The 52,430-nt window shown below is 65.7% G+C and carries 40 protein-coding genes, 1 tRNA gene and 2 pseudogenes; 20 read left to right on the top strand and 23 right to left on the bottom strand.

The features are described from left to right. Positions 1-493: 493 nt before the first annotated feature. Positions 494-1,915: an IS4 family transposase gene (locus ACSVDD_RS28560; RefSeq protein ID WP_448192817.1), complete on the bottom strand. Its 1,422-nt coding sequence runs from the start codon at positions 1,913-1,915 to the stop codon at positions 494-496. A gap of 120 nt (positions 1,916-2,035) precedes the next feature. Between ACSVDD_RS28560 and ACSVDD_RS28555 the strand changes: the two are divergent. Next, a pseudogene (locus tag ACSVDD_RS28555) lies at positions 2,036-2,615 on the top strand (transposase); the annotation flags it as partial. Positions 2,616-2,727: 112 nt separating this feature from the next. Next, positions 2,728-3,210 (top strand): very short patch repair endonuclease, encoded by a 483-nt coding sequence (locus ACSVDD_RS28550; protein WP_448192816.1) that lies wholly within the window; start codon positions 2,728-2,730, stop codon positions 3,208-3,210. Between the two features lie 104 nt (positions 3,211-3,314). On the opposite strand, the gene ACSVDD_RS28545 is transcribed toward ACSVDD_RS28550, so the two are convergent. The 6 genes and pseudogenes from ACSVDD_RS28545 to ACSVDD_RS28520 all read right to left on the bottom strand — a co-directional run bounded on the left by ACSVDD_RS28545 (position 3,315) and on the right by ACSVDD_RS28520 (position 11,195). Continuing rightward, complete coding sequence (locus ACSVDD_RS28545; RefSeq protein WP_448192815.1) at positions 3,315-4,265, bottom strand: HNH endonuclease; 951 nt, start codon at positions 4,263-4,265, stop codon at positions 3,315-3,317. 67 nt (positions 4,266-4,332) lie between these two features. After that, a complete protein-coding gene (locus tag ACSVDD_RS28540) occupies positions 4,333-6,138 on the bottom strand; it encodes a response regulator receiver domain (RefSeq protein WP_448192814.1) in 1,806 nt (601 codons plus the stop codon). Continuing rightward, positions 6,125-9,037, bottom strand: coding sequence for an ATP-binding protein (locus ACSVDD_RS28535; protein WP_448192813.1), 2,913 nt, complete (start codon positions 9,035-9,037; stop codon positions 6,125-6,127). Before ACSVDD_RS28535 ends, ACSVDD_RS28540 begins: the two co-directional genes overlap by 14 nt. Beyond that, positions 9,037-10,197: a DNA cytosine methyltransferase gene (locus ACSVDD_RS28530; RefSeq protein WP_448192812.1), complete on the bottom strand. Its 1,161-nt coding sequence runs from the start codon at positions 10,195-10,197 to the stop codon at positions 9,037-9,039. Before ACSVDD_RS28530 ends, ACSVDD_RS28535 begins: the two co-directional genes overlap by 1 nt. Positions 10,198-10,680: 483 nt before the next feature. Continuing rightward, a pseudogene (locus tag ACSVDD_RS28525) lies at positions 10,681-10,944 on the bottom strand (ISL3 family transposase); the annotation flags it as partial. Between the two features lie 152 nt (positions 10,945-11,096). Continuing rightward, positions 11,097-11,195, bottom strand: a complete 99-nt coding sequence (locus ACSVDD_RS28520) for a transposase family protein (protein WP_448192811.1) — start codon at positions 11,193-11,195, stop codon at positions 11,097-11,099. Between the two features lie 372 nt (positions 11,196-11,567). On the opposite strand from ACSVDD_RS28520, the gene ACSVDD_RS28515 reads away from it, so the two are divergent. After that, positions 11,568-13,700 carry a helix-turn-helix domain-containing protein gene (locus tag ACSVDD_RS28515; RefSeq protein WP_448192810.1) on the top strand — a complete coding sequence of 711 codons (2,133 nt, stop codon included), beginning with the start codon at positions 11,568-11,570 and terminating at the stop codon, positions 13,698-13,700. A 228-nt stretch (positions 13,701-13,928) separates the two neighbouring features. Here the strand turns inward: ACSVDD_RS28515 and ACSVDD_RS28510 are convergent, their stop codons facing one another. Beyond that, entirely contained in the window at positions 13,929-14,246 is a 318-nt protein-coding gene (locus ACSVDD_RS28510; RefSeq protein WP_448192809.1) for a hypothetical protein, read from the bottom strand. Positions 14,247-14,351: 105 nt separating this feature from the next. On the opposite strand from ACSVDD_RS28510, the gene ACSVDD_RS28505 reads away from it, so the two are divergent. After that, positions 14,352-14,660, top strand: coding sequence for a hypothetical protein (locus ACSVDD_RS28505; protein ID WP_448192808.1), 309 nt, complete (start codon positions 14,352-14,354; stop codon positions 14,658-14,660). Positions 14,661-14,746: 86 nt separating this feature from the next. Beyond that, entirely contained in the window at positions 14,747-14,878 is a 132-nt protein-coding gene (locus ACSVDD_RS28500; RefSeq protein ID WP_448192807.1) for a hypothetical protein, read from the top strand. Here ACSVDD_RS28500 and nfi read toward each other — a convergent pair. Next, positions 14,875-15,558 carry a deoxyribonuclease V gene (gene nfi / locus ACSVDD_RS28495; protein ID WP_448192806.1) on the bottom strand — a complete coding sequence of 228 codons (684 nt, stop codon included), beginning with the start codon at positions 15,556-15,558 and terminating at the stop codon, positions 14,875-14,877. The two genes, ACSVDD_RS28500 and nfi, sit on opposite strands and share 4 nt — an antisense overlap. A gap of 174 nt (positions 15,559-15,732) precedes the next feature. Between nfi and ACSVDD_RS28490 the strand changes: the two genes are divergently transcribed. From ACSVDD_RS28490 to ACSVDD_RS28475, 4 genes are all read left to right on the top strand, one after another. Next, on the top strand, positions 15,733-17,154 hold the full coding sequence (locus tag ACSVDD_RS28490) for a hypothetical protein (RefSeq protein ID WP_448192805.1): 1,422 nt from the start codon (positions 15,733-15,735) through the stop codon (positions 17,152-17,154). Further along, positions 17,151-20,522, top strand: a complete 3,372-nt coding sequence (locus ACSVDD_RS28485; RefSeq protein WP_448192804.1) for a VPA1269 family protein — start codon at positions 17,151-17,153, stop codon at positions 20,520-20,522. The genes ACSVDD_RS28490 and ACSVDD_RS28485 overlap by 4 nt, the downstream gene beginning before the upstream one ends. A gap of 74 nt (positions 20,523-20,596) precedes the next feature. After that, complete coding sequence (locus ACSVDD_RS28480) at positions 20,597-21,145, top strand: hypothetical protein (protein WP_448192803.1); 549 nt, start codon at positions 20,597-20,599, stop codon at positions 21,143-21,145. Positions 21,146-21,301: 156 nt separating this feature from the next. Next, on the top strand, positions 21,302-21,730 hold the full coding sequence (locus ACSVDD_RS28475) for a uracil-DNA glycosylase family protein (protein ID WP_448192818.1): 429 nt from the start codon (positions 21,302-21,304) through the stop codon (positions 21,728-21,730). Between the two features lie 4 nt (positions 21,731-21,734). Here ACSVDD_RS28475 and ACSVDD_RS28470 read toward each other — a convergent pair whose 3' ends face one another. Then, entirely contained in the window at positions 21,735-22,493 is a 759-nt protein-coding gene (locus ACSVDD_RS28470) for an SAM-dependent methyltransferase (protein WP_448192802.1), read from the bottom strand. Between the two features lie 15 nt (positions 22,494-22,508). Beyond that, on the bottom strand, positions 22,509-22,925 hold the full coding sequence (locus ACSVDD_RS28465) for a metallopeptidase family protein (RefSeq protein ID WP_448192801.1): 417 nt from the start codon (positions 22,923-22,925) through the stop codon (positions 22,509-22,511). Between the two features lie 81 nt (positions 22,926-23,006). Here ACSVDD_RS28465 and ACSVDD_RS28460 point away from each other — a divergent pair, with 81 nt between their 5' ends. Then, the gene (locus ACSVDD_RS28460; protein ID WP_448192800.1) at positions 23,007-23,309 is read left to right on the top strand and encodes a 4a-hydroxytetrahydrobiopterin dehydratase; all 303 of its coding nucleotides are present in this window, start codon (positions 23,007-23,009) and stop codon (positions 23,307-23,309) included. 9 nt (positions 23,310-23,318) lie between these two features. Here ACSVDD_RS28460 and ACSVDD_RS28455 read toward each other — a convergent pair whose 3' ends face one another. From ACSVDD_RS28455 to trpB, 4 genes are read right to left on the bottom strand one after another with little or no spacing between them, the layout of a single operon-like run. Continuing rightward, complete coding sequence (locus ACSVDD_RS28455) at positions 23,319-24,596, bottom strand: bifunctional folylpolyglutamate synthase/dihydrofolate synthase (RefSeq protein ID WP_448192799.1); 1,278 nt, start codon at positions 24,594-24,596, stop codon at positions 23,319-23,321. Between the two features lie 59 nt (positions 24,597-24,655). Then, complete coding sequence (accD, locus tag ACSVDD_RS28450) at positions 24,656-25,630, bottom strand: acetyl-CoA carboxylase, carboxyltransferase subunit beta (RefSeq protein ID WP_448192798.1); 975 nt, start codon at positions 25,628-25,630, stop codon at positions 24,656-24,658. A gap of 21 nt (positions 25,631-25,651) precedes the next feature. Further along, positions 25,652-26,488 (bottom strand): tryptophan synthase subunit alpha, encoded by an 837-nt coding sequence (trpA, locus tag ACSVDD_RS28445; RefSeq protein ID WP_448192797.1) that lies wholly within the window; start codon positions 26,486-26,488, stop codon positions 25,652-25,654. Then, complete coding sequence (gene trpB, locus ACSVDD_RS28440; RefSeq protein ID WP_448192796.1) at positions 26,485-27,702, bottom strand: tryptophan synthase subunit beta; 1,218 nt, start codon at positions 27,700-27,702, stop codon at positions 26,485-26,487. Before trpB ends, trpA begins: the two co-directional genes overlap by 4 nt. A 351-nt stretch (positions 27,703-28,053) precedes the next feature. Here trpB and ACSVDD_RS28435 point away from each other — a divergent pair, with 351 nt between their 5' ends. Then, on the top strand, positions 28,054-30,069 hold the full coding sequence (locus ACSVDD_RS28435; RefSeq protein ID WP_448192795.1) for a sensor domain-containing diguanylate cyclase: 2,016 nt from the start codon (positions 28,054-28,056) through the stop codon (positions 30,067-30,069). Between the two features lie 4 nt (positions 30,070-30,073). Here ACSVDD_RS28435 and ACSVDD_RS28430 read toward each other — a convergent pair whose 3' ends face one another. Then, the gene (locus tag ACSVDD_RS28430) at positions 30,074-31,117 is read right to left on the bottom strand and encodes an amino acid ABC transporter substrate-binding protein (protein WP_448192794.1); all 1,044 of its coding nucleotides are present in this window, start codon (positions 31,115-31,117) and stop codon (positions 30,074-30,076) included. A 125-nt stretch (positions 31,118-31,242) separates the two neighbouring features. On the opposite strand from ACSVDD_RS28430, the gene ACSVDD_RS28425 reads away from it, so the two are divergent. The 3 genes from ACSVDD_RS28425 (at position 31,243) to ACSVDD_RS28415 (ending at position 39,007) form a co-directional block, all read left to right on the top strand. Further along, positions 31,243-34,836, top strand: coding sequence for a response regulator (locus ACSVDD_RS28425; RefSeq protein ID WP_448192793.1), 3,594 nt, complete (start codon positions 31,243-31,245; stop codon positions 34,834-34,836). A 469-nt stretch (positions 34,837-35,305) separates the two neighbouring features. Continuing rightward, complete coding sequence (locus ACSVDD_RS28420) at positions 35,306-36,493, top strand: acyltransferase family protein (RefSeq protein ID WP_448192792.1); 1,188 nt, start codon at positions 35,306-35,308, stop codon at positions 36,491-36,493. A gap of 111 nt (positions 36,494-36,604) precedes the next feature. Continuing rightward, positions 36,605-39,007: a sensor histidine kinase gene (locus ACSVDD_RS28415; protein WP_448192791.1), complete on the top strand. Its 2,403-nt coding sequence runs from the start codon at positions 36,605-36,607 to the stop codon at positions 39,005-39,007. Between the two features lie 356 nt (positions 39,008-39,363). On the opposite strand, the gene ACSVDD_RS28410 is transcribed toward ACSVDD_RS28415, so the two are convergent. Then, positions 39,364-40,551, bottom strand: a complete 1,188-nt coding sequence (locus tag ACSVDD_RS28410) for a hypothetical protein (protein ID WP_448192790.1) — start codon at positions 40,549-40,551, stop codon at positions 39,364-39,366. A gap of 127 nt (positions 40,552-40,678) precedes the next feature. Between ACSVDD_RS28410 and ACSVDD_RS28405 the strand changes: the two genes are divergently transcribed. Further along, positions 40,679-40,755: transfer RNA gene (locus tag ACSVDD_RS28405), tRNA-Arg, on the top strand. Between the two features lie 112 nt (positions 40,756-40,867). Further along, positions 40,868-41,041 (top strand): hypothetical protein, encoded by a 174-nt coding sequence (locus tag ACSVDD_RS28400; RefSeq protein WP_448192789.1) that lies wholly within the window; start codon positions 40,868-40,870, stop codon positions 41,039-41,041. Positions 41,042-41,044: 3 nt separating this feature from the next. Here the strand turns inward: ACSVDD_RS28400 and ACSVDD_RS28395 are convergent, their stop codons facing one another. Beyond that, complete coding sequence (locus tag ACSVDD_RS28395) at positions 41,045-41,455, bottom strand: rhodanese-like domain-containing protein (RefSeq protein WP_448192788.1); 411 nt, start codon at positions 41,453-41,455, stop codon at positions 41,045-41,047. A 188-nt stretch (positions 41,456-41,643) separates the two neighbouring features. Between ACSVDD_RS28395 and ACSVDD_RS28390 the strand changes: the two genes are divergently transcribed. Beyond that, complete coding sequence (locus ACSVDD_RS28390) at positions 41,644-42,234, top strand: helix-turn-helix domain-containing protein (RefSeq protein WP_448192787.1); 591 nt, start codon at positions 41,644-41,646, stop codon at positions 42,232-42,234. Between the two features lie 122 nt (positions 42,235-42,356). Continuing rightward, complete coding sequence (locus tag ACSVDD_RS28385; protein ID WP_448192786.1) at positions 42,357-43,352, top strand: Tim44 domain-containing protein; 996 nt, start codon at positions 42,357-42,359, stop codon at positions 43,350-43,352. Between the two features lie 61 nt (positions 43,353-43,413). Here the strand turns inward: ACSVDD_RS28385 and ACSVDD_RS28380 are convergent, their stop codons facing one another. The 4 genes from ACSVDD_RS28380 to ACSVDD_RS28365 form a co-directional block, all read right to left on the bottom strand. Further along, complete coding sequence (locus tag ACSVDD_RS28380; protein WP_448192785.1) at positions 43,414-44,718, bottom strand: methyl-accepting chemotaxis protein; 1,305 nt, start codon at positions 44,716-44,718, stop codon at positions 43,414-43,416. Beyond that, positions 44,696-45,220: a PAS domain-containing protein gene (locus ACSVDD_RS28375; protein ID WP_448192784.1), complete on the bottom strand. Its 525-nt coding sequence runs from the start codon at positions 45,218-45,220 to the stop codon at positions 44,696-44,698. The genes ACSVDD_RS28380 and ACSVDD_RS28375 overlap by 23 nt, the downstream gene beginning before the upstream one ends. Positions 45,221-45,776: 556 nt before the next feature. Beyond that, positions 45,777-46,499, bottom strand: a complete 723-nt coding sequence (locus tag ACSVDD_RS28370) for a response regulator transcription factor (protein WP_448192783.1) — start codon at positions 46,497-46,499, stop codon at positions 45,777-45,779. 25 nt (positions 46,500-46,524) lie between these two features. Continuing rightward, positions 46,525-49,383 carry a cache domain-containing protein gene (locus tag ACSVDD_RS28365; RefSeq protein ID WP_448192782.1) on the bottom strand — a complete coding sequence of 953 codons (2,859 nt, stop codon included), beginning with the start codon at positions 49,381-49,383 and terminating at the stop codon, positions 46,525-46,527. A 216-nt stretch (positions 49,384-49,599) separates the two neighbouring features. Between ACSVDD_RS28365 and ACSVDD_RS28360 the strand changes: the two genes are divergently transcribed. Next, complete coding sequence (locus tag ACSVDD_RS28360) at positions 49,600-49,911, top strand: DUF485 domain-containing protein (RefSeq protein WP_448192781.1); 312 nt, start codon at positions 49,600-49,602, stop codon at positions 49,909-49,911. After that, complete coding sequence (gene actP / locus ACSVDD_RS28355; protein ID WP_448192780.1) at positions 49,908-51,575, top strand: cation/acetate symporter ActP; 1,668 nt, start codon at positions 49,908-49,910, stop codon at positions 51,573-51,575. Before ACSVDD_RS28360 ends, actP begins: the two co-directional genes overlap by 4 nt. A gap of 189 nt (positions 51,576-51,764) precedes the next feature. Here actP and ACSVDD_RS28350 read toward each other — a convergent pair. After that, the coding region (locus ACSVDD_RS28350) for an electron transfer flavoprotein-ubiquinone oxidoreductase (protein ID WP_448192779.1) at positions 51,765-52,430 on the bottom strand (666 nt) is incomplete at its 5' end.

The raw sequence follows: 52,430 nt of genomic DNA, 5'->3' as shown, positions 1-52,430 counted from the left end.
CTGGAGAGTGCGACTTCCTTCTATGTGTGGATGCCGCTACGCGCCGGCACCCCTGTTTGCACCAGAAGTGCGGAAGAACCCGTAATTGACGCTGGCCGGACTTCGAAATTGTCGTTGCACACACGCACAACCTCCCATCCTTCCGGCGTGACGAACTCGGGCAGGAAGCGATCGCTGTTCTACAGGAAATGTCTTATCCGCTGAGCACACAGGAAATTGCCGCGGCCATTTGTGCGCGTCGGATGCTGTCCCTGGAGCGCAAGGCATTCCTGTCCCTTGGGCAAATGATCGTTGCCAACCTTCGCCGCGCCCAAAAACGTGGGTTGGTGCACGAGGTCGGGCGCACAGGGCGGCGAGCCCTTCTATGGTTCTGTCCCGCTCCGTAGGCCAAGGAAAAGACCGACGGACAGCGGCGGGGTTAGCGGTACTTACGCCGACATCACTTGGTTCTTCTCCAAAATGGCCGCAGCGACGTACGCATCCGGTGAGCCTTTCAATTACCCACAAGCTGCGGCGCGATCTCCGAGCCCAAGGTGATGTCGATCAGGCGCGCCATGCCGCGCCACATGACGGTGTTCCCCGGTGGTGGATCGCAGCCGCGGGCGAGATAGCCGCCGAGCTTGGCCACTTTGGTGAGATAGATGCCCAGGGTGTTGCTGCCGGGCAAGGCTGGAGCTTTGTTCGGGATCAGGAAATCAAGGATCTCTTGCTCGCGATCGGTGAAGACGATCCCCGCATCGACGTCCGGTGCCGATCGGTTGATCATCGTCAGCCAGAAGACTCGCCAGCTCACCAAGCAATAGACGGCGATTAACTTCACCAAACGGTCGGCGCTTCGAAGGCGGGCCTCCTCGGCCTTGCAGCCCGACTTCAGGATTTTGTGAAACACCTCGATCTTCCATCGAACCGCGTACCAGCGGAGCTTTTCGATGGCCGCTTCCTGGGTGAGGACGGGCAGATCGGTGAGGAGCTTCCAGTCGATGCGCGGCCGATCGGCGGGCGCCTCGCGTTCCCGGGCATGCAGGACCGTCAGGGTGAGCGCCGGATAGCGCTTTTGTTTCCCGATCGGCGGCAAGATCCGCAGGCTGCGATAGGTCAGTTCGACCTCCGCCGTGCCGACGCGGCCCTGACCATCCCGGATGGCGATGGCATGCACGCCCTGAACGGCGACCTCGTCCATCACGGCGTCGACGGTCGTATCGCCGCCCAGGGCGAGCCGGTCGACGCAGGTCCGCACCAGGAAATGCGTGCCCAACTCCTGAGCCAGGCAGAACAGCTCGTAGATGTCGCTCTCGCGATCCCCGACATGGATGCAGCGCGCCGGATCGCCGAACCGCTCCGTGGTCCGACGCAGGTTCTCCAACCAGCGGACACTTTCTTTCTGCTCGATGGGAACCCGCGTCGGGTTGATCTTCCTCTTCAGGGCGGCGGTGCCCTTGAACTTGGTCCGGGTCCAGAACTTGACGGCGCCGAGGCCCAGCGGCAGGCCCTCGGTCGTGACCGCCAGACTGGCGTGCATCAGCAGCCCACACACGGTGTGCATGCGGAACCGTCCCTCCTGGTCCTGACCGCTGTTCACCCGGACGGTCTGACCGATCTTCTCGGGATGCTCGCGCTGGAAGGAGAACTCCGTGGTGTCCTGAATGACCAGGAGGGGGCCGGTAGTCGCGGCGACCCGCTGGCGGGTCGAGTCGAAGTGGCCGGCGAGAATGTCCGCTTCGCTTACCCGGTCATTGGCAAAGAACCGGTACGCCGCCTTGGTGTTGGCCCAGTCCTGGCAGGCCAAGGGGATGCTGTCGCCCATCGCCCCGGCCATCTGATCGAGCAACGTGCTCAGGCGGCGGCCCAGACGCTCATCGGCAAAGTGGCAGCCGGCGAGTTCATCCTCGATCCATGCGTTTGATCCCGTGGCCATCGGCACCTCCCGAACAGCGTTCGATGCCAACAGGCTGGAGACCGCCCGGGTTCGAGGCGGGGGCCGCCGTCACCGGCGGCCCGGCCGGATGTGGGTAATTGAAAGCCGGTGAGCGCCGCCTTCCGGTGCGCGGTCGCGGACTGCCCGCGCCGCATCTTTGCCGAACGCTTGCCCGCCGTGGCACCGCCCCGGGTTCGGCGAACCTGCAGGCTCGCCGAGGCGCAGCGTACCATCGCGCTGAGTGCGGGCGGGAATCCCGGTGCCCGGCTGTCCACCCGGCTCGCCATGCCGGTCAGCGGCGACACGTTGCTGCGTCTGATCCGGGTAGTCCCCGTACGGCATCCTCATCGTCGATCTGGAGCGCAACCGCCCGATCGACTTGCGGCCCGACCGCCAAGGCGACACGGTGGCTGCATGGCTGAAGGCGCACCCCGGTGTGACAGTCGTCGCCCGTGACCGCGCCGGCGCCTACGCCGACGGCATCCGCCAGGGCGCCCCCGAAGCCATACAGGTGGCGGACCGGTGGCACCTCCTGTGCAATCTCGGCGACGCGTTGGGCGCGCTCCTCACCGGCCATCAGCACGACCTTGCTGCTGCCGCCAAGCTGGCCCTCACTCCGGCCGAGGCCATCGCGCAAGGACCGCCCCCGCCCCCGGACGTCCGGCCTCCGACTCGCCGTGAGCAGCGGAGCGCCGCGATCCAATGCGGATGGACCAAACTTCATCCGGCCTTTACAGCTTCCACCTTAGCGACGAAATCCAGCTCAAAGCCCATCGCTGGTAGCTTTTCAGCAGCCTGCTAGGAGAAGCCTTGTGGATACCCTCACGCCTGACCAGCGCCGCTTCGCCATGAGTCGTGTTGCAAGTCGGGACACCGCTCCCGAGCTAGCGTTGCGCCGCAGTCTTCACGCGATAGGGTTTCGCTTCCGGCTGCACCGAAAAGAGCTGCCTGGCCGACCCGATCTGGTCTTTCCAAAGTATCACGCCGCCATCTTCGTTCACGGCTGCTTCTGGCACGGTCACGACTGTCCGCGGGGGCGCCCACCCGCTACACGCACGGAGTTCTGGAGTGCAAAGATCGCCCGCAACCAAGCCAGGGACGCCGCAGCCGAGCAGGCGCTAATTGAAGCCGGCTGGCGCGTCCTGACCGTTTGGGAGTGCGGCATCACCGGCCCTGCCCGATGGGAACCGGATGCGCTGAGCGCATTGTGCGCTGACTTCCTGCGAGGGGTAACAAGGAGAAAGGACGTTAGCGGTGAATGGACGCGCGCACTTTTGCGAAAGCGACAGAAATAAGCGCTTGCAAGCAACTGAGATTTATTTTCTGCGGCCAAACTTCGATGCCGACAGCTTTTTCTGCACAGCGCTCTTCAGCTCTTGTTTTGTTAGATATGTCCAGACTATATATCAGGATCTTCGAGCAGAAAGACTGAATCGCGGTGATATTCCAGATACATGGCCTGTTTCGCCGTGAAAGGGCCAACATTTTTGGCCAATGCCACAGTCAATCCAAGGCGTTCAACGTCGGATAGGGCCAGCAGTGGGGAAACCAGGATTTGCCCGTCATCTCGGAAGCTGATGAACCCACGATCAAAGAGTCGATCGATGTGAGGCGCAAGCATGAGACCGTTGTTCCCGTCGAGACGCTCCGCTCCCGTTGTGCAGGATCGCCAGGGCTTTATGTGGCTCGCGATGAGCAAATCAGGATTTGATACGCCCGTAACACGACAAGCCTTCTCGATAGCCGACACATTGGCTCGGAACCACCCTTGCCCCCGCCGTGCCTTAACTTGCTCCAGCCTTTCAGTTTCCTCAACCGCAAGGTTCAGACTGATGGCCCGCTCAGCCTCGTCATCCAGCACCTCGACTATCTGCTCGAACACCCGGATTCCGCCAGACGGCAATTCCTCCAACCCTAGACCGGCGCGGCCAAGAATGGCCTCTACAACTGCGCGCTCTACTTGGGCCAAGTAGGCTTTCTGATTGCCAGCTCTTCTGATGGCATTGAAAGGCGAATGTTTGCGCGGCAAAAGAGGCGCCAGTTGATCCGCAATGTCCCTTGGCCTGACCGGTTTCGGGAGTGGGATCCACATTACCGGCAGCCACCACCCGTCCTGTGCCCAATACGCTCCGGCCGCACCGAAATGCCCGGGCTTCGGCGCCGTGACGCAGCGCGCTTCAATTACGCCCACATGCCGGATCCATGTGTCCGCAAAGGACAGCACGACATCGCCCGGATCGGCGAGCCGCATGTTCTCGTAGAACTGACTGCGTGCGCCGCCGTTCTCCCGTTTCGGGGACCACAGATAACCGCCGCCGATTTCCTGGCGGATCGTCTGCTTATGATTCACCCACCAATATCGAGGCATGCTCCGACCCTGAACGCTCAACCGGTTCGCTGACGGCCGACCGTTGCGGTCAGCCGCCTAGCTTCACATGATCCATCCCGATCCTCGAAAGGTGCTGCCCAGCCATTTGCAGGAAGCGGCTGGCGTTCTGAGGGCGGAGTTGGCCGACGACAGCGAAATTCTCGGTATCTAGCGCCGGCTGCCGATCGCCGTTCAACCGAACTCGTGATGCGGAGAACGTAGACGTGCGGCCTGCAGCAACCGTCAGAGTGGTGCTGCCAGGCAGAAAGAAGAACTCCCAAATGACCTGCTTGACACTCGACGACTCTATGCAGAACGCCTTTTCCTGCTCACCAGCCCGCACGAATACATGGCGTCCTTGGGTGGCGTTCTTCAATGCATCACCCACTTTGCCCATTGAATGCAGACGCAGCGCAAGCATCGGCATCGTTGGGAAGAGGCTATGAAGCCACACCTGGTCCTCGTGCGGAGACCTGGCGACCATGTCGCACGACGGTGAGGCGCAAATCCAGAACTCGTCCGTACCGACCTTTTGGAACACGGTCCCCGTCGTTACGTGCCGCCGAGGACGGGGCTCATTGGAGAGATAATAGTTCAAGGCGAAGCCCACCTTGTCCTTTACCGGCTTCACCTGCGGTGCGCCAAGTTGGATGGCGGCGTCCCATGTCCCGTTGGGTGTGGAGGGCTCAGCCCAACCGATCTCCTGCAGCTTTTCCCGAAAGACCGACGTGGCCATCGTCCGCAGCGCCTCGTCGTCGCCGATGCGCCGCCTCAGCGTATCCACCAGCTTGTCGATGATGGTCTCCACGGAAGCCCAGACCCGGTCCTCATCCGGCGGCATCTTGCTGCCGAGTCCTTCGAGCATAAAGTAGGACAGGCCGGTTCGGATCAGCGGATCCTTGAGGTTGAGCTCGTCCGTGGCGAGCGCCTGCAACTCCAGCAGATTTTGGATCTCCGAGCCGATCACCTGGATCAAACTGGGCTTCCAATCCAGAAGGGCCGCATCCAACGTCGCAAAAAGTCCGTCGGGATCATTCTCATCGGCGGTGACACCGTCCGCCTTCCGTGCGACGGCGACAAAGCAGTTCCCAGCCTGAACCCAGCAGATTCCGTAGTCCGGCTTGTACGCGCCCGCCACTTCCCTCTTGGAACCCGCATAATCTTTCTTAAGAGTGTTCCGCACGAACCGGTGGATCAAAGCCTCGATGAATTGAGAGATCGCCCATTTCGGAACTCCCTCAGCTTCGAGCTCTTTGCGAAAGGCCTCGGCATCGGCGTGTTCCGTCCAGCCTTTCTGACCGTGAGTGACGTAGGACCGGATCAAACTGATCGGCGGATCAGGCAAACGGTCGCTGAGCAAATCCCACTGCGTCGTCAACTCCTCCGCCTTCTCGCCATCCTTGTCGAATATCCCCGACTCGTCCTCAGCCCAGCCCTGTCGAAGGCGGCCCGCAAGTTCGAGCCAGACCTCGGCCAGGTTCCGATGCCGCGTGTAGATGATGATTGTGTTGAAGTGTGCCGAGGCGCTGAGCCGCAGCACGACGTCGACCGCCTTCACTCCGTCATCTGACCCGGGAATAAGATGATAATCCAGAACGATCAAATCGCTCTTCTTAAACCGCTCAATCTCAAGGTCGAGGTTGGCGACGTCGTTCTCGACATCACAGATCATCCTGCGCCTGTGGAATGCCTCATACAGCCTTAGTGCCTTTGGCTCTTCCGTAAAACGAGCTCGATCGTTACGGAGGACGTCCTTATAGGTGGGAAATTGGTCATCAATGAGGAGGACGCTCTTCAGGGCCTTGCCATGGAAGGAGTCCAAAACGGCCGATTGGTAGGCACTAAGCTGCTGCATTAGAAAGACCCTTGAACTCGATAACGAAATTGGCCCCCGGAAGAACATGAGGGTCTTCCTCACGGGCATAGCGTATCTGGTGACCAGCCACAGCGAGGTTCACCCGGGCGAGATAGAGCCCGATCCCCCGGCCCGAGCGCTTCTTGGTGAAGAAGAGTTCGAACAGACGGTGCCGGTCGTCCGGGTCAACGCCGGGGCCGCTGTCAGCCACCACGACTAGTCCGTCCACCAGGTCCAACGTTATTCGTCGGTCGATTGCTTGGGACGTCCAGTACACCGCGTTGTTTACCAGGTTGATAAACACAGGATATATTCTTGATGGAATATCCAAGATCGTCAAGCTGCGAAACGCGTCGGTTGCGGTCAAGACAATCCGATTGCTGGCAGTCGCTCTCGCAAAGAATTCCTCAAGGTAGCTAGCGATCTGGCGGCCGGTGATGGTCTCCCGTGCCCGGTAACCGGCGACTTTGAGCGGAGACAGGAAACGCAGCCGCTCGGTCAAGGCATGGTGAGCTTCATAGGCGAGCTTAAAGGCGGTCGACCGGCGAGTCTCGTCGGGAAGCCGGGCAAGGTTACGGCGCACCTCCGCATCCAGCGTCTCCAATTCGTGCCCGATGATCTCGACGGTGATGCCGACCTGAGCCACCGCGTTCAGATCCTTGACCTTGTCTTCCAAAGCCTGTCGGTCGTCGTCCACGACGGCCAGCGCGCTGTCCAGGTCGATGCCCTCGGCCAATTGCTGGAGCGATTTGACCAACGGCTCATAGGTGGAGACAAACTCTTCCTCGAGGTCCGTGCGGTGCTTATCCAGCAGGTTCAGCATTCGGACTAGCGAGAGACCCTCGATGTCTTCCTCCAGCAACGGCCGGCACAGTTTGTAATACTTCGCCCGGTCTTCTTCGGCTCGGCGGCGCCATATTCCCCGGAGGCCTTCGATCTGCTGATCAGCCTCTTTCATGTAAGCGTCCACCCGGTTCGCCAACATGGCCTGATGGCTGCTGAAGGATCGCGTTAGAACTTCCTTTGGATCGACGGGGCCGAACTTAGCCTGAGCGTCGGCCAGGAGCTTCGATGCTCGGTCCAGTTCCGCTACGAAAGCCTTGTACCGGTCCCGGTACTCCCGGTAGCGCTCCTCCATATCCCCAAGTTTTCCACCCGCAGCCGGGGGCTTCAGGGCTACCCGCTCCTGTACGATGTCCTGAAGGCGCGAGGCCGCCACCGCAACCTTCTCCCTGTCACCGGTCTCGGCGGCACGCTCAAGATCGTGCACTAGCTCCTGGGCTTCCGACAGCCGACCGTCCAACGCTCCGCGTTGCTTACGGAGGAAACCTTTCAGGCCGACCTTCCGCTTGGACCGGGCCTTTTCCGCCGCGTTACGGGCTGCCGCGTTCCGAGCCATCAACTCCGGCATAATTTCAATACGCAGGTCTGCATCCGTCCCGAAGTACTTGAACGCGAACTCGACCAACAGCCCTTCCACAAGCGCCTTCATCTCCCGGAAGGCGCGATTGTCCACCAAGCCCTCGCGACCAGCCTTATCGCGCAGGTTGGGGTTACGTTCTCGGGTAATGGCGACTCGACCGAAACTTCTCCTGTGGGCCCAATAGTATCGGCCTGCATGTTTGCCGCGGCGGCCCTCTAACTCGAAGACGTCCGAGTCGGCCCGGCCATAGGGCATGACCCTCAGCCCGTCGCGGTAGAAAGTGACCCCCGCGTGCTTCTCCTGCTGCTGCTTGATAATCTCGAGTTGATTCGCCGTGTGCGTCGAGCGGAGAGCGTCCTGCTCAGCCGCTGCGATGCAAAACCGGAACGGTCCCAGACGATCACGACCGGTCTTCCCAGGAGGACGCTTCGGAACGAAGGTTCTCTCCCCAAGGTCCCGCCCGAACGCCTTCACGCGACCATGGAAAACCCCGTCCTCGTCGAACTCCCCGTCGACCACATGCTCGAGTGCCCAGAGGTCGTCATACCCGAACACGTCCGTGTTCCCAATGATCCGGGCTGGCGTACGCCCTCTGTAAAGCAGCACCTCATAGTCGAAGTCAGGCTTACCTGCACTATATGGGTCGGTAAACCCACTCAGCGTCTGCCGCCATCGTTCCCGAACGGCTTCGATTTCATCGTTCTGAACGTCGGGACGGTTCCATTGAGCGAGTTCGTAGTGAACGCCCAACAGGAAGAAGCCGGTCCCATGCTCGCCAAGGCCCGCAAAGACTGGCCATTCGCCCAGATGCCGGTCACCAATCGGCAGTTCTTCCCAAGCTCGTTCGATTATGCTCCTGGTCGTGGGCGAGCCCTGCGCCAACTCGAAGGCGTCAAATCGTTGCCACGCCGCTGCTAGCCGACGCCCACGGTCGTCGTTCGACCCGCCGAGATTGGATCGGATGAGGTCGATCATCGCAGGCAGCCGGTCCATCAGGCCGGACGACTGTTCGAACTCCTCAACGGGAATTCGGATGTCGTCCAGGTTCAGGTAGGGGTTCTCAAACAGGCGCCAATCGACAAGAACGGCTGCGAATGGCGCGCCAACCCTCTTGGAGAGGACTAGCGCCGCTGGCGCGAGGTAGGCCGCCGACAGACGGCCGATGCCTTTCTCGCCCTGTCGCTCGCGCGGCTCCAGACCAAAGGTCTCAACGGAAACCGAAGAGTCGGTGAACTTCGACTCCGTGCCAAGCACCAGCCAGCGCTCGGCGAAGTCGTCGGCGGTCATGCCGCAGCCGTCGTCAACCACCGCCGCGACTTCCGGAGTACCGTCGAAGATGTAGAGGCCTACGTATCTGGCGTAGGCGTCGTAGGCGTTCTTCCAGAGTTCGCTGACCGCCGTCGGAGCGTCGGCGATCTGCCCGCGTCCTAGGTGGTCGACCGTGCGAGCGCGGGTCTGAAACGCGGCCTGCCGCATCACGCAGCCTCCGCCGGCCTGCCTTCGCCGGACTCGGCGGCATCAGCGGCCAGAACAAACGGGCGCAGAAGCGCCCGGCTCATCTCGACCGGTACGGCATTGCCGATTTGGGCACCGCAGGACATCAAGCCGCCTTGGAAAACGAACCAGTCCGGGAACGCTTGGAACCGTGCCGCTTGCCGGAGCGTGATGCCGTGGTGCTCGAAGGGGTGCACGAAACGACCTTTAGACGGGTTGATGCAGGCCGTGGTCATCGTAGGGCCAGGTACAGACGTTTTGATCCGACCGTACACGTCGTTATGACCGTCATGACCTTTGTGGCACGGCAGTATGCAGTTCGACTGGTGGCGGGTACCGCCATCAAGCGGGGTGCTCTCGAACCGGCGCACCATCTGAGGGCTGGGGTTCATGAAGCGGTTGTTGAGATCCGGCTCCGGCGTGGGAATGGAAAAAACCTCTTCAGCTATCCGCCAAAGCGGAAGTCCGTGGCGTTCCCCTTCAGCGTCACCGGGTGCACGATGGCTGGGCGTCGGTGGCCAAGTGACCTCCGGCAGCACGACGCGATTGTCTCGCCCCAGCAAGAAGACCCGCTTGCGGTTCTGTGGCACCCCGTAAGCACGGGCGTTCAACTGGCGGGGAGGTTCCACCGTGTAACCAACGTCCGCCGCCATCCCATAAAAGTCGTTCAGGTATTTTTCATGCCTGGACCAAAGCAGGCCAGGCACATTCTCCACCAGGAAAAACCTGGGCCTTAGCGCGTCGACAAATTCAAAATAGCGCAGTAGCAGTCTGTTGCGGGGATCATCGACTCCCACACCCTTCAATCGATGTGTCGAGAAACCTTGGCAGGGAGGGCCGCCTATGAGAACGTCGCACGCTCCGGGGACTAAACCCACCTCATCCATCAAGCGCCTAGGACTGACCTCAAGGATGTCTTCCTCAAACAGCTTGGGGCCGTCCTTGATTGGGGCGACCAGGTTTACACGGTATGTCTCGCACGCGTCCCTGTCCTTCTCGACCGCGGCAACAACCCGCAAACCGGCCAGCATGGCACCGAGCGAGAATCCGCCAGCGCCAGCAAACAGGTCCACGGCAACCAGATCGGAGTGAGGGCGTAACGCAAGGGGATGCGTATGATCGGCAAGGGCGACTATGCTCATTTTTCAGATACAGCCATGGTATAATACGTCCCCCGCCCCTCACCATAAACCCTGCGGGCATCGATTCTACCGGGTCAAGCAACGTCGGTCCACAACCTCTTATTGGTTAATGGCCTTAGTACTTTGCCTTCCTTGATTCTAAATGTCAGCATCCCGCCGTATGCATTCTTGCGCCTCCCAGCGGACCGCCAACGCAACCCACCTCACCGTGTGTCCCGCCTATGTCAAGCATGACGTCCAGTACGCCATCGATGCTGGCGATGTGTGCTTTGCTCCGGCCCTGTGCCGGCTGCTACGCTGGGTGGACTACGCACCAGCGTCATCTTCCGCAAGGTCACCAACGGCTTCCGCTCGCTCTGGGGTGCTGACCATCAACGCCCTGATCCACTCCGTCATCGGTACTGGGCGCCTCAACGGCTTGTCGGTGTTGCGCAGCAGATGCCAGCGGTCCGCGACATGGACCGCATCCGCAGCGCCTCGCCGGGCTCCGTCGGCATAGACGTCGGCCCGATCGCGAACGATCACCACCACCCCGGGATGTGCGCGCAGCCACGCCGCGAACGAGGCGGCGTCCCGGTCCGGCAGCAGGTCCACCACGGCGCCGCGCTCGAGGTCGACCAGGATGGTCCCGTAGCGATGGCCCTTGCGCCAAGCCCACTCGTCCACTCCCAGCACCCGCGGCGCCGGACCTTCGACGCGAGGGGCCGCGGTGGCGAGCCGCAGCAGCGTGTCGGCGGAGACCGGCATGGCCAGACGGTGAGCAAGCCGGCCGCCGGCCTCCCCGCCCAGGGCGAGGTCAACGTGGCGCTGGATGTCGACCAGACGCTCGGACCGACGGGCGGACGGGCGAACGACGCCGGGCAGGACCTCGGCAAAGGTGCGCTTCGGGCAGCCGGCCTTTACATCATGCACAGGAACCGGCGCACGTGGAGCCGAAGGATCACTGGGCGGCCTTGCCACGGTAGGTCGCCCAGCCGCCGCTCATAGCGGCTGTGCACGGGCGACGACAGCGTCGAGCAAGCCGGGCATGGGGACGAGGGGCGCCGGGGACGTTCAATGATCGTGATGCGGTCAGGTTCGGGCAGGACGTGCTCAACGGCGAGCTCGTCGGGGATCCAAGGGGAGGAGGCGCTTGGCCGACACGAACGCCTCGTCGCGGCCGAGCTTCATGGGGTCCGAGTAGCAGAGGAGCAGAAAGTCCGATTGGGCGGCGGTGGCTGTAGGGAAAACCTCTTTGGCACGGTTTCCGTACAGCCGACCGATCCGACAGGGCAGCCCACGCCGGCCGCCCAGCCGGAAACGAACGCTTGCTGAAACGTTTCTGTGGTTGCATAGAAACGTTTCAGCAATGGTTCTTCCGGAGTGCGATCATGAGCCGTCAAGTCGAAGTCGGGCAACATCTCGCCATGCTGCGCGAGAAAGCTGGGTACAAGCAAAACGAACTCGCGCGGCGCATCGAATGGAGCCCTGCGGTTCTCTCGCGGGTCGAAGGAGGGGAACGCCCTTTGACCGACGACGAGCTCGAAAGCATCGTATCGGGAATCGGCACACCCGAAGCGCTGAACTTGAAAGACCTTCTAGCCCGCCAGTGGCGCATCATCCCCGAACCGCCCCTGGCGGACCCGGACGCCGATCTCCTCTGGAACGCGGAAACGACGGCGCAGGCAATCCACGCATTGGCCGAAAGCCCCGACGTCAAGCAATTCTTCGAGCGCCGGCTGGTCCGTTACGAGGCGGAATTGTCGGCCGCCGCCGGATCGGTCGCCAATAAAAGCTACCGCGTTGCCCTTCTCGGCACTATCGCCGTAGGGAAGTCCACCGCTATTTGCCGCGCCGAAAGCTTGGAAATCGCCACGCCGAAAGGGATGCCGAAAACGGTTTTGGAAACGGGATCGGGCGGCATAACCATATGCGAGGTCCATTTGAGGAAAGGCCCGCAATACGGATTGATCATCGAGCCTTGCCCCGAAGACGAACTCCGGCGGCACGTCATGGATTTCGCGAATTTCCTGCTGAACTCGGGAAAAGCCCCGCTCGCCCCCGACGACGCCGACGCCGAGGGCGAAACGGTGGGCATATCGCGCGAGGTCGAACGCGCGATCCGCAATATGGCCGGCCTGCGGAAACGGCGGGCCGAAAAGAAACCCGACGGGACCGTCATTCCCGCTTCGGACGACGGGAAAAAGCTTGCCGAAGAGTTTCCCGACCCGAAGGCGCTTTGCGTGGAACTTCTCGCGCGCATGGAATTGCACAAGCGCGACAAGCGGGTCGTATGGTACGCGGACAACGTGGGCCGTCCGCAATTGGAATGGCTCCAAGAAACGTTCGAATTCGTGAATAACGGCCGCCATCCGGAATTCACTTTGCCGAAGCGCATCGAAATGGTGGTGCCGAACACCATTCTCGGGGAGGAGGCGTTGTCCGTCACCTTGATCGACACGCAAGGCATCGACGACGTCGCCGAGCGGGCCGATCTCGAACAGCATTTCGACGACCCGCACACGGTCGTGGTGTTATGCACGCATTTCAACGAAGCCCCTTCCACGCAGATAAGGCAACTTCTGACGCGCGCCAAAGAAGGCGGCGTGCGGACGCTCGACAGCCATGTCGGAATCTTGGTCCTGCCGCGTCCGGGCGACGCGCTGAAAGTCAAAGACAGCGGCTACTTGGTGGAAACGGCGGACGAAGGGTGCTTGGTCAAGGAGGAAGAAGTCCAATTGAAACTGCACCCTCTCGGGTTGAGTCATCTACCGATCGAATTTTTCAATTCCGCCGAAGACTCCCCGGATAAGCTCCGGTCGTTCATCCAAGCGCGCATCGAGGCCGTACGAGAACACCACCGCAATACCGTGCGCGAAATCATCGACGGAGCCCGAGCGCTCCTCGCCAATTACGAACGGGAGCAATCCCGCGAAATCATGCGGGCCGCAGCGCACCGGCTCGAAGTCTGGCTGACGCACAACGCCGAAGTTGCAGCGACGTCGGCGCACCATGTCCAAGACAGCCTGATCGCCGCGGTCGCCAAAGCGCATCCCCGGACGATCTCGGCATCCGTGACGCGGACGGGCGAATGGCCCAACCTCAACTATCCGCACCAGCTTAGCCACGGCGCGCGCCGCATCGCGACCCAGATGATCGAGCCCAAATTGAACGGCCTAAGGGAAATCGCCAAGAATCTTTTGGACGACGAGGAAATGACTGACGCTTTCGACCTCATACGCCAATGCGTGCGAGTGGCGGACGACAGTTTCGACCGGTTGCTGCGCAAGGCGCAACTCGTCGGCCAAAGCATTTACGCGGATGAATTGCGGCTGGATTCCGTTTTTTGGCAGGATTGCGAAAGCGAACGCGGCCGGGGGTATCGGGATCGGATCAACGCCCGTAACAGCGAATGGTTTCGGGGAAGGCAAGGGAGCGGCGGCGACGCGCGCGTCGTCGCGATAGTTCGCGAAGCTTGGGCGGAAGCTCTCCAATCCGTGCGCGATCTGATCGTCCAAGAGTAGGGGGCTGAGTAGCAATGGAGCAGGAAATCCGATCTAGCGGGCAACCGCTGGCGTAGCCGTTGAAAAACACATGTTTCCCGACAGGATAACGGGGGCCGCGTAGCACCAGAGCGAAGTCCCCGGTATCGTGAACGGCAAACCCTGTCGGATCGGTCGGCTGTACGGAAACCGTACCAGGGAGGTTTTCCCTACAGCCACTGCCGCCCAATCGGACTTTCTGTTCCTCTGCTACTCGAACCCCTTCATCGTCAGCATCATCGACGTGAGTGCCATGGCCCGGGGGCGCCGGGTGGTCGCGCTGTCGATCTGGATGTCGACCGCGGTGATCTCGCCGGCGGCGAGGGGTGCCACCTTGGGGAAACCGACGATCAGGCTGGTCTCCTGGGCCGCCGTGCGGGCGATCGCCAGCGTCAGGCCGTTGTCGTACCGCGCCTCGATTGGGTCACGACACGGAAGTGACGCGATTGTCCGGTTCGCAAGAACGTGAAGCGAACGCCTGTCCGCTTTCCCATGCCCCATCCAGGCAGGTGAGTTCAGGTGGTACACCTGCACCACCTAGTGCGGCGACATTCCCCCTTTCCTGCATAAAAATCTGGTGGTACATATGTACCACCATATGCCCTCCCCTAGTCTTCTCACCGGAGATGATGCATGCCTCGCCCTTTCATTTTCCCTGACCCCAGGGAGAGGAGCCCGAACAGCCCGTCAATCATAGCCAGCCCGCAGCAAATCCTCGGTCTGTACAACCAGATAAATCAAGGAAATGCAAAATACGTTACCGACAATGTTAAGAATTGGTTCGTCGGTATGGCAATGCAACTCGGCTGGAGCGCACATCATTGCTCGGGTAACCAAATTGTGTTATTTGTAGATTTCCGCAATTTCTCATACGAAAACAACGCCTCTCGCTACGAAATCGGGTATCCTCAGCCAATACCCAAGATCGAGAACAACCGTTAAGTGTTAATCAAGTAGGGCTAGGTCGCCCATGCGGGCTGGATCACTTCCAGCGGATGACGCACGAGGCGACTTTCTGCCCGCACGGGGTGACAACACGAAAGTGTGTCGGGCTCAAGCCGGTCTTCGCCTTGGCCGAGACGCCGAAGGTGGACGGCACGGTGGAACTGGACGGCTGGGACGCCCTGCTGGCGCGGGTGGTGCTGGCCGCGGCGGGCTAACCGTGCATCCGTGACAGCGCATCGGCCAGCCGGATCGGCTCCGGCAGCCGCCATTTCGGCGTGACGCGCAGCACCAGATCGACGCAGGTCTGCAGGCTCACGCGGTGGCCTGCCGAAACGAACAGCGGGTTGGTACCGTCGCGGGTGCGCAGGGCAACGCCGACGATCTCCCGGCGGTGCCACAGGGGCGAGGAGGAGCCGCGCTCCCGCCCCGGCTCCTCGTAGCGGCCGATCAGCCGCGATTTGGCGACGCCGATGGTCGGCAGTCCGGTCACCACGCCGAGGTGGCACGCCAGCCCGAACCGGCGCGGGTGCGCGATCCCTTGCCCGTCCACCAGCACGAGATCCGGCGGCTCCGGCAGCAGCGCCAGCGCCGCCGCCATCGCCGGCACCTCGCGGAACGACAGCAGCCCCGGCACATAGGGGAACACGGTGCGGCGCGCCAGCAGCACGCTGCGCCGCAGTTCAAGCGTGTCCGGATCGACCTCGGCCACGGCGCCCCAGGTGCAACCGTCCTGTTCGCTGTAATGCGCGTCCACCGCCGCCAGCCGGCACAGCGGCGGGCAATCGTCGTGGGTGACAACAAGGCCGCGCAGCCGTTCCTGCACGGCGCGCGCCTCGGCCTCGGTGGCCGGCCAGGGTTCAGTCAGCGCGTCCAAGCCCGCCACCGTCCGTGCCATCCGACCGCCCTCCGAAGACCGTCTACTGCGCCCTTCAACAGGCAACTGGCCCTAACGACACGGTATTGGCCTTAACATCTTGAGTTGGCCATCTATACTGAAAATATCTGTAAGAGCAAGAGACATCCAGATTAGGCTGTCTTATAATTTCCACCAGGCAACTCCGAGGGCAAAATGGTTGGGCATCGCGGACGATGCACGATTGTTTGGGTGCCGATAGCTGAACTGGCTGGCCGACACCTCCCCATTCTCATCCTTGCAGACGGCAATGTGTCTGCGACGGTCACCGACTACGCGATTGATTTGATTGCCCGGCGAAGTTGCGCAACGGTCGACGCCAGCGTGCGCTCAATCGCGCTGCTCTTCGATTTCCATGGGGCTCAGTATGGAGGCGTAATGCCTCCTGCAAAGGAACAGGAGAGATTTTTTCATTTGTTCGTCTCAGCTATCGAAAATGGAACGATGGCAATCGACGGCAGCGATCCAACTGGCCTCGGATGGCAACCCCGACCTACCGGACAGGTAAAGAGGATCGTTCAACGATGTGCGGAATTTCTTGCATTTGCCTCGCGCCAATCGGACGTTTCAGGGCTCGGCGGTTTTGCGTGGGTCGTTGAACGCGTCCTCGATGAGGCTGAGCGGAGACGAGATGCCAATGCTTCATACTCGTTCTTTGCTCACCTGCGCCAGTCCAAACAGCCCCGCCGCCCCTGGTTCACACAGGGGGCTGGGTGGATGAGTGGTACACGAAGAGCGGTTGGATTTCCTCCGCATAAGATCACGCCACTGATCGCCACAACACTGACCAACCCGCGTGCCGAAAAAGCTGCACGAGTTAGGGATGCTCTTGCTTGGGTATTGCTAGCCTACGGCGGCATTCGGTCCAGTGAGTTGTTCCACATTTGGTTGACGGACATTTTATTGGAAGGCGGCAGTGCGAGAGTATTCCTGCGACACCCAAGTGACTTTTCGGTGAAGGTCAGAGGCAAGCGGGTGACGAGACGAATGCATCTCGCCGATCAATACGGATCTCTCCCTAGGCATCTGCTTCCTATAGGAGATAGCTTCCACGCTGGATGGAAAGGAATAAGCTTCGACTATGACAACACCGCGGTGATTCATTGGATCGACCCCAGGGCTGGAGAGTTGTTTGCCTCCTTGCACTATGCCTGGCTTACCAAGCTCCGCCCAAGCACACCGGACCACCCCTACTATTTCGTGAGCGTTGACAGGAGTGGAGATTTTGGCGGTCCATGGACAATCGGCGCATTTAGGGATGCATTTCGATCGGCGTGCCTGCGTTTGGGACTGCGGCCAAACCAATCGGAAGGAGTCTGCCCGCACGGCCTCAGGCATGCCTATGGCTTGGCGGCGGAGGCGATGAACCTACCGAGCAGCATCATCCAAGAGATGATGCATCACCGGCACCCACTCAGCCAGGAAGCATACAAAAAGAAGCGGCCGGAGGAAGTGAGCAAGAAAATCGTCGAAGCGAGTCGTCGGCTGCAGACCGGTGATCTGATCATACCTGCTTATGACGAACAGTTCTGGTATTCGGACCCCCGCAAACTCTTTAACGGCTGGAGGTTCGGATGAACTATGCAAATTTTCCCCTTTCCGGCAAAGACGGTGAAGATCCTGGATTTCGCAGGTTTCAGGCCGATGATGAAAATGAGGTACCATTTAACTTGTCGCGTAGCCGGGTATGGATCATTGACGATACCCTCTCCCGAATTGAGGCAGCTCGCACCTTGTATTTCGAACTCAAGTGCACCGACAAGCTCCAGTCCGGCAATTGGGCTAGAGCCGAAAAGGCGGACTCGGTTTTTCGCTACCGCCGAGGGAGCCTATCTGGACCTGAGCCTGATACTATTCTTGGATGGCGTCATCTCGTTCAAGCCTTGACAGCTGAAGGAGTGGACTTCTTTTTCAACAGAGGCGTCTTCGACGCTCTGTATTCCCACGACACAGTCCAGCCGATCGTCGAAGAACTGTATAAAGCTCTCCTCAAAGACCGTTCATTGAATAGCGACCGAACAGCGAGCGCTGCAATCACGGGCCTTTTTTGTCTGCAGGCTGCGGGCGCAATCCTGCTTCCTGCGGGATGGGCATCCCGGCACGGCGGAATTCGACAGGTTTGGCCGGGCGCGACTGAGACGCTGTCCGCTATCCTCCATCCTGATGAACGCCTTTTTACGCCGACGGTACGGGAGCAGTTGAAGGGCTCGATGGCCGAACTTGGCGGGGCCGAGGCGGTGGGCGGGAATGCAAAACGCATTCGCCAGACGTATCGAGCGCTGAAGCTTTTCCTAACCGCTCTTCCCCCAGGGTACCAGGTCGGACGCATTTCGGGCGACATGTTCATTGCTGCGATCGAGCTAATGGTGGAAATGCGAGAAGGCGTTGGCGTTGCTCCCGCACGGGATAGAGGCATTTCGAACCTGCGGCTGGTGTGGAATGCGGTCGCGCCATACAGAACAACACTTCCATCGGCGGCTGATGAGACACGGAGCATCAGAGACTTCGTAACTTCATTCGTCAGCAGGACGGGAATTGACGCGGATAGTGAGCGTCGCCGCCGCCAGCGTGGTCATCAGATGCGGAAAGAAGGAGACCTGCGCTGGGTAATCGAGGAGGCGCCGCACCTTGAACCGATCGTCGAGTTGGGCAGGGAATATATCCGCTCAGGCACGGCATACGTGTCTGCAACGCTTAGCCGAGGCTTCGAAAAACTTTTTGAATATTTGATTGACCGCCCCGAGCGCATCTCCAACCTTTCTCGGCTCGGCAGAGACGATTTTCGGGCTGGGGGGCAGTGCTGCATCGCCGAAGGGGGGTTTCCCTCTTATATCGACTACATCAGGACCGCTCATGACGTTAAGCGGAACAACAATCGTGGAAGCAACAAGGGAGCGCGCTCGGACAATCAACTTAATCACATTCTTAATGCGACATTAAATTTTCTGGAGTGGTACCGCGATTCCAAGGATCCAGATTTCCGTGTACCCTTATATCGGAGCGACATTCCTGGGCAGGACCGAAGAGGATGGAAAGGTGGCAAGAGCACTAAACTGCCCGTGCCCATCAGGGTGCTTAATCTCTGCAAATCAATTCTGACCGAGAATGGTTATGCATGGTCAAGGACGCAAAAAGAAGATTATGTTCTGGTAACCTACCCTGACGGAACGACGGGCCTCGAATGGTGCCCGGTAAGGGCAGTTGCCATGCTCCTGCTCTTTTCCCTGCCATTGCGTGGCGTTAGCGTCCGTAGGCTTGACTCCGGGGAAGGAGACGAATTTATCTTTGATCCAGATACAAACGCATGGAGCAGAAATGACCTTCCTACAGCGGAACCAGGACGATCTGTCGGAGTGATCCATCAAGTACTGGAGATGGGGGAAGACGGAAGGCCGCTTGGCGGATTTTTCATCAATTCCAACAAGACCCAGAACGCAAAGAACAAGCTAAAGTGGTCAAGAGGGCCGAATAAGTCTGCGCGAGGATTCGGCTACATCATTCCGTGGCACAACGAAGAACTCTTCCGGCACCTAGCCTATTGCCGGAGCTGGCAATCCCGTTACAACCCCGTATCTGAACCACGTGGCCTGGATACAGTCGCCGACCATTCAATGCGCGTGACGAAGGCCGTCGCGCAGAACCTTCCAGGCTTCTACTTTCTTTTCCGCGATCCAAGCGCAGGAAATGAGCCAGTCTCATCATATAAGCTAAATCAAATGTTTTATCAAGTTCTTGAGGAAGCTGGTCGCCGTCTCTCGGAGGATGATGGGCGAAAAATTTCACTGAGCGACCTTTTTACTCTCCATAGCCTCAGGGTGGGCGGCATCACCGCCTTCATGAAAGCTGGCGTACCCCTGAGCGTGCTGACTGAGTTCGTTGCCGGGCATGCTACGGTGATCATGAATATTTATTATCAGCGCCACAGTTCGCCCGAGATAAATCGAATCATCTCCGAGGCGGCTTCCACCCTGGAGTCGGGCGGGCTTGTCGAGGATGATCTGTTTAACCGCGTGTCAAAAATATCCGAAGACATTGCCGTTGGTGAGGACGGCACATTTTCGGCCCAGGGACTGGTCTTTAGGGACAGGGAAGCTCTGGACCTCCTCAGGAAATGTCAAAAGGGATTGGTGCTCATCGACCTTGACGGGTGCTGCCCAGCTGGGGGCACAATGTGTGACCTGGGAGGGCCGTTGAGCGCCAGTGGGGAGGCCACGGCCAATCTCCTCGGGCAGCATGGATGCGCAACATGCCGGTTCCATGTTAACGGGGAGCCTTTTCTCGCAGGCATGGTAGTGAAGGCGAATGAGGCGATTTATCGTCTTTCTGGGTTTGCCGACGCCATCCGCACAGTTGAGGGCCAATTGGCTGAAGAGCAAACTGAAGGTCGTCGCGGCATTCGTAGAATTCTTCACGGGCGGCTTGATGGCCTGAACCTACAAGCTGACCAATTAATGATGGAGTGGTCCGCGCGAGCCCAAGCAATCTTAATGACTACTGGTCAGATGCAAATGCTTTACAGTGGCGCACCAGGGAAAGGGAATGCTGTGCTGATAGCGAAAGAAAATGTGATTTTTGAACAGTGCTCCCGATTCCGGCTAGCCGATTTTTTGGCTCGCGCAACAGATATCATTCAAATCACTCCTTCGGTGGTCGAGGAGGTTAAGCTTCGGCGCCGGGTTGTTCTCGACCAGCTTCTGGACGACAATGGCCTTCGTCCCTTCCTGTTTTCCCTGCCGGACAAAGTCGCGCAAAAATCTGCAACCAAGCTGGTGGATTTTCTTGTGGAGGCCATTGGGTGGGACGGCTTGGAAGCCGCGTCGGAGCACCGGAGAAGGCTCACCGACTTAGGCTTTAATCCCGTCCAGTTGGAGGCTATGACCTCAATATGCAGTGATGATTCAGTGAATTCCATGCCTACCTCTGGACCGTTGGAGCCTATTGGATGAGCAGAACGCCAACGGCAGCATCGTTGTATACTGACTTGGAGACCGCCACCAGGTCACCTAAGGCGGCCCGTTCATTGGCTAACATCAAGGCCGCTGTCGAGATTGTCCTGAAAGGTCCTTATGAGCGGACTCTAGCGTCTGTTGCCGCAGTATGCACCGAGCAGTTTGGGGGGCCCAAATACCAGTCGATTTGCAACAGCAGTGGCTATCGCGCCTATATCAACGCCCGTTTCGCCGAAGCTCGAGCCGCCACAATCGTCTCGCGGCAGGGAACGCCCCCACCTGCTGAGGCTGAAGCCCTAATAGAGGTGCTCCAAGCGCGGGTACAGTTTCTAGCGGAGGAGAATACTCGTCTAAAGAAAGCTTTCCGGTCACTTGAACCAGTGCCTATAAACAAGCTTCTCGGTAAGAGTGGCCCTGGGATCACCAACTGTCCACCTACAGATTCCTCTATGATCGGGCTTTCAGCGGATGAAAAGCGCGATCTCAGAGCCTTTCTCAACAGCGCATTCGACATGGGTTTCGACAACGCACCGGACGGACGGCTGGTAACCACAAGAGGGTTGACTGTTATCGGCGCGGCAGGGATGGCCGTTCTGCGCCGCTTGGTCGGAGACGAGTAATAAAGGGACGTGGTCGTCCCTGGAGCTCTGAAGGATAGGCGTGGCCGCTTCGCCTTCGCACTCCGCAATTGCCCGCGCGCCCGAGAAGGCAGGCCCTACTCGCCATAAGCATTTGTTGTCAAAGCATTAGTAGTTTTAGACCTACCATGACCCCGAATTCCGTGGAACGACCCGTCCGGCGACCGGCTGCGCCAGTGGCTGGACCTCGACCGCGCGGCTTTCTACGACGAGGCGCGCATCGCCATCGTGCCGATGGGCTTCTGCTATCCCGGCACCGCGCCGAAGGGCGGCGACTACCCGCCGCGGCCGGAGTGCGCGCCGCTCTGGCACGCCCAGGTGATGGCGGCGCTGAGCGGGGTGCAAGTGACGCTGCTGGTCGGCAGCTACGCGCAGGCGCATTACCTGGGCGAGCGGCGCAAGGCGACGATGACGGAGACGGTGGCGGCGTGGCGCGAGTACGGCCCGACGTTCATTCCGCTTCCGCACCCAAGCTGGCGCAACACCGCCTGGATCAAGCGGAACCCCTGGTTCGAAGAGGATCTGGTGCCGGCGCTGCGCGCGCGGGTGCGTGGGGTGTTGGGCTGACCACTCACCCCAGGCGGCGCATCAAGTAGAACACGTACCCGTAGCTCGCCCCAAACTGCCGGTACAGCTCGATCTCCGCGGCCTGGGTGTCCAGCACCGCGGCCCATTGCGGGTCGAGTGGGTGGCGCTCCCGCCGTTCGGCGATGCGGGTCTCCAGCGGGCGGTAGTACTCGTCCCACCACGCCGACGCGGGCAGGGTGACGGTCTCCAGCACGCGGTAGCCGGCGCGCTCCGCCGCCCTGCGGTTGGCGGACTCCGTCGCCATCGCCGGATAGGCCTCGGCCCAGAACGCCCGCGCGTCGGCCGGCGGCAACCCGGTCAGCCACGTCAGCTCGCTGACCGCCATCAACCCGCCCGGCCGCAGCAGCCGGCGCCAGCGCTCCAGCCCTTGCGCGAAGCCGATGATGTAGATGGCGCCCTCGGACCACAGCAGGTCGAAGCTCTCGGGCGGGTAGGCGCCGTCCAGCTCGAACATGGAGCGCCGCTCCACCCGCAGGCGGCGGCCGAGGCCCGCCTCGTCGATGCGGCGTTGCGTTTCGCCAAGGGAAGGCTCGTGGATGTCGATGCCGGTGACGGTGCCGCCGGTGGCGCGGCCGAGCAGCAGGGTCGCCCGCCCGGTGCCGCAACCGACGTCGAGCACCGCCGGGCCGTCCGGCAGCCCATGCGCGCGCAGCCGGCTCAACGCGTCGAGCGTGGCGGTGTCGGAACCCGGCGCCTGCCGCGGCAGGCCGTCGTGCAGTTGGAGGAAACGCTCCATGTCCATGGCTTGGGCCTGCCCTCAGTCGGTGTCGCTGCCTTCGATGCGATCCATGTCGTCGTCGGAGAAGCCGAAATGATGGCCGATCTCGTGGATCAGCACGTGGCGGACGATGCCGTACAGATCCTCTCCCGTCTCGCACCAGTAATCGAGGATCGGGCGGCGGTAGAGGAAGATGGCGTCCAGGCTGGTGCGCACGTCACCGACGCTCTGCCGGGTCAGGTCCACGCCGCGGTAGAGGCCGAGCAGGTCGAAGGGGCTTTCCAGCTCCATGTCGCGCTCGGTCTCCTCGTCGGGGAAGTCCTCGATCTGGATCAGCACGTTGCGGACGTGGCGGCGCAGCGGCTCGGGAATGGTGCCGAGCGCCTCCTCGGCCATGCTCTCCAATTCGGCGAGCGAGGGCGGCGCGGTGAAGGGGTGCGAACGTTTCGTGCTCATGGCCGCGAGCCTAGCGGAGCTTGACCCCCGCGCCAAGCGGCGCTAAGCCGGGAGTCGGTCACGCGGAAGGGGGAGGGTCGCATGTCGGACAAGCTGGTCGGCGCAAAGCGCCAGGGTGCGTTGAAGGAACTGCACGGCTGGTCGGAGGTGCTGGAGCGCGACGCCATCCGCAAGACCTACCATTTCGCCGATTTCCCCACGGCGTGGGGCTTCATGACCCAGGTGGCGCTGCTGGCGGTCAAGCACGACCACTGCCCGGAATGGTTCAACGACCTCGGCCGCGTCGAGATCATCCTGTACACCCGCGACGTGGACGGCGTGACCGGCAAGGACGTGGAGTTCGCCCACCGCCTGGACGCCATCGCCCCGGCGCACGACCGGTAGAGGCGGGCGCTAACCGTTCTCCGCCAGCACCGTTCCGGCCAGATACAGGGACCCGCAGATCAGCGCGCGGCCCGGTTCCGCGCCGCTGAGCGACGCCAGCGCCGCGGCGGTGTCCGCGGCTGGGACGGCATCGGTGATGCCCACGGCGCGCGCCGCGGCGGCGGCGGCTTCGGCTGACAGCGACGCCTCCTCGCCGGGGATGGCGACGGCGCGCAGGCGGCGGATGTGCGGCGCCAGCGGGCCGAGGAACTCGGCCGGCTCCTTGCTCGCCAGCATGCCGAACACGAGGTCGAGCGGCCGGCCGTCTTGCGCGGCCCAGGCGGCGGCCTGCACCGCCAGAACCTCACCGGCGGAATCGTTGTGGCCGCCGTCCAGCCACAGCTCCCACCCCGCGGGCAGATCCTCCACCAGCGGGCCGCGGCTCAGGCGTTGCAGCCGCGCCGGCCACCGCGCGTTCGCCAGCCCGCGCGCCGCCGCGGCGTCGTCCACCCGCACCGGCAGGTGATCCAGGCAGGCCAGCGCCACCCCGGCGTTGACGATCTGGTGCGCGCCGGTCAACCCCGGTGGCGGCAACTCCAGGCGCCGCTTGGCGCTTTCGAAGCGGAAACCCACGGGCAGCGGCTCGACGCACCAGGGATGCAGGGGGGCGCCGACCTCCGCCGCGCGTTCGGCCAGCGCGCCGGCGGCCTCCGGGTCCGGCTGCGGGGCGAGGATGGCGGGCACGCCTGGCTTGAGGATGCCGGCCTTCTCGAAGGCGATGGCCGACAGCGTGTCGCCGAGGAACTGGCGGTGGTCGTAGGAGACGCGGGTGATGGCGGTGACCGCTGGCCGGTCGATGACGTTGGTGGCGTCCAGCCGCCCGCCCAGCCCGGTTTCCAGCAGCACCACGTCGGCCGGGGTGCGCGCGAAGGCGAGGAAGGCGGCGGCGGTCGTCACCTCGAAAAAGGTGATCGGCGCGTCGGCGTTGGCGGCCTCGCACTCTTCCAGCAGGGCGGTCAGGTGGTCGTCGGTGATCAGCGTGCCGGCCAGCCGGACCCGCTCGTGGAAATGCACGAGGTGCGGCGAGGTGTAGACGTGCACCCGCAGCCCCGCCGCCTCCAGCATGGCGCGCAGGAAGGCGATGGTGGAGCCCTTGCCGTTGGTGCCGGCGACATGGACGACCGGCGGCAGGCGCGTGTGCGGGTCGCCGAGCGCCGCCAGCAGCCGGTGGATGCGGCCAAGCGACAGGTCGATGATCTTCGGGTGCAGCGCCGTCAGCCGCTTCAGGACCGGATCGGAAAGGGCCATGGGCCTGAACTTCTATTATCCGTCATCCCCGCGGACGCGGGGATGACGGTGAACAAGCATCAGCGCGCGTCGTTGTGCGCGGCCTCGCCCTGCGGCGGGGTGTGGTCGGCGGCTTCGGCCTGCATGACGTCGCCGTCCTCGTCACCGTCCGCGCCGGCGATCTCCAGCACCGGCTGCGGCTTGGCGGTCGGCCGCATCAGCAGGTCGAGCACGCGGATCAGCGTCCCGCGCAAATCCTTGCGGTGCACGACCATGTCCACCATGCCGTGGTCCAGCAGGTACTCGGAACGCTGGAAGCCCTCCGGCAGGGTCTCGCGGATCGTGCTTTCGATGACGCGGGCGCCGGCAAAGCCGATCTGCGCGCCCTTCTCGGCGATGTGGATGTCGCCCAGCATGGCGAAGGATGCCGTGACGCCGCCGGTGGTCGGGTCGGTCAGCACCACCACGTAGGGCAGGCCGGCCTCCTTGACCATCTCCACCGCGATGGTGGTGCGCGGCATCTGCATGAGCGACAGGATGCCCTCCTGCATGCGCGCCCCGCCCGAGGCCGGGACGACCACCAGCGGCGCGCGGCGCGCCACCGCGGCCTTGGCGGCGGCCAGCAGGCCCTCGCCGACGCCGATGCCCATGGAGCCGCCCATGAAGCCGAAGTCGAACGCCGCGACCACGGTCGGCAGCCCGCCCATGGTGCCGTGCCCGACGACGATGGCGTCGTTGCGGCCGGTCTTGCCCTGGGCTTCCTTCAGGCGGTCGGTGTAGCGCTTCTGGTCGCGGAACTTCAGCGGATCGACGGGCGTCTTCGGCACCTCGATGGCGTGGTGCTCGCCGTCATCGAACAGCATGCCCAGCCGCTTCAGCGGATCGAGGCGCATGTGGAAGCCGCAATGCTGGCAGACCGAGAGGTTTTCCTCCAGGTCGCGGTGGAACAGCATGGCCTCGCAGTTCGGGCACTTGTGCCAGAGGTTGTCCGGCACGTCCTTGCGGGCGACCAGCGCGCGGATCTTCGGACGGACGTAGTTGGTAAGCCAGTTCATCGGACCACTCTCAATTCACAGTCAGGCGCGAGCCCGGCGCACGCCGGCGCTCAGTTCCCGCACGAATCCCAGCACATCGGCGACCAGTCCCGGCTGCGCCACGCCGTCCTCGCCAAGGTTTGCCGCGACGCGGCTGACGATGGCGGAGCCCACCACCGCTGCATCCGCCACGCAGGCGACCGCTGCGGCCTGCTCCGGCGTCTTGATGCCGAAGCCGACCGCCACCGGCAGCTCGGTGTGGCGCTTGAGCCGGGCCACCGCCTCGGCCACCGCCGCGTCGCTGGCCGACGCCGCACCGGTGATGCCGGCCACCGACACGTAGTAGACGAAGCCCGAGGTGTTCTTCAGCACCGCCGGCAGCCGCGCGTCGTCGCTGGTCGGCGTGGCGAGGCGGACGAAGTTGACTCCCGCCTTCAGCGCCGGGACGCACAGCTCCTCATCCTCTTCCGGCGGCAGGTCGACGACGATCAGGCCGTCCACCCCCGCCGCCTTGGCGTCGGTCAGGAAGCGCTCCACGCCGTAGCTGTAGATGGGGTTGTAGTAGCCCATCAGGATGATCGGCGTGTCGGCGTCGGTCTTGCGGAAGTCGGCCACCAGCTCCAGCGTGCGGGTGGTCTTCGCTCCGGCCTTCAGCGCGCGCAGGCCGGCGGCCTGGATCGCCGGGCCATCGGCCATCGGGTCGGTGAAGGGCATGCCCAGCTCGATCAGGTCGGCGCCCGCTTCGGGCAAGCCTTCCAGAACCGCGCGGCAGGTCTCGTGGTCGGGGTCGCCGGCGGTGATGAAGGTCACCAGGCCGGCGCGGCCCTCGTGCTTCAGCGCCGCGAAGCGCCGGGCGATGCGTCCGGTTTCGGTGCTCACAGCTTCACTCCGAGATGGTTGGCGACGGTGAAGATGTCCTTGTCGCCGCGCCCCGACAGGCACAGCACCATCAAATGGTCCTTCGGCAGCCCAGGCGCGCGCTTGACGACCTCCGCCAGCCCGTGCGCCGATTCCAGCGCCGGGATGATGCCCTCGGTGCGGGCGCAGAGCTGGAAGGCGTCCAGCGCCTCCTGGTCGGTGACGTTGGCGTACTCGATGCGGCCGATGTCGTTGAGCCACGCGTGCTCCGGCCCGATGCCTGGATAGTCCAGGCCGGCGGAGATCGAGTGGCCTTCGAGGATCTGGCCGTCCTCGTCCTGCAACAGGTAGGTGCGGTTGCCGTGCAGCACGCCCGGCCGCCCGCCGGCGATGGAGGCGGCGTGCGCGTCCGGCCCCTTGTCGATGCCGTGCCCGGCCGCCTCGACGCCGATCATTTTGACCGACACGTCATCGAGGAACGGGTGGAACAGCCCCATGGCGTTGGAGCCGCCGCCGACGCAGGCGACCAGCGAATCGGGCAGGCGGCCTTCGGCCTCCTGCATCTGCGCGCGCACCTCGTCGCCGATCACCGATTGGAAGTCGCGGACCATGGCGGGGTAGGGGTGCGGGCCGGCCACGGTGCCGATCAGGTAATAGGTGTCGGCGACGTTGGTGACCCAGTCGCGCAGCGCCTCGTTCATGGCGTCCTTCAGCGTGCGGGCACCCGAGGTGACCGACACCACCTCCGCCCCCAGCAGCTTCATGCGGAAGACGTTCGGCTGCTGCCGGGCGATGTCCACCTCGCCCATGTAGATGACGCAGGGCATGTCGAACAGCGCGCACACCGTCGCCGTCGCCACGCCGTGCTGGCCGGCGCCGGTCTCGGCGATGATGCGGGTCTTGCCCATGCGGCGCGCCAGCAGGATCTGGCCGATGCAGTTGTTGATCTTGTGCGCGCCGGTGTGGTTCAGCTCCTCGCGCTTGAAATAGATCTTCGCGCCGCCGAGCTGTTCGGTCAGCCGCTCGGCGAAGTACAGCGGGTTGGGCCGGCCGACGTACTGCTTCAGCCGCACCTTCAGGTCGGCCAGGAACTCCGGGTCGGCCTTGCAGGCGGTGTACGCCTTTTCGACCTCCAGGATGAGCGGCATCAGCGTCTCGGCGACGAAGCGTCCGCCATAGATGCCGAAATGGCCGTGCTCGTCCGGCCCTGCGCGGAAGGTGTTGCGTATGGTCATCGCGGGATCGGGACTCGTGCTGGAGCGGGTGCGGCACTCTTCAAGAGGAGCCGGTGTGGCGCCACCATAGCGGTGCTTGTGGCACTTTTGAAGCGCCACGCGGCCACACCGATGAAACCGGGCGCAACAGTGGGCTGCGACACTTGCGCGGCCTTCCGCTGATTGCACGCACAAGCAACTTAGGATTATAACGATTCAAGCAAAAGTCATATGGTTTTTGCGTCGATCCGCGCGGTTGGTCTTTCAAGGCGTGCTTATGCGTTCCATGCACCCTCTGGTGCGTCGCCCGCCGACGCGATGCCACCGATGAGCACCCCATCGGCACGTCGTTCCGCAGGTAGCGGCTGGCTGGTGACGGTCGTCCTGGCCGTGGCCCTGGTGCTGATCGCCGGCTCCTGGTCGGTGCTCCACGTCGAGTTGGAACACGACCGTCTGACGGTCGCCGCCTCGGCGGAGAAGGACGCCGCCAATCTCTCCCGCGCCTTTGAGGAGCACGTCGCGCGCACCGTCAAGAACGCGGATTTCCTGCTGCGCATCCTGCGCGACGACTGGCAGGAATCGCCGCTGGACTTCATCCCCAAAGCGCGGCGGCTGCAAGCCCAGTACGGAGAGCTGGTGGTGCAGATCGGCGTCATCGCCGTCGACGGCACGCTGCTGATCAGCAATCTGGAGCGTGTCAAGGGCCACATCGACCTGAGCGATCGCGAGCACTTCCGCATCCATCGGGACACGGCCGACGACCGGCTGTTCATCAGCAAGCCGGTTCTGGGCCGGGTGTCGGGGAAATGGTCGATCCAGTTCACCCGCCGGCTGATGAATGCGGACGGCTCCTTCGGCGGCGTGATCGTGCTGTCCATCGATCCGGCCTATTTCGAGACGTTCTACGACACGGTGGACGTGGGTGAGCGCGGTGCCGTCGTGCTGATCGGGCTCGACCGGGTGATCCGCGCCCGGGTGTCGCGCGTGCCGATGCAACGCTCGCCGCTCGGCCAGGAGGCGCCGGCCGACCGGCCGTTCCTGCACGCTGATCAGCCGGCGGCCGGGGTGTACCGGGCGGTCAGCGCGGTGGACGGCGTCCCGCGCATCAACGCCTACCGGCGCCTGCACGACTACCCGCTGGTGGTGCTGGTGGTGCTGGCCGAGAACGAAGCGTTCGCCGGGCATCTGGAGCGCAGGGAGGTGCTCACCCAATGGACCGCGGTGTTCTCGCTGGTGGTGCTGGCCGGCGGGCTGGCGCTCGCCCGGCTGCTGTGGATGCGCGGACGCTACCGCGCCCGGCTGATCGCCGACGCGGACGCGCTGCAGGACGCCAACGACCGCCTTCTGGCGCAGCAGGATCGGCTGCACATGGTCAACGCCAATCTGCGCCTGCTGAACGACATCGCCGCGCTGGGCGATATGGGCGCCAGCGACAAGCTCACCGCCGCGCTGCGGCTGGGGGTCTCGCACCTCGGGCTGGAAATGGGCATCATCAGCCACGTCGAGGGGCAGGACTACACCGTCGTCCACTGCTGCGCCCCGCCGGGAGCCGATCTGGTGCCGGGGTGTGTCTTCGCGCTGGGCTCGACCTATTGCGCCATCACGCTGCAAGCCGACGACGTGGTGGCGATCGAACACATGGGCGTCTCGCCGCACGCCGGCCATCCCTGCTACGCGGCCTTCGGGCTGGAGTGCTACATCGGCGTGCCGGTCACGGTGCGCGGCGAGCGCTACGGCACGCTGAACTTCAGCGCGGCCCGGCCGCTGCCGCGTAGCTTCGACGAGGCCGACCTTGAGTTCATCCGGCTGCTCGGCCGCTGGGTCAACTCGACGCTCAGCGAGGAGCGCCTGAATGAAGAGCTTCAGCACCTCGCCACCGTCGATCCGCTGACCGGCATGTGGAACCGCCGCCATTTCCTGGAACTGGCGAATCGCGAACTGGAGCGGGCGCGCCGCTACGACCGGCCGCTGTGCGTGCTGATGCTCGACGTGGATCATTTCAAGTGGATCAACGACGCGCACGGCCACGCCACCGGCGACACCGCGCTGGTCGAACTGGCCGCCACCTGCCGTGTCACGCTGCGTGGCAGCGACCTGCTCGGCCGCCTGGGCGGCGAGGAGTTCGCGGTGCTGCTGCCGGAAACCGACACGCAGTGCGCCTGCGAGGTGGCCGAGCGGTTGCGCTGCGCCATCGCCGCGATCGACCTGCCGTCGCCGACCGGCCCGATCCGGCTGACCGCCAGCATCGGCGTGGCGGCGATGCACCCGGCGGACGCCTCGGTGGAAAAGCCGCTCAGCCGTGCCGACGAGGCGCTCTACCGCGCCAAGGCCGAGGGGCGCAACCGCGTCGCCGATGCCGACCGCGGGCTGGCCGCCACGGCGGGGTAAGCCCTCACCCCCCCAGGGGCGGCGCGTACAACAGCCCGCCCTTGCTCCACAGCGCGTTCGGCCCGCGGTCGATCTTCAGGCGCGACCCGGCGCCGAGGTGGCGCTCGAAGATCTCGCCGTAGTTGCCGACCTGCCCGATGGCGCGGCGCGCCCACTGGTCGTCGAGGCCCAGGCCCTCCCCCAACCCCGGCGTCAGCCCCAGCAGCCGGCGCATCTCCGGGTCGGCTCCGTCGGCCGGGACGGCGGTGGCGGCGGACGCGGCCAGCGCGGCGGTGACCCCCTTCTCCTCGGCCAGGACCAGCGCGTGCACCACCCAGCGCACCAGATCGGCCCAGGCGCGGTCGTCGGCTTTGACGGCCACGGCCAGCGGCTCCTTCGAGATGACCTCGGGGAAGATCACGTAATCGGCGGGGCTGGGCGCGTTCAGCAGACGCTGGGCGAACAGGCTGATGCGGTCGTTGGTGAACAGGTCGCAGTGGTGGTTGAAGAAGGCGCCGAGCGCCCCCTCGGTCGAGCTGACGGTCCGCACCGTCAGCTTGGCGCCGGTGGTGGCGATCCAGCCCTCCAGGTTGCGCAGCGTGGTGGTGCCCTCGATGACGCAGACGCGGGCGCTGCCGACCTCGGACAGGTGCAGCGCCCCCAGCGAGCGGTGCGCCATGAATCCCTGGCCGTCGAACATGTACATGGCGGGGAACGCGATGCCCTGCGTCGCTTCGCGGTGCCGCGTCCAGGTGGCGCCGTCGGCGGTCAGGTCGATCACCCCGTCGCGCAACGCCTGGAATCGGTTCGAGGTGTTCGTCTCGACGAACTCCACGTAATCGGCGTTTCCGGTGGTGGCCGCCGCGACGGCGCGGCAGAAATCGACGAAGAAGCCCTGCCAGCGCCCCTGCGCGTCCACCGCGGCCAGGCCGGTGCCGCTGGTCGCCACCCCGCAGCGCACCACGCCGGCCTGGCGCACGCGGTCCAGCGTGCTTTCGGCCGCCGCGGGCCGCGCCGCCATGAGTCCGGCGCACACCGCCATCAGGATAAAACAGGCCGTCCACCGCATGCCGCGCGCTCCACAGTCGATTGCCGCCCAGCATCGTCCTGGCAATCGAGGCGGGTCAAGCATGCCGCAGGTTTGGCCGGGTGTGGCGAATTGCACGCCCCGGCGGTGCCGTGCTAGGTTTTCACATGCAGTTTCCTCGGCTTGGCGTCGCTTTCCGCATCCTGGCGGGTCTCACGGTGATCGGCGGCTTGACCGCCGCCACCAGCGTCGTCGCCGTTTCGCTGTTTTCCCGCTTCCACGAAGGGTTCGAGCAGGTCGCCACCGCCAAGGTGCCGGGCCTCGTCAGCGCTTCGCAGCTGGCGCAGCAGAGCGGCACCATCGCCGCCAACGCCCCGGCGCTGGTCGCCGTGCAGAGCCAGTCGGTGCGCGAGGCGGTGATGGCCCGCATCAGCGACCAGATCGATCTGCTGGAAAGCTTGATGGACCGGCTGCGCGGCCGCAGCGGCGCCGACGCCGACCTGACCGAGCTGGAGCGCCGCAAGACCGAGCTGCTGGAGAACCTGCGCACCCTCAACACCCAGGTCGAGCGGCAGCTCACCGTGACGGCCGAGACCGGGGCGATGGTCGGCCGCGTGCTCGACCTCGGCGACCGCATCCGCCGGACGACGGCGTCGCTGGCCGAGGGCGACACCATCGCCAGGTTCGTTCCCGACGCTGCCTCAGCCGGCGAGGCCGAGGCGATCCGCCGGATGGAGCGCGGCGTGCAGCGCTGGGCCGACCACGCCGACCACGCCATGGCGCTGATGCTGGCCAGCGCCCGCGCCGACCACGAGGCGAAGGTCGAACGCCTGCGCCAGGATTATCTGGAGGTGCTGGACCGGGCGGTGCGGCCGCTGACCGGCCTGTCGCCGGCCCTGGTGCAACGGCTGGAGCCTCTGCACCGCGAGCTGACCGCGCTCGGCCTCGGCGAGCGCAACATGTTCGCCAGCCGTCTGGCCGAGATCACCCTGCAACGCGCCGTCAAGGGCGCGGTGACGCGCAACCAGAACGTCTCCGACCGGCTGGTCGCCTCGGTGTCCGACTATTTCCTGGGCATCGAGCAGGACATCGCCAGCCGTTCCGCCGAATTCGAGCGGGTGATCCGCGAGGGCGAGCGGGCGATCGTCGCCATGGCGGTGGTCTCGATCCTCGGCGCGCTGGGCATCTTCCTCTACATCCACCGCAACGTCGTGCGGCGGCTGCGCCTGTTGCAGGCCGCCATGAACGCGCACGAGGCGGGGCAGGCCGTGACCATCCCCACGCGCGGCAACGACGAGATCGGCGACATGGCGCGCGCCTTCCAGTTCTTCGTCGCCACCATCAAGTCGCGCGAGCGCGACCTGCTGGACGGCGAGCGGCGGCTGCGCGCCATCCTGGAGCAGAGCCCGGTCGGCGTCTCCATCGGCCGCGCCGATGGGACGGTGGCCTTCGCCAACGCCCGCGCCGCCGAATTGGCCGGCGTGCCGCTGGCGCGCTTCGTCGGCCGCCGCCACGCGCTGGCGCTGCCGGCGGAAGGCCGGGCGGAGGGGCAGGCGCTGGGCCGGGCGCTGGTTCCGGTGGGCGAGGCCGGCGTCATGGCGCGCGACGTGGAGCGCGCCCTGGACCGCCCGGATGGCAGCCGGGTGTGGGCGCTCCAGACGCTTCAGCGCACGGAGTTCGAAGGCCAGCCCGCCGTTCTGGCCTGGAGCTACGACATCACCGGGCGCAAGCAGGCCGAGGAGGCGCTGCGCCACGCCAAGGATCAGGCGGAGGTCGCTGCCCGCTCCAAGTCCGAATTCCTGGCGACCATGAGCCACGAGATCCGCACGCCGATGAACGGCGTGCTGGGCATGCTGGAACTGATCGCGTTCACCCCGCTGACGCACGAGCAGCAGGCGCTGGTCACCACCGTGCGCGACAGCGCCAACGCGCTGCTGCGCATCATCGACGACATCCTCGACCTGTCGAAGATCGAGGCCGGCAAGCTCGATCTGGAGGAACTTGACCTGTCGCCGGTCGAACTGGTGGAGGGCGTGGCCGACCTGCTGGCGCCGCAGGCGCACCAGAAGCAGCTGGCGCTGGTCTGCCAGATCGACCTGTCCGTGCCGGTGTCGGTGCGCAGCGACCCCGGCCGGCTGCGGCAGATCCTCTTCAACCTCACCGGCAACGCCATCAAGTTCACCGAGACCGGCCGCGTCGTCCTGCGCACCACCGTCCAGGGCTCCCCGGCGCCCGGTATGGTGACGCTGCGCTTCGAGGTGGAGGACACCGGCATCGGCATCAGCGAGGAGGGGCAGGCACGCCTCTTCCAGCCGTTCAGCCAGGCCGACAGCTCGACCACCCGGCGCTTCGGCGGCACCGGCCTGGGGCTGGCGATCTGCACGCGCCTCGTCGAGATGATGGGGGGCGCCATCGGCGTCACCTCCGCACCCGGCCGCGGCTCGACCTTCTGGTTCACCGTGGACCTGCCGCTGGGCGAGGTGGAGGCCCCCGCCGACGCCGTGGACCTCTCCGATCTCACCATCGTGGTGGCCGAGGGCGAGCCGGCGCAGCGCACGGCGCTGGTGCGCTACCTTCAGGACAAGCACGCCGCCGTCGCCGATGCCGCCAGCGCCGACGAGGCGCTGGAACTGATCGAGCTGGCGGCGCCCGACGCGCTGGTGCTGGCCGGCCTCCTGCCCGACGGCACGGCGGCGGAGGTGGTGGAGCGGATCGCCGCCATGGGCGTCCCACTGCCGCCGACGCTTCTGCTGACCGATGGGCGCGACACCGGCGAGGCGCTGCCGCTGCCCGCGGGCGTGCCGCAGGACACGCTGTCCCGGCCGCTGCACCGCGACCTGCTGTTCCGCAAGATCGCCGTGCTGACCGGCCGCGCCGCCCCCTGCGCGCCGGCCCGGCCCGATGCGGCGCCGAACGACGGCTGCGCCGCCGCAGCGGCCGTGCCGTCGGGCGAGGCCGACGTGCTGGTCGCCGAGGACCACCCGACCAACCAGCAGGTGATCCTGCGCCAGCTTCGCCAATTGGGGGTCGCGGCGGACATCGCCGGTGACGGCATCGAAGCGCTGACGGCGCTGCGCACCCGGCGCTACCGGGTGCTGATCACCGACTGCCACATGCCGCGCATGGACGGCTATGAGTTGTCCCGCCAGATCCGCGCCGCCGAGCAGGAAACGGCATCCGGCCGCCGCCTGCCGATCATCGCCATGACCGCCAACGCGCTGGCCGGCGAGATGGAGCGCTGCACCGCCGCGGGCATGGACGACTACATTTCCAAGCCGGTGACGCTGAAGCAGCTTGCCGGCGTGCTGGACCGCTGGATCGGCGAGGGCGCCGCCCCGGCCGCCTCACCGGCCGCCGCCCCGGCGCCGGTCCCCGCGTCGGTCATCGACGACGCGCCGTCGGGTGCCGAGGTGTCGCCGGTGCTCGACCTTGAGCATGTGCGGATGATGTTCGGCGGTCTCGACGCCGACGTGGTGACGATGCTGGAGTACTTCGTCGAGACGACGGCGCCGCTTCTGGACGAGGCCGCCGCCGCCCTGGCGCGCGGCGACCTGGAGGACGTGCGCCACGCCGCCCACGCCGCGGCGGGTGCCGCCCGCACCGCCGGTGCCGGCGTGTTCGCGCGGGCCTGCTCGGCGCTGGAGGTCGCGGCCGTGCGCGGCGACCTGGACGCGATCCACCACAGCAGCGCCGCCATGGCCGACGCCTTCCCACCCGTGGCCGAGGCGATCCGCGCGCTGCGCGAGGATGTGCCGGGTTAGGTCATGGTTTGCGCTTCCTTTTGAAGCCCCTCCCCCCTCGCGGGGGAGGGGTTGGGGAGAGGGGGATTTACGCCCGGCAGGGCGGAAGATAAGTTCCTGGCCGCTTCGCGGCGCCACCCTCTCCCCAACCATCGGCGCTTGCACGCGCCGATCCCGTCAAGGGAGAGGGGCTTTACATCAGGCCGGGAAACGCTCTAAGCGGCATTTTCGCGCTGGATCGAACGGTCTCGCTTGTGCTTGCCGTCCATTTGTCATAGGATGGAAGTCCTCTTCAGCGAGGGTGCGTCCGTGTAAGCGGCGAAATGCAACACCACCGTGATTCGCGTTTCATAGTGTTGCATAGCGTTTCATCCAGCGGCGCCGCCCCAAGCCAAGCCGTTGATCTCCAAAGAAACACCAGGGCCACCGCCGAAGCGCCGATGCAACGCCGCGTTTCACGTCACCGTCCGCCCCCGTCTGGAGCATCCGCATGGTCTACAGCCCGTTTCTCGCCCTGGCCCTCACCGTGGTGGCGGTCGGCGCGTCGGCTCTGATCCTGCGCGCGGTTCCCGCGGCGGCACGGCCGCTTGCCAGTGCGGATGCGGGGCGCTTCGCCGCCATCGACGGGTTGCGCGGTCTGTTGGCCTACGGAGTGTTCATCCACCACGGCGTCATCACGTGGCAGTACCTGCATACCGGGCAATGGGCGCTGCCGCCGTCGCGGCTGTACACCCATCTCGGGCAGAGCACGGTCGGGCTGTTCTTCATGGTCACGTCCTTCCTGTTCTGGAGCAAGGTGCTGAACGCCGGTCCGCGGATCGACTGGCTGGGGCTTCTGATCTCCAGGATTTATCGCCTGTATCCGGTCTATGGGCTGACCTTCGTTTCCGCCGTGACCTTGGCATTGACGACGACGGGGTTCGGCCTGAAGGTCGACGCGGCGGAACTGGCCCGGTCGCTGCTCGGCTGGGCCACCTTCAAGACGCCGGCCCTCAACGGCATGGCAAACGCCGGCCAGATCGTCGCCTACGCCACGTGGTCGCTGCCGTACGAGGTGCTGTTCTACGGCGCGTTGCCGGCGCTGGCGTTCCTGTTTTCCCCGGCGCGGCGGCTGTGGCCGGCGCTCGCCTCGCTGGGTGCCGTCGTCGCCATTCTTCTCTATTTCCGCGGCTTCGACCGGGCCGTCCTCGTGTGTTTCCTGGGTGGCTTCGCCGCGGCCTATGGGGTCCGCAGGCCGGGGCTTCTCCGGCTGGCGCGCTCGACGCTGGGGGGCGCCGTCGCCTTGGCGGCCCTGCTCGGAACGGTGGCGGGCTTCCCCGGCGCGTACGGTCCGCTTCCCGTGCTGGGTCTCGGCGTGTTCTTCGCCGCCGTTGCCGCCGGCCAGGATTTCGGCGGGCTGCTGACCCGGCGGCCAATCCTCTGGATGGGGGACATCAGCTACGGCGTCTACCTGCTGCACGGGATCGTTCTGTGGGTCCTGATCACCGGCAACGCCCCGTTGCGCGCCGCCGTGCTGGAGAACGAGCCTCTCTTCGCCCTGGCGTTCGCCGGTGCCGGAATCCTCGTCGTGGCGCTGGCCAGCCTCGTCCATCTGATGGTCGAGCGCCCGGCCATCGCGCGCGGCCGGGAAAACCACGCCCTCCTGCAAGCCGCCCGCGCCCGCCGCGTGCCCGCCTAGCGGTTCGCGTCGTCCCTCACGCGACCTACGACCTTGGTGTAAGGGCGGCACCCGCCATACCCGCGGGCGTCCGGCTTGTCGCGCCGCGCGGGCTGGGCTAGTTTGTGCGACGTGAGGACGTTTACCAAAACCTACGCGCCGGCCCTGGCCGCCCTAGGGCTGGCCGTGGGTGTCGGCTTGTCGGGCATGGCCGGGTCGCTGACGGTCTGGCAGGGGCTGTGCGCGCTGTTCGTGCTGGCGCTGGCCGCTCTCGGCTGGGTCGCGCAGACCGACCGCCGCCGCGCCGACCGCGCCGCCGCCGAGGTCGCCCGCCTGGAAGCCCTGCTGGCCGCCGCACCACAGCCCTGGTTCGGCTGGGATGGCGACGGTGGGCACACGTTGGCGCCGGAGTTCGTCGCGCTGCTGCACGGCGCTGCCCTGGAGAAGGCCGAAGACGTGGCCGCCGCGCTGGCGCCCGCCGACGCCAAGGCCTTCGCCGCGGCGCTCGACACCCTGCACCGCCATGGCGAGCCCTTCCGCATGGACGTGGCGGCGACGGACGGCCGGCATTTGCGGCTGATCGGCCGGCGCGGCAGCGCCGCCGACGGCGGGACGCCGCACGACGTGTTGTGGCTGGAGGACGTCAGCGACAGCCGCCGCGACGCCGAGGCGACCGTGAACGGCCGCTCCGAGGCCGAGGCGGCGGCGACCGAGCTGCGCACGGCGCTGGACGCGCTGCCGATCCCCGTCTGGCTGCGCCATGCCGACCTCGGGCTGGTCTGGTGCAACCAGGCCTACGCCCGCGCCGTGGACGCCGAACCGGACCGCGCCGTCGCCGAAGCGCGCGAGCTGGTGCCGGGCGGCGGTGGGCGGGCGCTGGCCGAGCGGGCACGCTCCGGCGGCTTCGCCCAGTCGCAGAAGCTGCCGGTGGTCATCGGCACCCAGCGCCGCCTGCTGGAGGTCACCGAGGCGCCGCTGCCGGCGCCGGACAACGGCACGCTGATCGTTGGCTACGCGCTCGACCTGACGCCGCTCGACGATCTGCGCACCGAGCTGGACCGCCACCTCTCCGCCCACGCCGAGGTGCTGGAGCGCCTGGGCTCGGCCATCGCGGTGTTCGGCCCGGACCAGCGGCTGAAATTCTTCAACCAGGCCTATGTCCGCCTGTGGGAACTGGACGAGGCGTTCCTGCGCAGCGAACCGACGCACAGCGAACTGATGGAGGAACTGCGCTCCCGCCGCAAGCTGCCGGAATACGCCGATTTCCAGAGCTTCAAGCGCGAGCGCCTGACCCGCTACACCCACCTGCTGGAGGCCACGGAGGAGCTGATGCACCTCCCCGACGGCACGACGCTGCGCTCGCTGGCGGCGCCGCACCCGTTGGGTGGCCTGATCAACATCATGGAGGACGTGACCAACACGCTGGCGCTGGAATCCTCCTACAACACGCTGATCGCCGTGCAGCAGGAGACGCTGGACAATCTGGCCGAGGGCATCGCGGTGTTCGGCGGCGACGGCCGGCTGAAGCTGTCCAACCCCGCCTTCGCCCGCATCTGGGACCTGCGCGACGAGGATCTGCAAGGCGAGCCGCACATCACCGAGGTGTTCGACCGCATGCGCCCGTTCTTCGAGGACGGCGGCGACTGGGACGCGCTGAAGGACGAGATGGTCGGCTCGACCCTGGAACGCTCGGTGCGCTCGGGCCGGCTGGAACGGACGGACGGCTCGGTGGTGGAGTTCTCCACGGTGCCGCTGCCGGATGGCGCCGTGCTGAACAGCTATCTGGACGTGACCGACAGCGCGCGCCTCGAACAGGCGTTGCGCTCCTCCAACGCCGCGCTGGAGGCCGCCGACCAGTTGAAGACCGAGTTCATCGCCAACGTCTCGCACCATCTGCGCACGCCGCTGAATGGCATCATCGGCTACGCCGAAGTGCTGGCGAACGAGTATTTCGGTCCGCTGACGCCGCGCCAGCTCGAATACGTCAAGGGTGTGCTGGCGGCCGGCGAGCGGCTGTTGAACCTGATCGACGACGTGGTGGACCTGACCAGCATCGGTGCCGGCGTCACCACCCTGGAGCACGGCCCGGTGGACGTCGCCGAGTTGCTGGACTCGGTGTCCTCCCTGACCAAGGAGTGGGCGCGCCGCGAAGGGCTGCGGCTGGAGGTGGCGGCCGACCCGGCGCTGGGCATGCTGGACGGCGACGAGAAGCGCCTGAAGCAGGCGCTGTTCAATCTGGTGGTCACGGCGATCCGCACGCCGTCGCCGGTGGGGCGCATCGTGCTGTCCGGCCGGCGCACCGATGACAGTGTGGTGCTGGGCATCAGCGACGGCGCCCCATCGGCGGTGGAGGAACTGCGTGGCCCGGCGCGTTTCGACCGCCTGGACGTTCGCGGCGGCCCGGCGCTGGGCCTGTCGCTGGTCAAGAACGTCATCGAGTTGCACGGTGGCCGCATGGAGATGGACGACGCGCCCGGCCAGGGACTGCGCGTGCGCTGCGTGCTCCCGGTGACGCGGCAGAGCGCCGCGGCCTAGCGTCGGCCGTCCTTCGGGCGTTGGTTCGAATGGCGCTTGCTCTTGCTGGCCAACCGTTTTAGGATGAAAGTCCTCGTTGGGAAAGGCGTGTCCGCACGGCGTCGAGCGGAATGAGACGCACCATCGAATCGTGTTTCATAGCGTTTCATTGTGTTTCATCCGGGCTCCTCTCATACCGTCATCCCCGCGCAGGCGGGGATCCATGCTCCCAGAGAATGAACTTAGCGCGAGGCCCTGGATCCCCGCCTCTCGCGCGGGCGCAGCCAGCGCTGGCGGCAGGCGGGTCCTGTGGACCCGCTGAGAGCCTGCGCGGGGATGACGGAAAGGGAAACGTTCAGTCCTTTCAGAAAACTGATCTAACGCCGGCGCGGCTTGATGACCGGTTCGCCCTCGTCGTCCGAGGTGTTGTCGAGGTCGAGCATGCCGCGCAGCTGCGCCAGCGTTTCTTCCAGCGACTTTTCCTGCGCCGTTTTGACAGGGGGGCGCTCGACTTCCGGTTCTTCGGGCTCGGGCTCTTTGGCGGGGGCGGGGGGCTTGGCGGGGGCCGGTTCCGGCTCGTCCGCGGCGGCCTTTTCGACCAGCGCGCGCAAGGCCGCCAAGCTCTCGTCGAGCGAGCCCGGCTGCGGCGGCGGGCGGCGGAACGGGACGGGAAACGGTTCATCCTCCGGTTCCGGTTCGTCCTCCAGCTCCGGTTCGTCCTCCAGCTCCGGTTCGTCCTCCAGCTCCGGTTCCGGCTCGGCCCATGCGTCGGGGTCGCGGATGGCGAAGGAGACGATTTCCTCGTCGGGGATGTCGTCCAGGTCGTCCGGCACGTCGTCCTCGGTGTCGCCGAGACCGTCGTCCTGGACATCGTCCTCCTGGTCCTCTTCGTCCTCGTCCTCTGGCGCGGAGGTCAGGGCGCGTAAGGCGGCCAGCGTCTCGTCCAGCGGTGAATCGTCCGGTGCAGCCCCCCTTGGCGTGCGGGGCGGCGGCTCGGGGGCGGGGGCCGGTTCCTCGTCGTCCTCGTAAGCGTGGGCGGGCGTCAGCTTGGCCATCAGCTCGTCGAACGCGTCGATCTCCGCCGCGCGCCGGTCTTCGTCCTCGCGGGCCGGCTCGTCCGGTTCGTCGTGCCCGTCGTCCGAAACGCCGCGCAAGGCGGCGAGGGTGCGTTCGAGCGGGCTGTCGGCGGCGTCCGGCTCCTCCTCGACCATGGTGTCGAGCAGGTCGTCGTCCATCAGGTCCTGGACTTCGTCGCGGTCGCGCGACTGGTCGCGCGACTCGCCGCGCACCGCCTGCAACAACCCCTGGAGCGCCCCCAGGGCACCACCGAAATCCTCTTCCGGCTCCGGGGCGGCGCTGGCGAAGGACAGGCCGGCCTCCTGCATCGGGCGGCTGTCCACGGCCTTGGAGTCGCAGCGCGAGCAGCGGTAGTGCGGGGCGATGGACAGGACCGGGTAGTTGGGCCCGAAGCGCCGTTCCAGATCCGCGCGCGAGAGCACCCCTTCGTGCCCGCAGTCGCGGCAGCGCATCTGGATGTCGACCTGGATGTCGCGAAGGAACAGCATGCGGGACATCGGCGCAGTATACCCACTGGCACCCGCTTGCCCAGCCGAAACGGCGGGCCGGAGCCGACGCGCCGGTCCACTCTACTGGTTGGCTTCCGCGTCGGAACTGGCTATCTTCGGCGGTGGCGGCCCCGTAGCTCATCTGGATAGAGCGACGGTTTCCTAAACCGTAGGCAGCTGGTTCGAGTCCAGCCGGGGTCACCATTTCCCCATCCTCGCCCGCCACGCCCGCACGGGCTACGCCGCTCACGCCGTTGCCCGCGGTGATCCGTCGCGTACCCTCGGCCTCGTCTGCGAGTGGACGAGAGGGGTGGTCATGACGCCGGCCGAGCGGGCCAAACGCCTGCGCCAGACGCTGCAAGGCAGCTTCCGCATCGACCTGTTCTCGGTGGTCGCCGAACGCGACTTCGAGCGCCTGCTGGCCGCCGCCATCCACGCAGCCGAACGCGACGCCACCCGCCGTGCGACGGGTGGCTCGCATCCGTCATGAGGTCTACTTGTCCTTGTGCGGCGGCTCGCCGATGGGATTGCCGGCCTCCTTCCACGCCTTGAAGCCGCCGCCCAGGTGGCAGATCGGCTCCAGTCCCATGGCGCGTAGCGTGTCCGTGGCGAGCGCCGAGCGCCAGCCGCTGGCGCAATAGAAGACGAGCCGCTTGCCCGACGCGAACACCGGCTTGTGGTAGGGGCTCTCGGGATCGACCCAGAACTCCAGCATGCCGCGCGGCGCGTGCAGCGCGCCGGGGATCATGCCGTCCCGCTGAAGCTCGCGCGGATCGCGGATGTCGACGAACACCACGTTCGGATCGGCAGCGTCGAACCAGGCGCGCGCCTGCTCCGGCGTCACCGTTTCGATTCGGGCGTTCGCCTCGGTCAGCAGATCCTTGTATCCCTTGGTCAACGGCATGGGTGTCCTCCGGTGTGGTTTCTTGATGCGTTGCCCGCCTTTGTATCAGGTGCCTGCACCCCCTTCGATAACAAGAATTTGCCGTAATTGCGCACCGCGTCATGCCAACGCGCCTTGGACAGCGGGCGCCATCCTGGCGATTCTGGCGCCCACGCCGCACCGTCCACCGGACCGGACCAAGGGGGGCCATGACCCTGCGCACGCTGCTTCTCGTCGATGACGATTCCGGGCTCGGGCGAAGGCTGTGCGACACGTTGCGCTCGTGGCGCATCGTCGTCACCACCGACCGCGGCAGTGCCTTGCAGGTGGTGAAGGCGCACCGTCCGCCGATCGCTGCGGTGTCGCTGGCGCTGACGACGCGCTGCGGTCCGGCGCTGGGTGCGGCGGGGGAGGGGCTGGCGGCGCTGGGCGGCATCCTGGCCGAGGCGCCGGCCACCAAGGTCATCATGCTCGACGGAACCGGCGACCGCGGTGCGGCGGCGCGCGCCGTGGCGCTGGGGGCGCACGACGTGGTCCGCCGCGGTCCCGACCTGGGCGAGTTGGCCGTGGTGATCGAGCGCGCCTACCACCGGTACGGGCTTGAGCTGGAAGGCCGCCGGCTGACGGCGGACGAGGCGCCGCCGACGCTGCGCGCGGTGCGCGACGAGGCGGAGCGCCGCGCCGTGCTGGACGCGCTGGCGCGCGTCGACGGCAATCTGTCGGCGGCGGCGCGGTTGCTGGAGGTCAGCCGGCCGACGCTCTACAACCTCCTGCGCCAGCACGGTATCCGTATGGTTTGAGCAGGATTTGCCTGCATATTTGTTGAGCGGGTGACAAGGAGCGGTCCCCCCTCTAAAACGGCAGCGGGGTCTCCCCATATATGCGACGTCCCGCGATCCGCGAGGCCAACGACGAACGAGCCATGACCCACGACACCCGTTCCCGACGCACCCGTGCCTTCGCCGCCATCGTGGTGGCCCTGGCCGTCGCCCTGTCGGCCAGCGGCGCCGACGCCCGCGCCGGCAGCTCCTCCTCCAGCGGCAGCCGCGGCACGCGCACCTACACGCCGCCCGCCACCACCAACACCGCGCCGAGCACCGCCGCCCCCATGGAGCGGTCGATGGCCCAGCCGACCGCGCCGCGCCCCTCCGCGCCCATGGGCGCGCCGGCTCCGGCGCCGTCGCGCGGCCTGTTCGGCGGTGGCGGCTTCATGTCCGGCCTGATGGGCGGCCTGATCGGCGCCGGCATCGGCAGCATGCTGTTCGGCGGCGGCTTCTTCAACGGCCTGGGGAGCTTCTCCGGCATCCTCGGCTTCATCCTCCAGATCGTCCTGATCGTCTTCCTGGTGCGTCTGGCGGTGCGGTTCTTCCGCAACCGCAATGCCGCCAGCCCGGCCTACGCCGGTCCGGGCGAGCCGCTGCGCCGCGACGGCCCGCCTCCGGGCGGTCCGCTGGGTGGGCTTGGCGGCGCGCTGGGGGGCGGTGCCTCCGCCGCGCCGCGTCCGCGTGACGAGCTGGGCGTCGCCCCGGCGGACTTCACCGAGTTCGAGCGCCTGCTGGGCGCGGTGCAGACGGCCTACAGCAACGAGGATCTGGCGGCGCTGCGCGCCATCGTGACGCCGGAGATGCTGTCCTACTTCTCCGAGGAGTTGGCTGCCAACACCAGCCGCGGCGTGGTCAACAAGGTGTCCGGCGTCCGCCTGTTGCAGGGCGACCTGTCCGAGGCGTGGCGCGAGGGGAGCACCGAGTACGCGACGGTCGCCATGCGCTTCGCGCTGATCGACGTGACGGTGGACCGCGCCACCGGCCGCGTGGTGGACGGCGACCCGAACCGCCCGACCGAAGCGGTCGAGCTGTGGACCTTCGTCCGTGGCCAGGGTGGCCGCTGGATCCTCTCGGCGATCCAGCAGACCCGCTGACGGCCGACAGGGTGAAACGAACAGGGGCGCCGCGAGGCGCCCCTTCTTCGTTGTGCGACCGTCACGCCCGCCGGGCCTTTTGCAGGAAGCGGTCCACATCGGTGCGTAGGCGGTCGGCCTGCTGCGACAGCGCGGACGCCGCCGAGAACACCTGATCGGCGGTCATCCCCGCCTCGCCGGCCGCCTGGCGGACGCAGGCGATGCGGGCGGAGACTTCCTCGGTGCCTTGTGCCGCCTGCTGGACGTTGCGGGCGATCTCGTGGGAGGCCGCCGCCTGTTCCTCCACCGCCGAGGCGATGGCGCCGGCGATGCCGCTCATCTCCAGGATGGCGCTGCCGATCTCGCCGATGGCGCCGACCGCCTCGCCGGTGGCCTGCTGGATCGCCGCGATCTGCTCGCCGATGGATTTGGTGGCCTGCGCGGTCTGGCTGGCCAGCGTCTTCACCTCGGTGGCGACCACCGCGAAGCCCTTGCCCGCCTCGCCGGCCCGCATCGCCTCGATGGTGGCGTTGAGTGCCAGCAGGTTGGTCTGGTGCGCGATGTCGTTGATCAGCCGCACCACATCGCCGACCCTCTGCGCCGCGTCGGTCAGGCCGCGCACGGTCTCGTTGGCGCGCTCGGCGCGATCGACGCCGTTGCGGGCGATGGCCGAGGACAGCGCGATCTGCCGGCTGATCTCGCCGATGGAGCACGACAGTTCCTCGGCGGCGGTCGCCACGGTCTGCACGTTGGCCGAGGCCTGCTCGCCGGCCGCGGCGACGGTGACCGCCTGCTCGTTGGTTTCGCTGGCGGTGCGCGACATGGTCTCGGCGCTGGAGCGCATATCGCCGGCCGCGCTCGTCACGCCGCTGACCACGGTGCCGATGCTCGCCTCGAACGCGCTGGTGTAGGTGGCGAACTCCGCGACCTGCGCCTCCGTGCGGGCGGTCGCCTCGTTCAGCGTGCGCGCGGCGTTGCCGAAGCTGCCCGGCAACCCTTGCAGCAGCACCTTGCGGAAGTACTTGCCCTCGCTGACATGGTGCGCCGAGCCGCGGGCCTCGCGCACGAAGGCGTCGGTGATGTCCAGCAGGTTGTTGACGCTGCGCTGGAGGCGGCCGATGTCGCCCGGCTCCGGCACTGTCAGGATGCGCACCTCCAGGTCGCCGCCGGCCGCCGCCACGCAGATGTCCGCCGTGCGGCCCACCACGCGCGCCGTGCGCACCAGCTCGAACACCACCCCGGCGAGCAGCGCCAGCATGGCGACGTGTCCGGCCAGCCGCCCGGCGGTGCCGGTCTCGACCAGCCACGGCAGCACGGTATCGGCGGCCACCACCGCGGTAACCGCTGAGGTGAGCAGCAGCGCCTTAGAGAGAGAAGACAAATTCATCATAGCCGACTCCCTTGCTGCGCAGGGTGGAAACCAGACGGTCGTGGGAGCGCTGCATGCCCACGGCGTGGTCGGCGGCGGCGCGCTCCTCCTCCAGCAAAGTGCGGTAGAGCGCGCGGGCGGCCTCGACCTGCGCCGTCCCCGGCTTGCGGCGCATGGAGTGGTAGCCGACCACCTGCCCATGGGTGTCGAAACTCGGTGTCACGTGCGCAAGGACCCAGTAGTGATCGCCGTTGCTCGCCATGTTGACGACGTAGGCGAACATCTCCCCCCCGCTCTTCAGCGTGTCCCACAACATCTTGAAGATGCAGCGCGGCATGTCCGGATGGCGGATGATGTTGTGCGGCTTTCCCAAGACGTCGCTAATGTTGAAGTGCGATACCCGCAGAAATGTTTCATTTGCGTAGGTGATAAGCCCCTTCGTATCCGTCTTTGTTACAATAATTTCATTTTCAGCGAAGGGGCTCTCACGGCCGGTCGGGCTTGTCAGCATTCTCGCCATTGTGGGCCTGCTGGTTTTGTTGTTTGTCTCTTCAACGGTAAAGCCACAATTCCGTCGGGTCCATTGCGCCTAAGGCCAAGTCTGGCAGGTAAGACTCTATAAGATTGCCTATGACGTGGAGGCGTATCCGTAACCACGGCATGCGTGGCAAGCGTGATTCTGTAAGCGCGGCTCCGGACAACCGGCGATGCCAGCACTGGATGCAACGCTATGCAACGCGATTCGATGGAGCGTCGCATCCGGTCGGCGTCGAACAGACGCTGTGAGACACGAATCGATGGGGCGTCTCATACCGAAGGCGCTTGATGTCTTCCATCAAGCGCCTTCGGTTCAAACCCGGCAGCATATTGCGCAGCAATGTGCGGGAGGGTGATACGGCCGGCCGATCATGGAAGCATTCATGCGCCGGCCGTCTCACTCGCTCACCATCGTGTGGACGCGGTTTGCTGACGAGGAATTTAATCCTATAGAAAATTGCCCGCCAAGAGCAGGTGTGCCGTTCCTTTGTAGGTTGGGCCGCGCTGGCGCTTGGCCCAACCTACGAACTCCTGCCGTCCTACCGCAGCCACACCACGTCGCCCGCGAACAGGTAGCCGGCGCCGTAGACTGTCTTGATCAGCCGGGGCGTGCGCGGGTCGTCCTCGATCTTCTTGCGGATGCGGGACACGCGGACGTCGATGCTGCGGTCGTAGGAGAAATCGTCGCGGTCCAGGTCAGGGCCTTGCAGATGCTCGCGTGACAGCACGCGCTTGGGCGCCCGCAGCAGGGTCAGCAGCAGGGACGCCTCGGCCGCGGTCAGGCTGTCCTGCCGGCCGTCGTCGGCGGTCAGCGTCAGGTCGCCCAGGTCGAACACCCATTCGCCGAAGCGCGCCTGACCGGTTTCCGTGGTGGCCGCCGCTGCGGTCAACTGCTCGCGCCGCCGGATGGCGCTGTTGACGCGGGCGACCAGCTCGCGCGGCTCGAAGGGTTTGGCGATGTAGTCGTCGGCCCCGAGTTCCAGCCCCAGCACGCGGTCGGACGTGCCGCCGCGCCCGGACAGGATGATGACGCCGAAACGCACGTCCTCCCACAACTCCCGCACCAGCGTCAGCCCGTCCATGTCCGGCAGGCCGAGGTCGATGATGCAGAGGTCCGGCGCGTGGCGGTGGATCGCGTGGCGCGCCTCCCGCCCGCTCGCCCAGGACGACACCTCGTAGCCATAGCTCTCCAGCACGCCCGTCACCAGGGTTCGGATGTCGGCGTCGTCCTCGATGAGATAGATCCGCTTCTTCTGTGCCACGCGCGTTTCCCCCGGCTCCATGCGCTTATGCGCTCGCGGGTTCGGCGGCGCGGCCGATGGCCGCCACCAGGTCCCGCTTGTCCCATGGTTTGCGCAGTATGACCGTGTCGGGGGCCACCTCGCCATACTCGACTGAAAAACCGCTGACGAGAACCACCGGCATGGACGGGCGCAGGATGCGGGCGCGGCGGGCCAGCTCGATCCCGGACAGGCCGGGCATGACGATGTCGGAGACCAGCAGCGACAGGCTGTCGATCTGCTCGACCAGTTCCGCCGCCTCGTCGCCGCCCGACGCCTCCACCACGGAGAAGCCGAGTTCCACGAGCTGCTGGCGCATCACCTGGCGGACGTCGTCGTTGTCCTCCGCCACCAGGGCCAGCCGGCCCTGCCATCCGCTGTCGAGCGTGTCGGGCAAAGGCGGGGCGGCGGCTTCGGGCAGCAGGAGGGCCGCCGGCTCGGCGCGCGGCAGCAGCAGGGTGACGGCGGTGCCGTGGCCGGGCTGGCTGTCGATGTGGAAATAGCCGCGCGACTGCTTGACGAAGCCGTAGACCATGGACAGGCCGAGGCCCGAGCCCAGCGTCTTGGTGGTGAAGAAGGGCTCGACCGCGCGGACCAGCGCCTCCGGCGTGAAGCCGGTGCCGGTGTCGGTCACGCGGATTTCCAGGTAATCGTCGGGGCGCACCGGCTCGTCGAATTGCAGGGTGTCGGCCCCCGTGCAGGCCACCGTGCGGACGCCGACCGCGATGTCCAGCCGGCCGCCGTCGGGCATGGCGTCGCGGGCGTTGATCGCCAGATTGACCAGCGCGTTCTCCAGCTGCGTCTGGTCGGCGATGGTCCAGCATTGCTGGTCCTCGTCCGGGACGACGATCTCGATGGAGCTGGGGAAGGACCGGCGCAGCAGCACGGCCATGTCGCGCAGCAGGCCGCACAGCTCGGTGGGTTCCGGCTTCAAGGGCTGCTGGCGCGAGAAGGCGAGCAGGCGCCCGGTGATGTCCGCCCCGCGCCGGCCGGCGCGCTGGGCCGGCTCCAGATAGGTGTCCAGCCCCTCGACCCCGGCATAGCGGTCGCGCGCCGCCGACAGATTGCCGATGATGATCGACAGCAGATTGTTGAAGTCGTGGGCCAGCCCGCCGGACAGCTGGCCGACCGCCTTCAGGCGCTGGGCCTCGATCAGCTGGCGTTCGGTCTGCTTTTCGTCGGTGACGTCCAGCGTCAGCACGAACAGGCCGGAGACGGCGCCATCCTCGCCGCGGTGGGGGACCAGCGTGGTCTTGGTGACCAGCGTGCGGCCGTTGCGGGGCAGGCTGTATTCGAACGTCACCTCCTCCCCGGCGCGGCAGCGGTCCATGTGCGGGGCGAGCGCCTCGTGCGCGCGGCGGCCGACAATGGATACGAGATCCTGGCCGATCACCGCGGCCTTGGCGCGCCCGACCAGTTCGGCCCAGCGCCGGTTGGCGAAGGTCAGGCGCTCGTCGCGGTCCAGTCCGGCGATGGAGGCGGGGATGGCGTCGAGGATCACGCGCTGGCGCGCCTCGGCCTCGGCCAGGGCGCGGCGGGCGGTGTTCTGGCTGGCCATCGCCTCGCGCAGCCGGGTGTTGACGTCCTCCAGGGCGGCGGTGCGCTCGCGCACGCGGCTGTCCAGCGTGGCGATGTCGTTGCGCACGCGCCCGACCATGCCGTCGAAGGCGGTCGCCAGCAGGCCGATCTCGTCGTCGCGCACGATGCCGGTCTCGGCGTTCAGGTCGCCGGAGCGGACGCGGGCGGCGGTTTCGGCCAGCTGGTGCAGCGGGTGCACCAGCCGCCGCACCGCGACGTAGCCGAGCACGCCGCCCGCCAGCATCAGCGTCACCGCGATGACGAGGATGCGGTTGCCGAGCACGACCGACGAGCGGCGCAGCTCCTCCACATAGACCGACGAGGCGATGTACCAGTCGAACCCTTCGAAGTGGCGGACCCAGCTGATCTTTTCATAGGCGTAGTTGCCGGGATCGTCGGGCTTGTCCCACAGGTAGGTCAGCGGTTCGCCGCTGGCCGCGGCGCCGCGCAGTTCTTCGCCGATGGGCTTGCCGGTGATGGGGTTGGGCAGGGTGCCGAAGATGGTTTTCTCGATGTTGGCGTTGGGATGGATGATCATCCGGTCGGCCGAATCGAAGATGTACAGATAGCCGGTCCGCGCGATGCGCAGCTTGCGCAGGGCTTCGCGCAGGTCCTCGATGGCCTCGGCCTTGCGGCGTTCGACCTCGGCGTCCACGTCGGCCAGATAGGCGCCGGTGCCGACGATGATCCCCCGCTGCGGCAGGTCGCGGAAATAGCTGATCTTGGGGGCGTGCTCGTCGCCGTTGGGGCGCCACCACGGGTAGGTGTGGAAACCCTCGCCCTCGCGCCGGGCGGTGGCGATGATGGTCGGCAGGATGTGGTTGCCCGTGCTGTCCCGCAAATCCGACGCGTCGCGGCCCTGGAAGTCGTCCGAGGGGTGGGACAGGATCACTGAATTGTAATCGATCACCCAGATGTAGTCTTCGTTGCCGTAGCGCAGCGCGCGCAACCCCTCGGCCACCAGCCGCTGCGCCTCGTCCCGCGAGATCTCGCCGCGGTCGGCGCGGGCGTGGACGTGGTCGATGTAGCCGACGGCGAGGGAGACGATGTCGCGCAGGCGCGTCTTGTAGGACTCGATGGTGATGGTGCGCTGTTCCTCCAGCCCGACGCGGATGCGGCTGACCAGTTCGAACACGTTGTCGAGGATGGTGCGGCTGGCGTCGCGCTCGATCTCGTAAGCCTTTTCCTCGATCAGCGGGACCGAGAAGACGTAGACCGCCGACGAGAACAGCCCGAGCGTCAACAAAATCGCCGAGAACAGCCGAAGAAACAGACGCGAGCGGACCATGGTGCTGTGCTACCGGCGCGAAGGGCAGAAAGGTCCTTATAGTTCCAGCTTCCCGGCGCCCGCTCAACCGTGAATCGAGAGATTGTTGCTGAAATCACGCTGCAACAATTCGTCATATTCCCGAGAAATTTGGGCAACACTGTTCGGCTAGCGGATGGACCCAGACCCCCGTCATTGGGGACAGAAACGAAAAGACCGCCAACGTCTGGAGGAAACATGTCGAACCCCGTGTATGAACGGGTCCGCCGGAACCCGAAATTCCAAGAACTGGTCAGGAAGCGCGGCCGGCTGGCGCTGGTCCTGTCGCTGATCGTGCTGGTTGCCTACTACGCGCTGATGATGGCCGTCGCCTTCGCGCCGGACGCGCTGCGCACGCCCATCGCGCAGGGATCGGCCATCTCCGTCGGGTTCCCGATCTCTGCCGTCATCATCGTCATCTCCTGGCTGCTGACCGGCGTCTACTCACACTTCGCCAACGGCGAGTTCGAAGACCTCAACAACGAGATCGTGGCGGAGAGCGAGCGATGAGCAAGGCATTCCTGGCTGCGCTGACGGCGGCCCTGCTGGCCGCCGGTCCGGCGCTGGCGGCCGGCGACATGGGCGCCACCGCCAAGCAGGCGATCAACCCGACCGCCATCGCCATGTTCGTGGCGTTCGTCGGCCTGACGCTGGTCATCACCTACTGGGCGGCCAAGCGCACGCGCACGGCGTCGGACTTCTACACGGCGGGCGGCGGCATCTCCGGCGTCCAGAACGGCCTCGCCATCGCCGGCGACTACATGTCGGCGGCGACGCTGCTCGGCCTGTCGAGCATGGTGTACCTCACCGGCTTCGACGGCGTGGCCTACATCGTCAGCTTCTTCGTCGGCTGGCCGATCATCCTGTTCCTGATGGCGGAGCGCCTGCGCAACCTGGGCCGCTTCACCTTCGCCGACATCGCCTCCTACCGTCTCGACCAGTCCAAGGTGCGCACCTTCGCCGCGATGGGCTCGCTGACCGTGGTGTGCTGCTATCTGGTGGTGCAGATGGTCGGCGCCGGCCAGCTCATCAAGCTGCTGTTCGGTCTGGACTACGCGGTGGCCGTGGTGCTGGTGGGCGTGCTGATGGTGATCTACGTCACCTTCGGCGGCATGATCGCCACCACCTGGGTGCAGATCATCAAGGCCTGCCTGATGCTGGGCGGCGGCCTGCTGCTGCTGCTGCTGACGCTGACGAAGTTCGGCTTCAGCCTGGAGTCCATCGCCTCGAGCGCGACGGCCGCGCACAAGGCCGGCGTGAAGATCATGGGTCCGGGCGCGCTGCTGGCCGACCCGGTGTCGACGGTGTCGATGTCGCTGGGTCTGGTGTTCGGCACCTCGGCGCTGCCGCACATCATGATGCGCTTCTTCACCGTTCCGAACGCCAAGGAAGCGCGCAAGAGCGTGTTCGTGGCGTCGGGCCTGATCGGAGCCTTCTTCCTGGTGGTCGCCATCCTCGGCATGGCGGCGATCTCCGTCGTCGGCACCGACCCGAAGTTCTTCGAGGGCGGCGTGGTCGGCGGCAAGCTGATCGGCGGCAACAACATGCCGATCATGCACCTGGCCCAGGCGATGGGCGGCGACCTGCTGCTCGGCTTCATGTCGGCGGTGGCCTTCGCCACCATCCTGGCGGTGGTGGCCGGTCTGGCGCTGGCCGGCGCCTCGTCGATCGCGCACGACCTGTACGCCCGAGTCATCTGCAAGGGCACGGCGACCGAGGCGCAGGAGATGCGCGTGTCCAAGGCCTCGTCGCTGGTGCTGGGCGTCGTCGGCGTGGTGCTGGGCATCCTGTTCGAGAAGCAGAACGTCGCCTTCCTGGTCGGCCTGACCTTCGGCATCGCGGCCTCGGCGAACTTCCCGGTGCTGATCCTGTCGATGTACTGGAAGGGCCTGACCACCAAGGGCGCGCTGTGGGGCGGCCTCACCGGCCTGGTGTCGGCGGTGACGCTGGTCATCCTGTCGAAGACGGTGTGGGTTGCGGTGATCGGCTACGACACCCCGATCTTCCCGTACGAGCACCCGGCGCTGTTCTCCATGTCGCTGGCGTTCCTGGTGACCATCGTCGTCTCCAAGCTGGACGGCAGCGCCCGCGCCAGGGCGGAGATCGCCTCCTACGACGACCAGTACGTCCGCTCGCAGACCGGCATCGGCGCGGCGGCCGCGTCGAGCCACTAAAGCGGATTTTCATCCGCTTTAGATTCATATGGCCTCATGTGCCGGCCGGGCTTCGGCCGCACATGCGGCCGGGACCGCGGTCGCGGTCCAAAGCGGATCGCAATCCGCTTTAAGCGCTTAAAGAAAAAGCCCTCCCCCGGTTCGTCCGGGGGAGGGCTTTTGTTTTCCACGTTTTGCTTTCTACGGCTTCTACATGCCCGGATAGTTCGGGCCGCCGCCGCCCTCCGGGACGACCCAGTTGATGTTCTGGGTGGGGTCCTTGATGTCGCAGGTCTTGCAGTGCACGCAGTTCTGCGCGTTGATCTGCAGGCGCGGGTTGGTGCCGTCCTCGTTGCGGACGACCTCGTACACCCCGGCCGGGCAGTAGCGCGTCTCCGGCGCGTCGTAGAGCGCCAGGTTGACCCGAATCGGCGTCTCCGGGTCCTTCAGCGTGAGGTGCGCCGGCTGGTCTTCCTCGTGGTTGGTGTTCGACAGGTACACCGAGGACAGCCGGTCGAAGCTGACCTTGCCGTCCGGCTTGGGGTAGGCGATCGTCGGCGTCTCGCCGGCCTTCTTCAGCGTGGCGTGGTCGGGGTGCTGGTGGTGCAGCGTCCACGGCGCCTTGCCGCCGAACAGGTAGGTGTCCACCGCCCCGTTGACGATGCCGCCCCACAAGCCCCAGCGGAAGCCCGGGCGGATGTTGCGCACCTTGTGCAGTTCGCTCCACAGCCAGGACTGCTTCAGGCGCTCGGGGTACTCCGTCACTTCAGCGCCGTTGCCGCCGCCGGTCAGGTGCTCGAACACCGCTTCCGCCGCGAGCATGCCCGACTTCATGGCGGTGTGGTTGCCCTTGATCTTCGGCACGTTCAGGAAGCC

It is taken from the genome of Azospirillum terrae (genome assembly GCF_053470425.1).
This window is presented reverse-complemented; position numbering and strand designations above follow the sequence as displayed.

Coding starts and splice junctions, on each gene's coding strand:
- ACSVDD_RS28560 (WP_448192817.1), bottom strand. CDS start 1,915: ATGGCCACGGGATCAAACGCATGGATCGAGGATGAACTCGCCGGCTGC.
- ACSVDD_RS28540 (WP_448192814.1), bottom strand. CDS start 6,138: ATGCAGCAGCTTAGTGCCTACCAATCGGCCGTTTTGGACTCCTTCCAT.
- ACSVDD_RS28535 (WP_448192813.1), bottom strand. CDS start 9,037: ATGCGGCAGGCCGCGTTTCAGACCCGCGCTCGCACGGTCGACCACCTA.
- ACSVDD_RS28530 (WP_448192812.1), bottom strand. CDS start 10,197: ATGAGCATAGTCGCCCTTGCCGATCATACGCATCCCCTTGCGTTACGC.
- ACSVDD_RS28515 (WP_448192810.1), top strand. CDS start 11,568: ATGAGCCGTCAAGTCGAAGTCGGGCAACATCTCGCCATGCTGCGCGAG.
- ACSVDD_RS28505 (WP_448192808.1), top strand. CDS start 14,352: ATGCCTCGCCCTTTCATTTTCCCTGACCCCAGGGAGAGGAGCCCGAAC.
- nfi (WP_448192806.1), bottom strand. CDS start 15,558: ATGGCACGGACGGTGGCGGGCTTGGACGCGCTGACTGAACCCTGGCCG.
- ACSVDD_RS28490 (WP_448192805.1), top strand. CDS start 15,733: ATGGTTGGGCATCGCGGACGATGCACGATTGTTTGGGTGCCGATAGCT.
- ACSVDD_RS28485 (WP_448192804.1), top strand. CDS start 17,151: ATGAACTATGCAAATTTTCCCCTTTCCGGCAAAGACGGTGAAGATCCT.
- ACSVDD_RS28470 (WP_448192802.1), bottom strand. CDS start 22,493: ATGGACATGGAGCGTTTCCTCCAACTGCACGACGGCCTGCCGCGGCAG.
- ACSVDD_RS28465 (WP_448192801.1), bottom strand. CDS start 22,925: ATGAGCACGAAACGTTCGCACCCCTTCACCGCGCCGCCCTCGCTCGCC.
- ACSVDD_RS28460 (WP_448192800.1), top strand. CDS start 23,007: ATGTCGGACAAGCTGGTCGGCGCAAAGCGCCAGGGTGCGTTGAAGGAA.
- ACSVDD_RS28455 (WP_448192799.1), bottom strand. CDS start 24,596: ATGGCCCTTTCCGATCCGGTCCTGAAGCGGCTGACGGCGCTGCACCCG.
- accD (WP_448192798.1), bottom strand. CDS start 25,630: ATGAACTGGCTTACCAACTACGTCCGTCCGAAGATCCGCGCGCTGGTC.
- trpB (WP_448192796.1), bottom strand. CDS start 27,702: ATGACCATACGCAACACCTTCCGCGCAGGGCCGGACGAGCACGGCCAT.
- ACSVDD_RS28430 (WP_448192794.1), bottom strand. CDS start 31,117: ATGCGGTGGACGGCCTGTTTTATCCTGATGGCGGTGTGCGCCGGACTC.
- ACSVDD_RS28425 (WP_448192793.1), top strand. CDS start 31,243: ATGCAGTTTCCTCGGCTTGGCGTCGCTTTCCGCATCCTGGCGGGTCTC.
- ACSVDD_RS28420 (WP_448192792.1), top strand. CDS start 35,306: ATGGTCTACAGCCCGTTTCTCGCCCTGGCCCTCACCGTGGTGGCGGTC.
- ACSVDD_RS28410 (WP_448192790.1), bottom strand. CDS start 40,551: ATGCTGTTCCTTCGCGACATCCAGGTCGACATCCAGATGCGCTGCCGC.
- ACSVDD_RS28400 (WP_448192789.1), top strand. CDS start 40,868: ATGACGCCGGCCGAGCGGGCCAAACGCCTGCGCCAGACGCTGCAAGGC.
- ACSVDD_RS28395 (WP_448192788.1), bottom strand. CDS start 41,455: ATGCCGTTGACCAAGGGATACAAGGATCTGCTGACCGAGGCGAACGCC.
- ACSVDD_RS28390 (WP_448192787.1), top strand. CDS start 41,644: ATGACCCTGCGCACGCTGCTTCTCGTCGATGACGATTCCGGGCTCGGG.
- ACSVDD_RS28385 (WP_448192786.1), top strand. CDS start 42,357: ATGACCCACGACACCCGTTCCCGACGCACCCGTGCCTTCGCCGCCATC.
- ACSVDD_RS28380 (WP_448192785.1), bottom strand. CDS start 44,718: ATGAATTTGTCTTCTCTCTCTAAGGCGCTGCTGCTCACCTCAGCGGTT.
- ACSVDD_RS28375 (WP_448192784.1), bottom strand. CDS start 45,220: ATGGCGAGAATGCTGACAAGCCCGACCGGCCGTGAGAGCCCCTTCGCT.
- ACSVDD_RS28365 (WP_448192782.1), bottom strand. CDS start 49,383: ATGGTCCGCTCGCGTCTGTTTCTTCGGCTGTTCTCGGCGATTTTGTTG.
- ACSVDD_RS28360 (WP_448192781.1), top strand. CDS start 49,600: ATGTCGAACCCCGTGTATGAACGGGTCCGCCGGAACCCGAAATTCCAA.
- actP (WP_448192780.1), top strand. CDS start 49,908: ATGAGCAAGGCATTCCTGGCTGCGCTGACGGCGGCCCTGCTGGCCGCC.